The sequence below is a fragment of the Neisseria sp. P0004.S004 genome, assembly GCF_051963335.1.
Lineage (GTDB): Bacteria > Pseudomonadota > Gammaproteobacteria > Burkholderiales > Neisseriaceae > Neisseria.
The window spans coordinates 1-57,671 of record NZ_JBQCUK010000009.1 but is presented as its reverse complement, the minus strand read 5'-3'; the positions used below and the strand labels follow the sequence as shown (position 1 = coordinate 57,671).

The following is a 57,671-nucleotide window of genomic DNA, read 5'->3' as shown; positions in this document are numbered from 1 at the left end:
GTCTGAAAGCCCTATACAGCCTCTCCATGCGGCTGGGCAACATCAAAATCTTCGACCCTGCCTGCGGCAGCGGCAATTTCCTGATTATCGCCTACAAAGAGCTGCGCCGCCTCGAAATCGAAATCTTCAAAGCCGTCAAAGACATCGACAGCAACGCCATTTTCAGCAGCCAAATCCGCCTCGACCAATTTTACGGCATCGAGCTGGACGACTTCGCCCACGAAATCGCCATGCTCTCGCTTTGGCTGGCCGAACACCAAATGAACCTTGCCCACGAAAACGAGCTGGGCAACAGCCTGCCCACCCTGCCCCTTAAAAGCGGCGGCAACATTAAGGCCGCCAACAGCCTGCGCGAAGACTGGGAGGCCTTCTGCCCCCGCGGCAACCGTACAGAAGACGAAGTCTATATCGTCGGCAATCCCCCGTTTGGCGGCTCAAATTCACGCGACGAGGAACAAAACGAAGATATGGATATGGTTTTTGACGGCTGGAAAAAATACGGCGTCTTGGATTACGTTGCTTGTTGGTTTTGGAAAGGCGCACAATATATCCGCGCCAGCCGCGCCAGGCTCGCCCTTGTCGCCACCAATTCCATCAGTCAAGGCGACCAAGTTGCCACCCTCTGGCCCCCTATCTTCTCATTAGGCAACCGCATCGCCTTCGCCTACCAAACCTTCCCGTGGGCAAACAATGCCAAAGACAAAGCCGCCGTCCACGTCGTCATCATCGGTCTGGAAGCCACGCATCTTTCAGACGGCCTCAGCCCCAATAGCGCGCAGCCCAAGCTCTACAAACTCCTCGACAAGGAATGGCACAGCCAAAGCGTTGCCAACATCAGCCCCTATCTGATTGCAGGCAACAATCTTGCGGTTGCTTCCCGTGAACAGCCTTTATGCAACGTTTCCAAAATGGTTTACGGCAACAAACCCGTCGAAGGCGGCAACCTCATCCTGACCACAGAAGAAAAAGACAGCCTTATCGCCCGTGAGCCGCAATCTGCCAAATGGATTAAAAAACTGCTCGGTTCCGACGAATTCCTCAACGGCAAACAGCGTTGGTGCCTCTGGCTGACTGACCTGACCCAAGAAGACCTTGACAATCTGCCCGAAAAACATCCCCTCGTTGCCGAAAGGGTAGAACGCAACCGAGCCTACCGCGCCGCCGGTAGCAAAAACTCCGACCGCCTCAAGCTGGTTGGTACGCCGCATTTATTCCGCGATACCAACAATCCGGAAAACTACATCCTTGTTCCCTGCCATTCATCTGAAAATCGGGACTATATCCCTCTAGGTTTTTTGATAGATGGAACCATCAGTAACAATGCCAACCTAATCATCCCCAACGCCACCCTCTACGAATTCGGCATCCTCACTTCAGCCATGCACAACGACTGGATGCGCACTGTCGCAGGCCGTCTGGAAAGCCGTTATCGCTATTCCGGCACGATTGTGTACAACAATTTTCCTTGGCCCGAAGCCGGCGAAGCTGAAAAAGCCCGCATAGCCGCGCTTGCCGAAGACATCCTGCTTATCCGTGCCGACTACCCCGACCAAACCCTCGCGCAGCTCTACGATCCAGACAAAATGCCGCCGCCACTCAAAGAAGCCCACCTCCGCCTCGATGCCGCCGTTGACCGCCTCTACCGCGCCAAACCCTTTTCAGACGGCATGGAGCGTGTAGAATTTTTGTTTGATTTATACGAAAAAGCCGTCAACGGCCAAACCACGCCGTAAAACGGCATCTTTGCCCCGACATTACCGTCTTTAAAAGGAAAATATCTTGACTATCCCCCTGCTCCACGTCGAATACGGACAAACCGGCAACAGCACCAAACCAAACAATATGGGCATGCGCGAAATGCAGGCCAAAGCGTTTGCCAAACGCGACGCGCAATATCTGCTACTCAAAGCGCCGCCCGCCTCAGGCAAATCCCGCGCGCTGATGTTTTTGGCTTTGGACAAGCTGGCCCATCAAGGCATCAAAAAAGCGATTATCGCCGTCCCCGAAATGTCCATCGGCGGCTCGTTTGCCGATACCGAATTGGCGAAACACGGCTTTTTTGCCGATTGGCGCGTCAAGCCGGAAAACAACCTCTGCACCGGTAGCGGTGATGATAAAGACCAAGGCAAAGTGGATGCCTTTATCCGCTTTATGCGCGGCAACGACCAAGTTTTGGTCTGCACCCATGCGACGTTCCGCTTTGCTTTCGACAAACTCGCAGATGTCGGGGCATTTAATGACACGCTGGTGGCGATTGACGAGTTCCATCATGTGTCGGCGGAAGAAAACAACCGTTTGGGCGCAGTCTTGGACGAAATCATGCGCAACTCCTCGGCTCATATTATCGCCATGACCGGCTCGTACTTCCGAGGCGACGCCGTGCCGATTTTGAGCGAAGAAGACGAAGCCAAGTTTGAAAAAGTAACCTACACCTACTATGAACAACTCAACGGCTACCGATATTTGAAATCTCTGGGATTGGGCTACCATTTCTACCAAGGCCGCTATCTTGATGCTTTGGGTGAAGTGCTCGATCCGTCGAAAAAAACGATTATCCATATTCCCAACGTCAATTCGGGCGAAGCGGCGGTCGATAAGTATTCGGCTGTCGACCACATCATCGACACCTTGGGCGAATTTGTGGAAAAAGACCGTGAAACAGGCATCATCACGGTCAAAGCCCATGACGGCAGGCTGCTGAAACTGGCGGATTTGGTGGACGACCGTAAAACATCCGACCGTTCTTTAATTCAGGCATATTTACGCAATATCAAATCGCGCGATGATATGGATATTATTGTTGCGCTGGGTATGGCGAAGGAGGGTTTCGACTGGCCTTATTGCGAACATGTACTGACCATAGGCTACCGCAGCTCGATGACGGAAGTCGTCCAAATCATCGGACGCGCCACTCGGGATTGCGAGGGGAAAACCCATGCTCAATTTACCAATCTGATTGCGCAGCCTGATGCGGCAGATGAAGATGTCAAAGTGTCGGTCAATAATCTTTTGAAGGCAATTACGCTGTCGTTGCTGATGGAGCAGGTGTTGGCGCCCAATATCACGTTCCGCCGCCGCTCGGATATGAGGCCGGATGAACAGCCCAATCCGGGCGATGTGATTATCGAAGATACGACGCTGCCTGCTTCTAAAAAAGTCGTCGATATTCTGAATAAGGATTCAGACGACCTTATTGCTGCGTTGGTACAGGATACGCAGAATGCCAAACGCTATATTCAGGAAGACACGCCAGCCTCTGCCGTCAATGAAACCGCGCTGCCGAAAATTGTTGCCTGCCGTTATCCCGAGCTGTCGGTAGAAGAGCAAGACCAAATCGTGCAAGGGACGTTGACCAAAATGGCGGTAACCCAGGGCGGCGGTATCAAAGACGGCAAGGATTTGCCCGATAATGCACTTATCGAAGGCGAAAAAACCTATGTCAGACAAGGAGATTTTTTTGTCGATACGGTTAAGTTGCAAGAAGCCGGGCAGAGTTATTCTGTTGAAGAAACCATCAGGGAACGAGATTTGCCTGCCAATGCGAAAATCAAAAATCTGCAAACAGGCGAAGTCAAAACCGCTGACAACCGTTTTGTCAAAGTCGGCGAAAAATTTATCAATGTGGACAGGTTGAATGTGGATTTAATCCGCGAAGTCAATCCTTTCAGAGACGCATATGAAGTCTTGTCCAAAAATGTGGACGCGTCGCTGTTGAAAGCAATTCAGGATTATGTGCAGGCTGACCGCATCCAAATGACGGAAGATGAAGCCGCTATGCTGTGGCCGCGTATTAATGAATTTGTCCGCACCAACAATCGGATGCCTGACAAAGATTCAGACGACCCCTTGGAAAAACGCATGGGCGAGGCCTTAATCTATATCCGCAACAAAAAAGCGGAACGCATGGCAAGGGGCTGAATATGTTGCTAAAAGGTATGCGCGTTGATTATAAAATCAACAGCTTGGACGATATTTTCAATCATGACGATTTAGGCCTGCTGGCCGATGTCAAACCGATTGCCGCCAAAGCTGATGCCAATGCAATGGTTTTACAAACATTCGGCGAAATCGAAGCGTTTTTCAGACGGCATGGACGTTTACCGAATAAAGACGGTAATTTGGATGAAAAAATTTTAGATAGGAATTGGCAAGCCTTGCTGAACAACAAACAGCATTGTGAAACCCTCCGACAATACGATACGCTCAATTTGCTGAGGCCGTCTGAAAAAACGGAACGCTCTAAAGCAGAAAATGTGGTTACGCTGAAAGACATCTTCAATAATGACGATTTAAACCTGCTCGACGTGGGCAATACGGATATTTTCAGGATAGAACACATCCAACAGCGGACGATAAATGGTGCTCCCTATACGGACGAAGACAATGCGGTACGGCAACCCTGTGCGGACTTTTGGCGGTTTGAAGCTTGGTTCAAACAAATCCACCATATGCTCAAACACGGTAAAGCCCATTTTGAACGCCTCAAAACTGAAACCTTCCTTCAGCCGGGCGATGTGTTCCTATTGCACGGGGCTTTGTGTTACGTCGCTGATTTTGCAGAGACGGAAGACAGGAAAAGTACAAGGGGAAACAGACGGTTGCGCGTTATTTATGAAAACGGGACGGAATCTAACATCTTGACCCGTTCGCTCGCCCGCGCTGTCTATAAAGATGAAAACGGTAAAAAAGTCATGCTGTCCGATACTGAAGCCCTGCCGGATATGTTAACCGCCGATAATCAACCGGATTTGGTAACTGGACAGCTTTATATCGTCAAACTGCTTCAACCCAAACCGCAGCTTACCGCCTATAAAAATCTATACAAAATAGGCTTCACGACGGATACGGTGGAAAACAGAATCGCTAATTCGGAAAACGATACTGCTTTCTTAGAAAGCAAAGTTGTCCCTGTATTGTCTTTTGAATGCCGCAATATCAATCCGCATACGTTCGAGCGTTTATTGCACGCCTTCTTTGCTGCGCAAAAACTGAATATCCGTTTGATGGGGAAAGACGGGAAAACTTACATTCCCAACGAATGGTTTGATGTCGGATTGGATGTCATTGAAAAAGCCGCCGAATATATTGTCAACGGTACAATTAACCAATACAGAATGGACAACACAACTGGGAAAATTGTTCAAAAACTGACGAAGTAAAACAGTTTAACAATTAGGAGACTCTATCCTTATGCCCTTTCGGCATTGTCCTTACCAATATTGGTTTGATGTGCAGAATGTATTCTTATCTGCCATTTATCCCTCAAATTAAAGGCCGTCTGAAAGCTTCAGACGGCCTCTTCAATTCAGCTTAAAGACTTAAGTCTTATGCCAAACCTTTTGCTTTCAACACTTCCAGCATGGTGCTGCCCAATTCGGCAGGGCTGCGGGTGTAGGCGATGCCGGCTTTTTCGAAAGCGGCAAATTTCTCTTCGGCAGTACCTTTACCGCCGGAGATAATCGCACCGGCGTGGCCCATGCGTTTGCCTTTAGGAGCGGTCACACCTGCGATGTAGCCGACAACAGGTTTGGTTACGTTGGATTGGATGTATTCGGCTGCTTCTTCTTCCGCAGTACCACCGATTTCACCGATCATGATGATGGCGTCGGTATCTGGGTCTTCTTGGAAGAGTTTCAGTGCGTCGATTTGGTTCATACCAGGAATCGGGTCGCCGCCGATACCGATACAGGTTGATTGACCCAAGCCCAGTTTGGTGGTTTGTGCCACAGCTTCGTAAGTCAATGTACCGGAACGGGAAATAATACCGATGCGGCCAGGTTGGTGGATGTGGCCCGGCATAATACCGATTTTGCACTCGCCCGGAGTAATCACGCCAGGGCAGTTAGGGCCGACCAAACGTGTGCCGTTGCCGTTGGTTTCTAAGTAACGTTTGGCTTTGAGCATGTCCAGAGTAGGCACGCCTTCGGTAATTACAACAACCAAGCCTACGCCTGAATCAACGGCTTCAACGATAGAATCCAATACAAACGGAGCAGGAACGTAAATCACGGATGCGTCCGCGCCGGTTTCTTTAACGGCTTCTTTCATGGTGTTGAACACGGGCAGGTTCAGGTGGGTTTGACCGCCTTTACCCGGGGTAACGCCGCCGACAACTTTAGTGCCGTAAGCCAGAGCTTGTTCGGAGTGGAAAGTACCGTTTTTACCGGTGAAACCTTGAACCAATACTTTGGTGTCTTTATTAATCAATACGCTCATTCTTTTCTCCTTAGGCGTTTACGGCTGCAACAATTTTTTCGGCTGCGTCATTCAGGCCGTCTGCAGAAGTCAGTTTCAGACCTGATTCGTTCAGGATTTTCGCGCCGAGTTCGGCGTTGTTACCTTCCAAACGAACAACGACAGGAACGTTGACGTTGATTTCTTTAACGGCTGCCACGATGGCTTCCGCAATCATGTCGCAACGTACGATACCGCCGAAGATATTGATCAATACGCCTTGAACGGATTTGTCTTCCAAAATCAGTTTGAACGCTTCAACCACGCGGTCTTTGGTTGCGCCGCCGCCGACGTCCAAGAAGTTGGCAGGTTGGCCGCCTTTGAGTTTGATGATGTCCATAGTGGCCATTGCCAAACCGGCACCGTTAACCATACAGCCGATGTTGCCTTCCAGGGCAACATAGTTCAGGTCGAATTCAGAAGCTTTCAGCTCACGTTCGTTTTCTTGAGATTTGTCGCGCAAAGCGGCAATTTTCGGCAGACGGTAGAGCGCGTTGCTGTCGATACCGATTTTGCCGTCCACACAGGCCAAGTCGCCATTTTCACGGACTGCCAATGGGTTTACTTCAAACAGGGCGAAGTCGTTTTCGATAAACGCTTTGTACGCGCCGGTCATCAGTTTGACGAACTCGTTGATTTGTTTGTCTTTCAAGCCCAGTTGGAAGGCAACTTCGCGAGCTTGGCAAGGTTGCAGGCCGACCAGCGGATCAACGGTTACTTTGAAGATTTTTTCTGGAGTTTCGGCAGCAACTTTTTCGATTTCCACGCCGCCTTCGGTAGAAGCCATGAATGTAACGCGGCGGGTAGAACGGTCAACCACTGCGCCCAAGTACAGCTCGGTTTGAACCGGATACATGTCTTCGCAAACCAAAACGCTGTTGACAGGTTGGCCGTTGGCATCGGTTTGGTAAGTTACCAAGTTGGTACCAATCAGGCTTTCAGCCACTTCTTTAGCTTCTTCGCGGCTTTTAACGACTTTTACGCCGCCCGCTTTACCGCGGCCGCCGGCGTGTACTTGTGCTTTGACAACAGCGAATTTGCCGCCCAATTTGTCGTAAGCTGCAGCGGCTTCTTCGCCGTTGTGTGCCAAAATACCGCCTTGTACGGGCAAACCGTAGCTAGCCAGCAGTTCTTTAGCCTGATACTCGTGTAAATTCATGGATTTCTCCTTAAGGTGAGTGGGTTTTAGGAATCGCCCTGCGGCCAATCCCATATTTTCAGACGGCCCTACTATTTACTGAAGGGCAACCACATCCGCGCCAGCAGATACATGGTTGCGCCGCCTCCTCCGAGAATAAAAAAGACAATGCCTTTTTTACGCGAATTCGGGCAGAGCAGATAAACGGCAAGGCTGAAACTGATAAACAACAATGCCACGCGCCAAACCAATTCTTTATCTTTGAAACGGTTGAGCGTATAAGTTTCGGTCATCATCACATACATTTGCCACAATGCGGCCATACACATGCTGATGATGCCCGCCGGTATAAAGAAAATACCGACTATTTCTTTGTTCATAATGAATGTAAATGCTGTGTGTTTGTCTGACGGAATTATAAATCAGAAAACGAAGCTATCGAAACATTCAATTTGTCGAAGGCCTTAATGTCTATCAACCGTGCAAAGCGCGTTTGTCGGCCGCCAGGGCAGCTTCGTGAACCACTTCGGACAAGGTTGGGTGGGCATGGATAATGCGGGCGATGTCTTCGCTGCTGGCGAAGAATTCGAGCGCAGTCACGCCTTCGGTAACCAATTCGCTGACAACCGGGCCAATCATGTGTACGCCCAAGATACGGTCGGTTTTGGCATCTGCCAACACTTTAACCGTGCCTTTGGCTTTGCCCATGGCCAATGCGCGACCGTTTGCGCCGAAACCTGAAGTACCTTTTTTGTACTCCACGCCTTCGGCTTTGAGCTGCTCTTCGGTTTTACCCACCCAAGCGATTTCAGGGTCGGTGTAAATCACGAACGGTACGTTGTTGAAGTCGATATGCGGTTTTTGACCGGCAATGCGCTCGGCAACGGCAACACCTTCGTCACTGGCTTTGTGTGCCAACATCGGGCCGCGAACCACGTCGCCGATTGCCCATACGTTAGGCAGGTTGGTACGACATTCGCCGTCCACTTTGATAAAGCCGCGTTCGTCTTTTTCCAAGCCGACGGCTTCGGCGTTCAGACCTTTGGTGTTTGGAATACGGCCGATGGCAACGATCAGTTTGTCGAATACTTCGGTTTTGGCTTCGCCGGCAGCCGTTTCGTAAGCAACGGAAACGCCCTTGCCTTCAGATTTGATGTCGCCGATTTTCACGCCCAATTCGATGCTCAAGCCTTGCTCTTTGGTGAAGTATTTGAAGGCTTCTTTGGCGATTTGTTGGTCGGCGGCGGCCAAGAAGGTCGGCGCGGCTTCAAGAATGGTAACTTCCGCACCCACGCGGTTCCATACGGAACCCATTTCCAAACCAATCACGCCGGAACCGATCACGCCGAGTTTGGCAGGCACTTCGGTCAGGTTTAATGCACCTTCGTTGTCCAATACGTTCACATTGTCGATAGCGACTTGTGGCAGCGGACGCGGTACGGAACCGGTCGCTACGATGACGTGTTTGGCTTCGATAACGGTTTTCTCGCCTTTGTTATCGACTTCGATTTGGTAAGCATCGCCGTTTTTACCGGCAAAGGAAGCAGTACCAAACAGGCTGGTTACTTTGTTTTTTTGGAACAGGAATTTCACGCCGCCGGTCAGTTTGGTCACGATGGCATCTTTGCGCTCAATCATTTTGGCCGCGTCGAATTTTACGTCGCCGACAGTGATACCGTGTTCGGCAAACTCGTGTTGCGCTGCGTGGAAATGTTCGCTGGATTGCAACAGGGCTTTGGAAGGGATACAGCCTACGTTCAAGCAAGTACCGCCCAAGGCAGGGGCATCGCCAGCTTTGTTGACGCCTGCATCGACGCAAGCGGTTTTGAAACCCAGTTGTGCAGCACGGATGGCGGCAACGTATCCGCCCGGGCCTGCACCAATCACTACTACATCATATTGAGACATCGTGTCATCCTTTGCTTTTGGCAGTATCTCAAAATAAAAACGATACTTTGTGTTTCTTTTTTATTTTGAATGACTGCGTTTTGATGGTTTTAAGAAAAGGCCGTCTGAAAGTCCATATCTGTCGATTCATTCGAATCAAATGTTTCAGACGGCCTCAATCGTTCGTTGAGCCTATTGTAGCACGATACTACATTACGCTACATCTAAATAAAAATTCAGACGGCCTTTTCATTAATAAATAAAAGGCCGTCTGAAACGATTACAGATCCAACAACAGGCGGGCTGGGTCTTCCAACGCGTCTTTAATGGCTACCAAGGTCAATACAGCTTCGCGGCCGTCAATGATACGGTGGTCGTAAGACAGAGCCAGATACATCATTGGACGGACAACAACTTGGCCGTTTTCAACCACAGCGCGCTCTTTAGTGGCGTGCATACCCAAAATCGCAGATTGAGGCGGGTTGATGATCGGGGTAGACATCATAGAACCGAAAGTACCGCCGTTGGTAATACTGAATGTACCGCCGGTCAGATCTTCGATAGCGATTTTGCCGTCTTTGGCTTTTTTCGCATAATCAACAATTGCTTGTTCGATGTCGGCAATGCTCATTTGGTCGGCATCGCGCAAGATAGGCACAACCAAACCGCGTGGGCTGCCAATCGCGATACCGATGTCGAAGTAGCCATGGTACACGATGTCTTTGCCGTCAACAGAAGCATTCACAACCGGGTATTTTTTCAGGGCGGCAACCGCGGCTTTAACGAAGAAGGACATAAAGCCCAGTTTTACGCCGTGTTCTTTCTCGAATTTTTCTTTGTACTTCGCACGCAAGTCCATGATTGGTTTCATGTTGACTTCGTTGAATGTAGTCAGAATAGCGTTTTCTTGTTGAGAAGCCAAGAGGCGTTCTGCAACACGGGCACGCAGGCGGCTCATTGGTACGCGTTCTTCAGGACGTGCGCCGGAAGGAAGTGCAACGGCAGGAGCAGCTGCTGCGGCAGGTTTGGCAGCGGCATTTTGTACGTCTTCTTTCAAGACGCGACCGTCACGGCCGGAGCCTTGCAATGCGTTTACGTCAACACCGGTCTCGGCAGCCAGTTTGGCAGCGGCAGGCATAGCGGCGTTGTTTTGTGCGGCAGCAGGAGCGGCGGCTGGGGCAGCTTCGGCAGGCGCGGCGGCTGGGGCTTCAGCAGCGGCAGTGGCAGCTGTATCGATGCGTGCCAAAACTTGGTCGGCAACAACGGTTTCACCGTCTTGCGCGACGATTTCAACCAATACGCCGGCTTGTGGAGAAGGTACTTCCAAAACCACTTTGTCAGTTTCGATATCGATCAGGATTTCGTCACGGGCAACTGCTTCGCCAACTTTTTTCTTCCATTCCAAGAGCGTGCCTTCAGATACGCTTTCAGACAGCATAGGTACTTTTACATCAATAATCATTTTGTGTCTCCAATGGCCCTTTCAGACGGCCTGTTGTGTATTTTTAATTCTGTATGCCGGCATTCCGCCTGAACAATTTCAAACGGAATGCCGCTAGGCTTACAACGCCAAAGCGTCTTCAACCAATTGTTTCAATTGAGCAATGTGTTTGCTTGAGTAGCCCACTGCAGGCGATGCGCTGCTTGGACGACCGGCATAAGACAGTTTTTGCTCTTCGCTGATAACGCCTTCGATGCGGTGGCGGATTTGGTAGAACGCGCCTTGGTTTTTCGGCTCTTCTTGTGCCCAAACCACAGATTTTGCGTTCGGATATTTCGCCAGTTCAGCTTTAACTTCGTCGTATGGGAACGGATACAGCTGCTCAACGCGAACAATCGCAACATCATCTTCCAGTTTACGCTCGGCACGGCCTGCTTCCAAGTCATAGTAAACCTGACCGGCGCACAATACCACGCGTTTCACGCTGTCGTTGCTTGCGCGTTCGGCGGTATCGCCGATAACCGGACGGAAAGTCGAACCTTCGGTAAAGTTTTCCAGCGGGCTCATTGCACCTTTGAAGCGCAACAGGCGTTTGGACATGAAAATCACCAGCGGTTTGCGGTATGAACCCAAAACTTGGCGTTGCAAGAGGTGGAACATTTGCGACGCTTCAGACGGCATGATGACTTGCATATTGTTTTCAGAACACAGTTGCAACCAACGTTCTACGCGTGCAGAAGAGTGCTCAGGACCTTGACCGTCGTAGCCGTGCGGCAGGATGGTGGTCAGGCCGCACAAACGACCCCATTTGGTTTCGCCTGAAGACAGGAATTGGTCGATAGTTACTTGCGCACCGTTGGCGAAGTCACCGAATTGAGCTTCCCAAATGGTCAGCTTGTCAGGAGCGGAGCAGGCAAAGCCGTACTCGAACGCCATCACGGCTTCTTCGTTCAAGATAGAGTCGATAACCAAGAACTCGCCCAGGCCTTCGCCCATGTTGCGCAGAGGAACATAAGTACCGTCGTCCCATTTTTCGCGTTTTTGATCGTGCAATACTGCATGACGGTGTGAGAATGTACCGCGGCCGGAGTCCTCACCGGAGATACGCACGCCATGACCTTTGGTCAGCAGGCTTGCGTATGCGAGGGTTTCGGCCATACCCCAGTCAATAGGCTGTTTGCCGGATGCCATGGCTTTACGCGCTTCGATCACACGTTTTGCTGTCGGATGCAGGGCAAAGCCTTCCGGTACGGCGGTGAATTTCTCGGTAAGACGCTCAATATCCGCGGCAGGCAAACCAGTTTCGATTTTTTCGCGCCAATCTTTGCCTTGGTATTTGCTCCAGTCGATTTGCGTGCGTTGGAAGTTGCTCAGCGTTGTTTGTTCAACATGTTCGCCTTTATCCAAAGCATCACGGTAGGCTTGGATGTAACCGTCAGCCTCAGCTTGGGTGACCACGCCTTCGGCAATCAGTTGTTCGGTGTACAAAGCACGCGCACCAGGGTGTTGCGATACTTTTTTGTACATCATCGGTTGGGTCAGGGTCGGATCATCACCCTCGTTGTGGCCCCATTTACGGTAGCAGACAACGTCGATCACGATGTCTTTATGGAATTTTTTGCGGTAATCCAAAGCGGCTTGGATGGCAAAGCAAACGCGTTCAGGATCATCGCCGTTCACATGGATAACCGGAGCGGAAACCATTTTCGCAATATCGGTACAGTGTACGGTAGAACGGGTATCGCGGGTATCGGAAGTGGTAAAGCCGATTTGGTTGTTGATCACGATGTGAACAGTACCGCCGGTGGTATAACCGCGTGTTTTAGACAGGTTGAATGTTGCTTGGTTAACACCCAAACCGATAAATGCGGAGTCACCGTGAATCAATACCGGCAAAACTTTATCGCGGCCGTTTTCGCCCAAACGTTTTTGTTTGGCGCGCGCAGAACCTTCCACTACCGGGTTAACAATTTCCAAGTGTGACGGGTTGAATGCCAAAGAAACGTGCATTGGACCGTGTGGCGTAGCGATATCAGAGCTAAAGCCCATGTGGTATTTCACGTCGCCGCTAGGCAATTTGATTTCGGCACGGCCTTCAAATTCGGCAAACAGATCAGCCGGTTTTTTGCCCAAAATGTTAACCAAAACATTCAGACGGCCACGGTGTGCCATACCGATGATGACTTCTTCCACGCCGTCTTTACCGGCGTTTTGAATCAGGTAGTTCAAACCGGCAATGGCACTTTCGCCACCTTCGACACCGAAACGTTTTTGACCGACATATTTGGTATGCAGATAACGTTCCAAAGTTTCGGCGGCAGTCATTTCTTTCAAAATGCGGCGTTTTTGATCGGCATTGTAATGCGGTGTGGACAATACGCTTTCAAAATAATTGCGCACCCAACGACGCTCTTCAGTATTGGGAATATAGATATATTCCAATGCGATGTGGCCGCAGTAGGTTTGTTTTAAATTGCTGATGATTTGGGAAAGGGGCAATTTACCTTGACCGGAAAAGTCGCCCTCGCCCATATTGAATTGAAGCGCCATGTCGGCATCAGACAGACCGTGGAATTTAGGGTCGAGTGCTTCGATGTTTTGAGGAGGAATACGTTTGAGCGGATCAAGTTGAGCCGCACCCACGCCTTGAATACGATAGGCAGAAATCAGTCGCAAAACGCTGACTTGCTTTTTCATCATTGCCTCATCCACACCGCCTGCAACAGCAGATGCAATTTTCTTTTTAGCCAAAGTGGCAAATGATTCACGAATCGGTGTGTGGGCAACATCGACAGCGACTGCGCCCGGCTGTTTACTCAAATCTGTAAAATACTGTTTCCATTTTTCATCGACAGATTCCGGGTTTTCCAGAAACTTTTCATACAACTCCTCGATGTATGGCGCATTAGAACCAAACAGATAAGAGAAATTGAGTTTTTCGTCCATCATGGCGTGAGCTCTTTTCTTTAAAATATAAACAAAGGGTAGAATCCCGTGTTCTCCGAACGGAATTCAGGCCGTCTGAAATGACACTTTATTCTACCCTATTTTAAATCAAATTACCTGTTATCAACTTAATTAATTACGGGTCAACCTCATTGAAAACAACAATTCGATTTTTTCAAACGACTTTTCAACAATATATTAATATATTGTCTGTTAGCGCTTATCTACCGGAACATAATCACGACGTTCCGCACCGGTATACAGTTGACGTGGGCGGCCGATTTTCAGTGTCGGATCGCTAATCATTTCATGCCAATGTGAAATCCAGCCTACACTGCGGGACAACGCAAAGATAACGGTAAACATTTCGGTCGGAATACCTAACGCGGACAAGACGATGCCGGAGTAGAAATCGACGTTTGGATACAGTTTGCGTTCGACAAAGAATGGGTCTTTCAGTGCAATTTGTTCCAATTCCATCGCCAGCTTGAATTTCGGACTGTCTTCCAAGCCCAACTCTTTCAAGACTTCATAGCAGGTTTCGCGCATGATGCTGGCGCGCGGGTCCATATTGCGGTATACGCGGTGACCGAAGCCCATCAGACGGTATTTGCGTTGTTTCACACCTTCCATGTATGCGGCAACATTAGACACATCACCGATTTCGTCCAGCATCTTCAACACAGCTTCGTTTGCACCGCCGTGTGAAGCACCCCACAGGCAAGCGATACCGGCTGCGATGCAGGCAAACGGGTTCGCGCCGGAAGAACCGGCCAAACGTACGGTTGAAGTTGACGCATTTTGCTCGTGATCGGCATGCAAAATAAAGATGCGGTCGAGCGCGCGGGCCAATACTGGATTAGGTTTGTATTCTTCACACGGTGTGGCAAACATCATGTGCAAGAAGTTTTCAGCATAGGAAAGGTTATTTTTAGGATAATTGAACGGCAGACCGTTGGAATAACGGTAACACATTGCCGCAATGGTCGGAATTTTGGAGATTAAGCGATAAATCGCGATTTTGCGGTGTTCAGGATTGGTAATATCCAAGCTGTCTTGATAGAACGCAGACAGCGCGCCAACCACACCCACCATCATCGCCATCGGATGCGCATCACGGCGGAAACCGCGGAAGAACCAAGTCAACTGTTCATGCACCATAGTATGGTGGCTGACTGTGGCATCAAATTCTTTTTTCTGTTCGGGCGTAGGCAGCTCGCCGTAGATCAACAGGTAGCAAACTTCCAAGTAATCGGATTTTTCGGCCAGCTGCTCGATAGGATAACCACGGTAATACAACAGACCTTTATCGCCGTCAATATAAGTAATTTTGGATTCGCAACTTGCAGTGGACACGAATCCCGGGTCAAATGAAAACAGACCTGTATTTTTTGTCAACGCACGGATGTCAACCACATCATGGCCGATACTTGCTTCCAATACTGGCAGCTCCAAAGCCTCTTGATTTGGGGTGGTGAGCTTGACTGATTTAGACATTCTTAAACTCCTTTGTAGGTTGGGGCTTTCGTTGCCGTCTAAACGGCACGGTCTTTTTTTCAGACGGCCTCCGTATGGAAAGAGCTTGTTCGGATCGGTATCGCAAACAAGCTCTATAACACATCATGCCTGTCTGATTTTTTCAAGCATGGGAATCAGGTGCTTCTTGTCCGTCGCCGAATGTCCGTTAATCAAGGCAAGCAATTCTTGGTCTTGAAATTCGAGGATTTCGGAAAATTCGGACAATTCCTGATCACTCAGGTGCTCGAATTCTTTTTCCATGAACCTGCCGAAGATTAAATCTAATTCCAATAATCCCCGGCGGGTTTGAAAACGGATTTTCCGTTTGGCAATATCGTCAAAAACCATCATTTCTTAAACGGCTCGTTTCAACATAATCTCTTTAATCTTACCGATGGCTCGGGTCGGATTCAAGTGTTTAGGACATACGTCTACGCAGTTCATAATGGTGTGGCAGCGGAACAAACGGTATGGGTCGTTCAAATTATCCAAACGCTCATTAGTAATGGTATCGCGGCTGTCCGCAATGAAGCGGTAAGCATTCAGCAAACCGGACGGACCGACGAATTTATCAGGATTCCACCAGAATGACGGGCAGGCAGTCGAGCAGCAGGCACACAAAATACATTCGTACAAACCGTCCAACTCTTTACGCTCTTCCTGAGTTTGCAAACGCTCTTTGTCTGCATCAATCGGATTGTCGTTGACAACATAAGGTTTGATGGAATGGTATTGTTTGAAGAATTGGGTCATGTCCACAATCAGGTCGCGGATAACAGGCAGGCCCGGCAGAGGACGGATTTTGACCGGCTGTTTCAGGCTGCGCAAATCGGTCAAACATGCCAAGCCGTTTTTGCCGTTGATGTTCATACCGTCAGAACCGCAAATACCTTCGCGGCAAGAACGGCGGAAAGACAATGTATCGTCTTGTGCTTTCAGGCGCACCAAAGCGTCCAAAAGTTTAACGTCGGTTGGTTCCAATTCCAACTCGTAACGTTGCATATAAGGCTTGGCATCAACGTCCGGGTTGTAACGGTAAATTTCAAAACTCATTTTTTCCATGAGAAGTGTTCCTTTTCTCATAAACTGCCCAATGATTTTGTATTATGGATTCAGGCAGTTCAATGTGGGTATGGTTAGGTTTCAGACGGCCTCCAAGATAAAGGCCGTCTGAAAACTCATCAATAAACGCGTTTGGCCGGTTTGATGTATTCCACGCTCAAAGGCTTGGTATGTACCGGTTTGTAAGACAAAGTATTGGTATCTGAATAATACAGGGTATGTTTCATCCAGTTTTCGTCATCGCGCTCAGGATGGTCGTCTGAAGCGTGTGCACCACGCGATTCTTTACGCGCTTCGGCAGACACCAAAGTCGCTTTCGCTACTTCAATCAGATTATCCAATTCCAAAGCTTCGATACGCGCAGTATTCCACACTTTGCTCTTGTCTTTAATTTCAGTACGTTTCACGCGCTCGGCAATCGCCATGATTTCTCGAACGCCTTTGCTCAGAATCTCATCAGTACGGAACACACCGGCGTGCAGTTGTACGGAGCGTTGCAGTTCGCGACGCAATGCATCAACGTTTTCACCACCGGTTTGATTATCCAAACGCTCGATACGTTGGCGGGTCAATTCACCGGCATTAGCAGGCAGAGGTTTCCAGTCGCTTTGCTCTTTGATGAATTTAATCATACTGTCGCCGGCAGCTTTACCGAATACCACCAAGTCCAACAGGGAGTTAGTACCCAAGCGGTTCGCACCATGTACGGAAGCACAAGCGCACTCACCTGCCGCATACAGACCTTTTACAGGTACTTCGTAATCTTCACCTTGCGGAACAACAACTTCGCCATGGTAGTTGGTCGGAATACCGCCCATCATGTAGTGGGTAGTCGGCACGACAGGAATCGGGTCTTTAATTGGGTCGATACCGGCAAACTGAATGGAAATCTCGCGGATGCCCGGCAGTTTTTCCATAATTTTTTCTGCACCGATATGGTCGATTTTCAGCAATACGTGGTCTTTGTTTTTACCGCAACCGCGGCCTTCGTAGATTTCCATCGCCATCGCACGGGAAACCACGTCACGGGAAGCCAAGTCTTTTACGGTTGGTGCGTAACGTTCCATAAAGCGTTCGCCATCAGCATTCAACAGAATACCGCCCTCACCGCGCACACCCTCGGTAATCAATACACCGGCACCGGCTACACCAGTCGGGTGGAATTGCCAGAATTCCATGTCTTCCAACGGAATACCTGCACGTGCACAAATACCCAAACCATCACCGGTATTCATATAAGCATTGGTTGAAGACGCATAAATACGGCCGCCACCACCGGTAGCAAACATCACAGCTTTAGCGTGGAAAATATAAACTTCGCCGGTTTCCATTTCCATGGCAGTTACACCGACTACGTCGCCATTTTCATCACGAATCAAATCTTGCGCTGTCCATTCCACAAAGAATTGTGTATTGGCACGGACGTTTTGTTGGTACAAAGTATGCAACATCGCATGACCGGTACGGTCGGCAACCGCACATGCACGTTCTACCGCACGTTTACCGTGTTCGGCAGTATGACCACCGAAAGGACGTTGGTAAATTTTACCGCTTTCTACGCGGTCAAAAGGCATACCCATGTGTTCCAATTCAATCACTGCCTCAGGCGCGGCGCGACACATAAACTCAATCGCATCTTGGTCGCCCAGCCAGTCGGAACCTTTCACGGTATCGTACATGTGCCAATCCCAACGGTCTTCCTGCACATTACCCAATGAAGCAGAAATACCGCCCTGAGCCGCCACGGTATGAGAACGGGTTGGGAACACTTTAGACAAAACAGCACAATTCAGGCCGGATTTAGACAATTGTAGGGCTGCGCGTAAACCTGCACCACCACCGCCAACAATCACGGCATCAAACTTGCGAACAGGAAAACTCATATTTACCCCCAAATTACTTTAACTGAATACACCAAGCAGCCTACCAACCAAACGATGGTGGCAACTTGTAAAAACAAACGCACGCCGAAAGGCTTAATGTAGTCCATCCACAAATCACGGATACCTACCCATGCATGCAGGAATACGGCCAAGAAGCTCACTTGAGTAAATACTTTCACCCAAGTCTGACCAAAAAATGCCTGCCATGCCGAATATTCTTTAGGCAAAGTAAACAAAACAACCAAAAGAACCACGGTATACACCAGCATGATGACCGCAGTTGCACGTTGCATTGCCCAATCGCGCAAACCGTAATGCGCACCTGTCAATTTACGTTCTACCATAACAAAGCTCCCAAAACGACGGTCAGAATCAAAGCAGAAGCAAATACAACTTTAGCAGTAGCACGGGCAGTATTTAATTCCAAGCCTTTATGCACATCCAAAAACAGAAAGCGGATACCGGCTAAAAAGTGGTGCAGATATGCCCACAACAGACCGATAAGGATCAGCTTCACAAACGGATTGGAAATAGCAGAACGATATGCTTCAAACGACGCTTCGCGATCCAGCGTTCCAGAGAAGAAATACAAGAGAACAGGCAGCATCACAAACAAGCCGACGCCGCTGATACGGTGAAGAATAGATACAATCCCCGGTATGGGCAATCGGATATTCGGAATTTCCAAAAATACCGGGCGTGATTTGGCGGACATGGTCAGTTCCTCTAGATTTATTATCAGCTCAAAACCTATAGCTCAGCACTACAATAAGCTACATAAACCATAATTTACCTGTTTTATCTCATTTTGAACAGTGCAATTTATGAATGCTCTAATGATTTTTACCAAAAGACTAATAAAATCAAACAATCATTCTTAGATTTTTTTTTGCGTGGCTAGCCTTTTTTGTTACTTTCCTGCAATTAAGCCATCTCCCCATCAAAGCACTTACGATAACATCATTATTGTTTGAGAATTGTATCTATTGTGAGATAAATTCTCACTCTTGATACCTAATCTTTACAAAGGCATAAGCTATTCTTAACTTATTACCATTGCATTATCATCACTACTCTTACATAGTTATACATTCAAAGACATTTCATCCATCTCTAGATGGACTAAAATACAGCACAACACCAACCATGTTTCCATACCTTAAAAGGAAGCTCAATCATGGCCCACTCCCCTCATCAAAACACACCCGATCCGGAAGACTACATCCCCTCCTTCCGCCGTCGAAATTTAGACACATCCGGCTTCATGAAAAAACTCGGACGCTTTGCCGGCCGCTTGGGCAAACCTGTCGTCCGCCAGCTTTATGCGCTTTATTATCTCTGGGAATCCGAACATACACCCAAACGGGCAAAAATGATTATTGTCGGCGCACTGGCTTACTTCCTCAGCCCTATCGACAGCATTCCCGACCTTCTGATTCCATTTGGCTTTAGTGATGACATTGCTGTCATTGCGTTGGTTTATTCTCAGATGAAAAACTATCTGACCGAAGATATTCAAGAAAAAGCCCGTCAAGCGGCTGACAAGCTGTTTGGTTCTTAATTGGATGAAGTTCGACTACACATATATAAATATAAGAACAAGGCCGTCTGAATATTCAGACGGCCTTCTCAATTGAGAATTTTTTATTTCAAAGGCTGCATACCCATAACTTCCATCAAGAAGTTGGTAAACGCAGGATTGCTTGGCTTGGTATCCATGTTTTTCCAGCGTTGTTGCCAACCGCGCAAAGCACCTTGGATGTACTGTTTGGATTGCTCGGTAGTAATCTCACCACGTTGGCTGTCAACGGCGGAACGCAGATAGACTTCATACATACTGTCATCAACGGAGTTGCGTCCCACTTGTTGGATACGGAAGCGATTCAAATATTGGGCGGCCTGAACTTTGGTCAGGTTGCCTTGGCTCACTTGGGTACTCAAGCGACGTGCTTCATCATGAATCTTGGAAACATCTGCCCAATGCGAAGGAGCCAAATGATAACCGCTGGCTGAAACTTGTGAATCAGCCTTAGGCTTTTTGACGTTGGTTGGTCGAACTGGCACTTCTTTCAAAGTCGGAACATAAATCGATTCACAACCGGCAAGTGCCGCCACAGCAAGGATAGGAAGAATGTATTTTTTCATAATGCGCATTATAAGCATGATTCGTTGAAGAAACCAACTTTTGAATAACGGTATTCAAAGCTCATTAACTGAATTACAACAGATTTCATACGATATCTCAAGCCCATACGCAAAAAAGGCCGTCTGAAAACGGCCTTTTAACCACAATCCTATATTTATGCCAAATCGGCAAAAAGCGGCGTAGAAAGATAGCGTTCGCCATATGATGGCAACAAGACAACGATCAGCTTGCCTTCGTTTTCAGTTTTTTTGGCCAGTTGCAATGCGCTCCATACTGCGGCACCTGAAGAAATACCCACCAAAATGCCTTCTTTTTCGGCCATAGCGCGCGCAGTTTCAAATGCTGCATCGTTAGGCACTTTGACAATGCTGTCGTAAACAGTCGTATTCAAAACGCTGGGGATAAAGCCTGCGCCCAAACCTTGAATCGGATGCGGGCCTTTCTCACCACCGCTCAATACTGGAGAAGCTTCAGGCTCGACAGCCACGATTTGAACTTCGGGTTTGTATTTTTTCAACACTTCGCCCACGCCGGTAATCGTACCGCCCGTACCCACACCGGCCACAAAAATATCCACTTTACCGTCTGTATCGCGCCAAATTTCTTCGGCAGTGGTTTTACGGTGAACTTCAGGATTGGCCTCGTTATCAAATTGGCGCGGCATGAAATAAGTGCCCGGATGTTCGTCCACTAAAGATTGGGCTTTGGCGATAGCGCCTGCCATGCCTTCGGCAGCTGGGGTCAAAATCAATTCTGCACCAAACGCACGCAGCAGCATTTTGCGTTCTTTACTCATGCTTTCAGGCATGGTGATGGCCAATTTATACCCCCGGGCCGCGCACACCATGGCCAAACCGATGCCGGTATTGCCACTAGTTGCCTCGACGATAACGGTATCTTTATTGATTTTACCGGCTTGCTCGGCCGCTTCAATCATAGATTCGGCAATACGGTCTTTCACGCTGCTGCCCGGATTAAAGAATTCAAGTTTAACGGCGATTTGCGCTTTTAAACCTTCGGTCAGGCGGTTCAGTTTCACCAGAGGTGTGTTGCCGATCAGCTCGGTAATATTATTTGCAATTTTCATTTCCTGCTCCTGATTTAGATGTAATACAGCCTGCATATTAAACTCAGGCCGTCTGAAAAACCAATATCGAAAATTTCTTTCTTTATAACTTTTGATTCAAGCGCGGTCAATATCCACTGCGCTCAAAAATCAATGCAACGGCAACCACAGCCTGCATCACGACGGCAACCGTCCAGCCTGCCCACATCTGCCGCATACTGAAAAGAGAGGCAGACTGCTTGCAAACAACCACTCTGTGCAGATAAAACACCAGCATCAGGACGCCCTGCAATGCAAACCAATAAATGGGTTTCAAAGCATAAATTTTCAGCAAGGCCGCCCATGCAAAAACCGAGCCTGCCAGCGGCAAGATGAAATAAACCGCGACAGCCAAGAAAACAAAAGCCAAAGTCATGACGACATTGGAAACGGCAAATAAGGTCAAACCGGCATATTCGCCTGCCGACCAAAACTTTCTGTCTTCCGTTTTACTGCAGTCATCAATAAAGAAGAAAATACTGGCGATTGTCAGATAAAAATGAGGGATGAACAAAGGGCCTGTATGCGTAAAGCCCCACATTCCAGGCAACAAGCGCGCGCCCAGTGCCGAAATCCCCAGCCACAACAACACCGCAGCCCAAAGCCATTGAAACCGCTGCGCGCGAAAAATAAATGCCAACGATACCGCAGCATACGCAATGGCAAACCAAAAATCCAAAGAAACCATCATGAATACTGCAACTCGCCTTCAAAAACGGTTTCAGCAGGGCCGGTCATTTGCACATCACCCCCTTCTTCCCAACTGATAAACAGTTCGCCTCCAGGCAGAGTAACACGCACAGGCGCACCCGCTTTCAGCAGGCCATTGCGCACGCCGGCCACCACGGCCGCACACGCTCCAGTGCCGCAAGCCTGAGTTTCCCCCACCCCGCGCTCAAACACACGCAACCGGACGGACAACTCATCTTCAATCTGCATAAAACCGACATTGACCCGTTCAGGAAACTGCTCGTGCGATTCAATGGCACCGCCCCAATGCTCCACCGGCGCAGCCTCAACATCATCAACCAAAATCACCGCATGAGGATTACCCATATTCACGCAGCTTACCGGCACAGATTCCAAACCGACCAAGACAATATGTGTCAGCGCATCTTCCGTTTCACCATGCGCAGGCACAAACGGAATTTCAGACGGCATGAAACGCGGCTTACCCATATTGACGGTAACCAAACCATTATCCAACAGCTTCGGCACAATAATCCCTTTGGCCGTTTCAACCAAAATTTCCGTTTTATCCGTCAAACCCTTATCCGCGACAAAACGCGCAAAACAACGCGCACCATTGCCACATTGCTCTACTTCCCGACCATCCGCATTGAAAATACGATACCGAAAATCGACCGCATCAGAAGAAGGCTTCTCCACTACCAAAAACTGATCGAACCCCACGCCGCGATAGCGGTCTGCCCATTGGGCCAGCGGCGCAGCCAACGGATCAAAGTCCTGTTCGATGGCATTGACCACCATAAAATCATTGCCCAAGCCGTGCATCTTCGTAAATTTTAAAGTTTTCATTATTCATTCACATTCTTATTAAATCATTATTCCGGCACATTCTACACCAGAATGATATATCCGTTTCTATCTTGTTTTTCAGACGGCCTTGCGCCCTTTTACCAATACTAACACCAGCCACCCCGCAAAAATACTATACTTCCAACATTACAAACATTTCTTATTACAAGGATACACATTATGAAAAAAGTTCTCTTACCTGCCCTTTTGGCCGCTTCACTCAGTGCATGTACAGTCGGCACGCCCGGCGTTTCCATCGGCTTAGGCGTCGGCACCGGCATCGGCCGCCATGTCGGCTTGGGCACATCCATCAACATCCCTGTAGGCTTGGACAAAACCAAAACCACCAAAGGCACGGATTCAGACGGCATCCGTATCTCAGAAGAACAAATCGTGACCTATTTTGATGCACACGGCACACCCAGCAACAGCGCAGTCAAAGGCGGCTTCCATCGCCAACTGATCAGCAAACGCAACAACGAATACGTCGTCCAAGACTTTTACAGCGACAACAGCCAAAAACGCACGGACCCCTACGTCCTCAGTCGCAACCAGCTGATGCAGTTCCGCGCTACGCCAAGCAACGGCTCGCTGACCACTTACGCCTACAACGGCACCGTGATGCAGCAGCAAGTGTTCCAAAACGGCAAATTGGTTAACGCCAAATACTAAAGGCCGTCTGAAACGGCTGGAAGCCTGTGAAACTTGATTACAAAATATTTTTAACATTCAAACATTTGAAATATTTTGTACCATTTTCTTGAAAATATGGATTGACACATTTTTTCCAGCCATTATAATACGCCCCATTCCCCGATAGCTCAGTCGGTAGAGCGACGGACTGTTAATCCGCAGGTCCCTGGTTCGAGCCCAGGTCGGGGAGCCAAATTTAAAAAGCCTGAACTTCTGTTCAGGCTTTTTTATATCAATAAAGAACGATTGTTCTTTCCCAAAGAAAGCCCTGAATCCTCATAATAAAAAAGGCCGTCTGAAACCCAAATCTGGCTTCAGACGGCCTTTTATTGATTTTAAATCAACGGAAGAAATCTCCCATGCCTGCAGGCAGGCCTTGGGTGAATGCGCCCATGGTTTTATTGGTGGTTTCTTCGGCTTTTTCAGAAGCGGCATTGATGGCGGCCAATACCAAATCTTCCAGCATTTCTTTATCGTCAGCAGCCTCTTGAATCAAATCAGGGCTGATTTCAAGTTTGCGGACAACGTGGGAACAGGTCATCACGACTTTCACCAAACCATTGCCTGCTTCACCTTCAACTTCGGTTTCAGCCAGCTTGGCTTGTGCCTTTTTCATGTTTTCCTGCATTTGTTGGGCCTGTTTCATCAGGCCGCCTAATCCGGCTTTTCCAAACATATTTTACTCCTATGGGTTTGAATAAATGGGTTTTACTCATGCTGTCTGAAAACGCTATTGCCTTTCAGACGGCCTTGTATATCAGTATGTTAAGAATGTCCTGCCAACTCTAAAGAATCCGGCAGCCATTGTGCTTCAAAGGTTTGCAAGATTTTCTGCGCCGTTGTATCCGCTTCCAGCAAATCTTGCGCCTGCTGCCGCCCTTCTTCTTGAATACGTTTACGGCGCATCACCGGCGTTTCCCAGCCTTTATCATCCTGCCAAGGCTCGGTTTGCAGCCTTAAATTGCCAAGATGATAGGCCTCGCTCAACGTCTGGCAGATTTTATCCAAGCGCTCTTTATTGGCCGTGGCTTTGGCCTCATCCGTCAACGACAGCATGATTAAACCTGCTTCCGCATCATAACTCGTCCATGCCGCATTTTGCGCCAACATCTGCGCCGCGCCTAATTTACGGGCGAAGCGTTCGATAATGCTGTGCCAATTCTCTGTTTTAAACTCAGGCAAAGGAGCGAACTGAAGCTCTTCTTCATCTCCCTCCTCTTCTTCAGATTCAGCAGACACAACCGGCTGCGGTACTTCCATCACATCAGCACGATGCGAATCTTCATATACATATGCTTCATCAAAATACGGAGGCGGAATTTCCTCATCCATGTGCGGATATTCTTCCGGCTCAGGGGCCGTCTGAACTTGTGCAACAGGCAATGGCTCCGCTGCTTCTTGTATCTGCGCCGCTTGAATTTGAGGCGGTTCAGCCGATACTTGGCTCGGTATGTCTTCCCAAGGCGGTACATCCGCCTGTTGTTGCCGAACAGGCTGAACGGTTTCTTCAGACGGCCTTTCAACGGTATCCTGTTTGCTCGGAACAGCCTCTTTCTCAACCGCCGGTGCTGCTATCGGCTCAGATTTCGGCAGCTGAAAAGGCTTTTTTTCGGCCTCAGCTTTCTGATGATCGGAATGCAAATCCGTGTGTTCAATCTGACTTTGCGTATCGCAACCCGAAGCGGCCAATGGCGCAAATGCAAGCATGCGCAAAAGCGTCATGACAAAACCGGCATACTCGTCCGGAGCCAGCGGCAAATCCTGTTTGCCATGAATAGCACATTGATAATAAAGCTGAATCTGCTCGCCACTCAAGACCTGACTTAAACGAAGCAAGGTTTCACGTTCAGGGTCGTCATTTGCCAAGGCGGAAGGAATGGTTTGAATCAAAGCCAAACGTTGCAACAGCATGGCCAACTCTGCCAATGCGCTGTCAAAACCAATCGCTCTGGCGGACATTTCCTGAGCCTTTTCCAGCAAGGCCTCACCGTTTTGATTAATGATTCCTTCAAGCAATTCAAACAAGTATTGTTTATCGACCGCTCCGATCATTTGGCGGACATCTTGTTCGGCCACTTTACCCGAACCCATGGCAATCGCCTGATCCAAAAGGCTCAACGCATCGCGCATCGAGCCGGAGGCAGCACGCCCTAAAAGCTGCAAGGCCTGCGGCTGATAAGGAACGTTTTCACGATCCAAAACATGTGCCAAATGCTCGGCAACCTGTTGAGTCGTCATGTTGCGCAAAACAAACTGCAAACAGCGACTCAATACAGTAATGGGGACTTTGTGCGGATCGGTGGTCGCCAAAATGAATTTAACGTGTTCGGGCGGCTCTTCCAAAGTCTTCAGCATGGCATTGAACGCGCTTTTGGAAAGCATATGCACTTCGTCGATGATATAGACTTTGTATTTACCCGCAGTCGGCGCGTATTGCGCGTTTTCCAACACTTCGCGGATATTGTCGATACCGGTATTCGATGCCGCATCGATTTCCAATAAATCCACATAACGGCCGCTGTCAATTTGCGTACAGCTCTCACACTGACCGCACGGCTCGCCATGCACGGCATTTTCGCAGTTCAAGCTCTTGGCTAAAATTCTGGCAATCGTAGTCTTACCCACACCTCGCGTCCCTGTCAGCAGATAGGCATGGTGCAGACGGCCTTCGTCCAGCGCGTTGCGCAGGGCTTTGACGACGTGTTCCTGACCGACCAAATCGGCAAAGGTTTTCGGACGCCATTTTCGTGCAAGAACTTGATAAGCCATGTTGTTTCTCTACGGGAAATAAATCGGAAGGCCGTCTGAAAAGAATGATCCGCTCTTCAGACGACCTCAGAAAATGGCATATATTCTAGCATTTTTTTGATTTTTATTAAGGATTTTCTATACAGCCGGCGGCGACAGCATGTTATTGCGATGTTAGAATGCTACATAAATGATAAGTAATTTGAAGTTTAAAACATCATGTCCGAAATCATACTACGCAACCAATCAGCCACTATGCAAGTCAATACAATGGGCGGATATATTGATTCCCTGATTCTAAAAGGACGGGAAGTCTTATTTCCGAAAACCAGCGTTCAAGTCGGCGATGACACAAAATTACGCGGCGGCATGCACGTCTGCCTACCCCAATTCGGACCTGATAGCAAAAATCATCTGGCCCAACATGGTTTCGGCAGGACATCAGACTGGGAAATCCGCCATCAAAATGAATCGGATATCGGCTTAAAATTAATCAGCACAGAAAAAGGCTATGAACACGTCGAATGGTTGCTCGATTACAGCCTGCCTAATGAAAATGAAGCCATCGCCATCCTGACCGTCTGCAATTACGGTGAATCACCCGTCCGCACTTCTCCGGGATTCCACCCCTACTTTACCGCCGCCGGCACACAATTTGATTTTAACGGCGCGCCATACGATGCTGACTATATCTCCCATACCGAATTTGTTTCCTCCGACCAGGATGCACACGTTGCATTTGACGGCTTAAAACTGGATATCCGTACCCACAATCTGCCTGTGTACGCACTCTGGAGCGATCGAAACGGCCAATATACTTGTGCAGAGCCAACCGCAGAAGGCAATGCATTTTTATCCCCTGCCCGAGGCGGACAATTTGTTTCAGGACACAGTAAAAAACGTTACGCCATGAAAATCAGACTAATGGCTTAACCTCCTTTACAAATTCTCGATATTTAAAAACCACCCCGAAGGGTGGTTTTCTTATGGCTTACAGACCATTGTTGTTGATTGCATTCGCAATATCGCGTACCGCTGTTACATACATACGGCTGTGGTTGTATTGCCATACGGTGTAGAAGTTATTCAGGCCCAAATAGTATTCAAATACGCCAGGGCTGGTTTCCAAAGCATATAACACAGCTTTTTCATTATCGGCAACAGCAGCTTGAGGCACGACACCCAAGGCTTTGAAATCTGCGACAGTGCGTGTCAAAGCAGTTTTCTCATCGATAATCGCCTGCAAGTGCGGCGTAATCGTCAGACTGACCGGCACAACCATCTTACCGCCAGTCTGCCAGCCATGTTGTTTCATATAATTGGCGACAGAAGCCGCCACATCGCCGACATTATTCCAAATATCGCGATGACCGTCACCATCATAGTCCACCGCCCATTTACGGTAGCTGGAAGGCATAAATTGCGGCATGCCCATCGCGCCGGCATAGCTGCCTTTGAAATCAAAAATATTTTCTTTTTCTTCTTTTGCCATCAGCAAAAGTTCGCTCAATTCGTTTTGGAAAAATTCGGCACGGCGGGGATAATCAAAGGCCAATGTGCTCAAAGCATCGGCAACGCGGAAGCTACCCGTATTTTTGCCATAATTGGTTTCAATACCGAGAATCGCCACGATCAATTCGGCAGGAACACCGTATTTGCGTGCCACATCATCAATTACGGCACGGTTTGTCGCATAGAATTGTCTGCCGCCGTTAAATTTGGCTGCACCGGAGTTACCGGTGCGGAATTCATACCAAGGACGCGAAGTACTTGGGCGGTACATAATGGTAATAATATTGCCTTTATACACCACGCCATTGAAGAAATTGCGCAATTCTTCCTCACTGAAACGGCGGTTTTTCACTTCATATTGGATAAACTGCTGAACATTGACGTTTTCATTAAAACCGCTGCTGGCAACAGATTCTGCGGCAGCATCAAATACAGGTCGTTTTGCAGAGGAAACAGGCTCGACAGGTTTTGCCGTATCAACAGCAGGCTTTTGCGGAGTGCCGCATGAAGCTAAAGCCAAAGCAGTCAGACCTATTCCAAAGATTTTGATTTTATTCATAAATAATCTCTTTACTAAATAATACGACAAACCCGAACACGAATGAATATTCGGCCAATACATTATCTCTTCCGCTATATTTCTAGACAGACTTAAAAAATATAGACAAATCGATATTTACTTACTTCAGCTCAAGCAGATAAACAAGGCCGTCTGAAATTCAAGGAAACCCTTGATTTTCAGACGGCCTTGAATGAATTAATTACTCAGCGGCTGCAACAACAGCAACGGTAATTTTAGCAACAGCGTCGGTGTGCAGAGCCACTTCAACTTCGTATTCGCCAACAGCTTTCAAAGGGCCGTTAGGCAGACGTACGTTTGCTTTAGCAGCTTGGATACCGGCAGCAACAATCGCTTCAGCGATGTCAGCATTGGTAACAGAACCGAACAGACGACCATCAACACCGGCTTTTTGAGCAACAGTAATGGTTTGGCCTTCCAGTTTTTCTTGACGGGCTTTAGCATCAGCCAAGATCTCAGCTTGTTTGGCTTCCAATTCAGCGCGGCGTGCTTCGAATTCTTTCATGTTGGCTTCGGTTGCACGTTTTGCTTTACCGGCAGGGATCAGGAAGTTGCGTGCGTAACCGTTTTTAACGGTAACGATATCACCCAAGTTACCCAGACCGCCGATTTTTTCTAACAGAATAATTTGCATGATTTAAACTCCAAAATTATTTGTGTTGATCGGTGTAAGGCAACAGAGCCAGGAAACGGGCACGTTTCACAGCAGTAGCCAACTGACGTTGGTAGTGTGCTTTAGTACCAGTAATGCGGGCAGGGATGATTTTGCCGTTTTCAGAGATGAAGTCTTTCAACAAATCAACTTGTTTGTAATCAACTTCTTGGATTTTTTCAGCCGTAAAGCGGCAGAATTTTCTACGTTTGAATGATTGACGAGCCATTGTCGTTTAACCTTTATATTCTTTAATGTTCTGTATGCGTAGTACCGGCTTGGGGAAGCGTTGGCTGCGTTGTGCCAAAAAACCTTCCGACTCGATGACGGCATCTTGCCGATACTGCCATTCCTCAGCCTGCTTACCTAAAATCCGCGCGGGAATTTCAAATTTGACCAGACATTTCTGTCCGTTTTCTTCCTGCCAAGATTCATGTTGCAACACAACATCTAAAACAGGAATTCCTGCCGGCGTATATCTCAAAGGCTGAACCTGTAAGATACGGGCGGTAAGCTTAATCAGATTATTCAATCTTATTCGGCTGCTGCAACTTCTTCAGCCGCACCGTTCAGCAAGTTTTTTGCTTTTTCGCCGCCCAGCATTGGGGAAGCTTCAGTTACAGCGTGTTTTGTTTTGATGGTCAGGTGACGCAGTACGGCATCATTGAAGCGGAAAGCAGTTTCCAACTCTTCAACCACTTCAGGAGTAGTTTCGATATTCATCAAAACATAGTGTGCTTTGTGGATTTTGTTGATTGGGTAAGCCAATTGACGGCGGCCCCAGTCTTCCAAACGGTGGATTTTACCGTTGGCTTCAGTAATCATGGTTTTGTAACGCTCAACCATAGCAGGCACTTGCTCGCTTTGATCAGGATGAACGATAAACACGATCTCGTAATGACGCATGTTATCTCCTTATGGATGATTAAAAACAGCCTTTCACCATGCGAAGTAAAAGGCAAGGCAAAGAGGCTGAATTTTATCCGCATTTCTTAAAAAATACAAGTCCGGATTCAAAATCCACTTTCTTTTCAATTAAAAAACAACATTAAGCCTTAGGGTTATTTCCTAGCAAACCACTCAACTATCTGCCAAAAATCTGCTAAAATCTGCCCCATCCTAATAAATACAGCATCAGAAGGCACACAATCATGGCTCTTTTGCAGATTTCCGAACCCGGCATGTCCGCCGCCCCCCATCAACACCGCCTCGCCGTAGGCATTGATTTAGGCACAACCAACAGCTTGGTGGCCACCGTACGCAGCGGCAGTGCAGTCTGCCTACCCGATTCAGACGGCCGTACCACCCTGCCTTCCGTTGTCCGCTATTTGGATGGCGGAGTCGAAGTCGGCAAAAACGCCCTTTCTGCACAAAAAACCGATCCGCTAAATACCGTCAGCTCCGCCAAACGCCTGATCGGCCGCACCCTTACCGACCTCACACAAGACGCGCAATACCTGCCCTATCAATTTACACCCAATGAGCGCGTGGTCGAATTAAACACCCGTCAAGGTGCGAAAACGCCTATCGAAGTATCGGCAGAAATCCTCAAAGCCCTCAAATCGCGTGCAGAAGAAACATTGGGCGGCGATTTGGTCGGCGCCGTCATTACCGTACCCGCTTATTTCGACGATGCCCAACGTCAAGCTACCAAAGATGCCGCGCGTTTGGCAGGTTTGAATGTCTTGCGCCTCCTTAACGAACCGACCGCCGCCGCAATCGCCTACGGACTGGACAACGCCTCGGAAGGCACGTTTGTCGTTTATGACTTGGGCGGCGGCACATTCGACGTATCCGTATTGCAACTGACTAAAGGCCTGTTTGAAGTCAAAGCCACCGGCGGCAACAGCGCATTGGGCGGCGACGACTTCGACCATCGCTTGTTCTGCCACCTGCTGGAACAAAACGACCTTTCCAAACTCAACGAACAAGACAGCCAGCTTCTGCTTTCCCTTGTCCGTACCGCCAAAGAAAAACTGACCACTCAAACCGAAGCCGTCATCGAAACTACACTTTCAGACGGCCATAAAGTTCATACCGTCATTACCCGCCAAGAGTTTCACAATCTGACCCAAAATCTGGTGCAAAAAACCATAGAGCCGGTCAAACAAGCACTGAAAGACGCAGGCGTGACCAAAGCCGACATTAAAGGCGTGATTATGGTCGGCGGTTCGACCCGTATGCTGCACGTTCAACAAGCGGTCGCCACCTTCTTTGGACAAACTCCGTTGAACAACCTCAACCCAGACGAAGTGGTTGCACTCGGTGCCGCCATACAGGCAAACGTCCTTGCCGGCAACAAAACCGACGGCGAATGGCTGCTGCTGGACGTTACCCCCTTGTCGCTCGGTTTGGAAACCTACGGCGGTCTTGCCGAGAAAATCATCCCGCGCAATTCCACCATTCCTACCGCGCGCGCGCAGGACTTCACTACTTTCAAAGACGGTCAGACTGCCATGACGATACACGTCGTACAAGGCGAGCGCGAACTCGTTTCCGACTGCCGCAGCCTGGCCAAATTTACCCTGCGCGGTATTCCGCCCATGACAGCAGGCGCAGCGCGTATACGCGTGACCTTCCAAGTTGACGCCGACGGCTTGCTGTCCGTTTCCGCACAAGAACAAAGCACCGGCGTACAGGCGCAAATCGAAGTCAAACCTTCCTACGGCTTGGACGACGACACCATCACCCAAATGCTCAAAGACAGCATGAGCAACGCCGCCGAAGACATGGCCGCACGCGCACGCGCCGAAGCCGTCGTCGAAGCCGAAAGCCTGACCGACGCCGTCAATGCCGCCCTTGAGTTGGACAGCGATTTATTGGAAGCCGAAGAATTGCAACAGATTCAACAAGACATCGTCGCTTTGCAAAGCTATCTGAAAGACGGTAAAGCCGAAGACATCCGCGCCGCCGTCGCCAAACTCAGCCACAGCACCGACAACTTCGCCGCCAAACGCATGAACCGCAACATCCAACGCGCGTTGACAGGGCAAAGCGTTGATAATATTTGACGGCAAATGGTTTCAGACGGCCTTGGATAAAGAGGCCGTCTGAAAATCTAATATCCCAAACAACCTGATTACTTCTATGCGACTCTGGCACCAAACCCTTATCCCCCTACTCCCCCGTGCCCAGCTTTTGGGGCAACACCGCGAATGCGCTGCTTTACGCGGGGCGGGCTGGGGCAGGCCGCATGCGACGGTTAATTACGTTTTTACCCATTCACCCTACAAACTCTACCTGTATCACGCGTTGATTATGGAAGAGATGGAAAAGCGCGGTTACAAACCCGATGCCTTATGGAAAGACCCGCTATATCGCGGCAAAGCCGTTTCCCCATACCATTCGCACGCGGCTGAAACAGCTACTTCGCCGATTTATGCCGAACATAATGATGCTTACTTGGACGAATGTCTGGAAAATTTAAAAAGTAAAGGCATCATGTTATAAACCCATTTTTCAGACGGCCTGAATATTGAATACCCAAGGCCGTCTGAAACCACTTTAACCACAACCACTCTTAAACAACCGAGACAATAAAAATGCCAAAAATTACCGTACTCCCACACGCGACATTATGCCCCGAAGGCGCGGTTATCGAAGACGCACCGGAAGGCCAAACCGTCCTTGACGTGCTGCTCGACCATGACATCGAAGTTGATCACGCATGCGAAAAATCCTGCGCCTGCACAACCTGTCACGTCATCATCCGCAAAGGTTTTGACAGCTTGGAAGAACCGAGCGAACTGGAAGAAGACCTGCTTGACCAGGCATGGGGCTTGGAAGCCGATTCACGCTTAAGCTGTCAGGCAGTTGTTGCCGACGAAGACTTGGTGGTTGAAATCCCCAAATACACCATCAACCACGCGCGCGAAGATCATTGATGCAAAAAGATCGTCTGAAACGGATCAAGCAATTTTCAGACGACCTTTCAAAAGCAAATAGTTTGGAATTCATTGTTGAAATGTTTAACCTTGCTTTCACTCCTATTCTTCCTACACACAGCCTATGCCGATCATGCTGAATGGCAGGAGATAACTTGCTATCAATACAACCAAGCAGAAGTAGATAAGGCAATGGAAAACATTATTGGCGACACCAAATACCGCAATAAGCAACTGAATGCCATGATTGATAGAATCAAGCGCCCTGTCCGCTACCGTATTAGGACAACCCCAATAAAACGTTTTGTGCTTATAGTTGAAAATGGAGATTACTCCACCTCTTGTAAATCGATCCAAGGCAAGAGTCATTTGAGTTTGTTTTTATACTATCAGGGTAGCAATTTGAAATCCTTGGGCATTACCGAAACCAAGATTCAAAATGGTAAAGAGGTCTTTGTAAGCAATAATTTTTATGCCTATTCGGAATCTGAAAACATTTTTGAACGCTCGGGAGATATCAATAATTCAGAGGAAGCTTGTATTACAAAATCCTGTGAAAAGAAAATTATGGTGTATAAGTACCCCGCCACCCTTGAAGACATAACCACATATCAATACCCATCTTCCTTTATTCTGAAAAAGTTTGGACTTAAGGGTACAAAGTTATCTGACCATGCCATTCCCTTGGATCGAGAATAACACTGTCTTTAAAAGCAAACAAAAGGTCGTCTGAAAACTGCCTTACCGACCGTTTTCAGACGACCTTCCGTCAAATCGTTATCAAACCATTATTTGGAACGGGGGACGATAAACCTTAAGCAGGAAACTTTCATCGAAGCAGTGGTTTGTGCGACGGGATAGCTTTCCACTCTGCCCTTAGCGTTCAACATACTGAGGCTGCTGTCGTGACGGGTTATGATGCTCTTAGGCTCGGATTTCGGTGCAGGCTCGTTTTGCGCTGTTACCATAGATTTCGGCGGTTCAGGTACATAGCCCGCCAAGCCGAAGCGTTTGATGATTTCGTTTGCGGCATCTGTATAACGCTGTTTCGCTTCTTCGTGTTCCACCACTATATCGTCAAGTGCCGCAGACAAGTCGTTGCCGACAAAGACTTGGTCATAGAAATCCCTAAATATACGATCAACCACGCTCGTGAAGACCATTAAAACAAGGTTTAATGAAAAAGGCCTCTGAAACCACAAATTTATGGTTTTCAGACGGCCTGTTGCTTATGCGGCAAACTATTTGATATGAGGAAAAATAAAACGCATACGCGAAATTTGCATGGAGGCCACTTTCTGCGTAGCGGAGTAATTTTCAATTTTCTCTTGCATTCTGATTTGATGCATATTGCCGTTATAACGGGGAGCCGCGTTTTTAGATTTGTTGACTGTCGGCAGTTCAGCCTCAGCCTTCAAAGCTTCCTCTGCCTCAATCGCCGAAAGTGTAGCCTCATCCCTTACCAAACCGAAACGCTCGATAATGGCATTGGCTTCATCTATATAATGCGATTTGTCCGCGCCATTTTCCAACACCGCATCTTCAAGCACGACCGACAAATGCTTGCCGCAATTTTCGATACGCTCGGCGATGCGCGAATAAACCATCCAACGTTTCAACCTCAATGCGCCTGCATCGTCATTGGGTGAAGCAGCATCCAGTTTAATCAAGCCATAGTGTTTGCCGTAATACAGACGGAACACCAGCTGTTTCAAACCTTCTGTTTCGTCCAGCATCAGATAAAATTCGCGAACTAACAACAGCAAACGGTCGAATGCACCTGCTTTGGACAGATACTCCGGATCATCGGAAGCGAGCGCGTAAATCAGTTTGGACAGCTTGGCGTTGAGTGCGTTATTCATCTTTTTTCCTTTTATTTTTAAGCGATGGATTGTCTTAAGAGCCGTTCCAAAAAATTTGGTTGCATAGCGAAATGTAAATTTTACATGGAAACCAAATCATTCAAAACGGAATAAAAAGTATAAAACGGCAGATTCAAAGGGAATATGCCGTGAATTTTTAAGTGTCTTGCCGTATTTTAACGCAACTATGCTATTTTGTTAAAAAATAGCGCCATCATTTATCTGCCCATCTTCCGTAAAACAATCTGGCAGTCCGACTTCTTCTTGATTAAAATAATTGGCAATAGTCGAAACCTAATAAAGGAACACATCATGAAATGGACAGATACCCAACGCATCGCCGAAGAACTCTACGATTTACACGGCGACAGCATCGACCCGAAAACCGTGCGTTTTACCCAACTGCGTGATTTGATTATGGCTCTGCCTGAATTTGACGATGATCCGGCGCGTTGTGGCGAGCGCATTCTCGAAGCCGTGCAACAAGCCTGGATAGATGAAGCGGAATAACCTTTTCCCTTTTCATCAAACAAGACCTCAGGCTGTTTTTCAGACGGCCTGAGGTCTTTATTAAATCTATTCATACAATTTCGGAAAATTTCGAAATTGACTCATACCAACCTCAAATTTATTATGCAGTCTGACAACAAATAAAAGATATGCAGAAGGTGCATAACCATGAATCACGCTCGAGAAATCGCCGCTTTAAACAACAGCCTTTCTGATTTGAAAGGCGACATCAATGTTTCGTTCGAATTTTTCCCGCCGAAAAACGAACAAATGGAAACCATGCTGTGGGATTCCATCCATCGCCTGCAAACCTTGCATCCGAAATTCGTTTCCGTAACCTACGGTGCAAACTCCGGCGAACGCGACCGCACACACAGTATCGTCAAACGCATCAAACAAGAAACCGGCCTTGACGCAGCCCCCCACCTGACCGGTATCGACGCCAGCCCTGACGAGTTGCGCCAAATCGCCAAAGATTATTGGGACAGCGGTATCCGCCGCATTGTCGCCCTGCGTGGCGACGAGCCACCCGGCTATGAGAAAAAACCTTTCTATGCCGAAGATTTGGTCAAACTGTTGCGCTCTGTTGCAGACTTTGACATTTCCGTAGCGGCCTATCCAGAGGTTCACCCGGAAGCCAAATCCGCACAAGCCGACTTAATCAATCTGAAACGCAAAATTGATGCGGGTGCAAACCACGTTATTACCCAATTCTTCTTCGACGTGGAAAGCTATCTGCGCTTCCGCGACCGTTGCGTGATGATGGGCATTGACGTTGAAATCGTTCCCGGCATCCTGCCTGTAACCAATTTCAAACAATTGACCAAAATGGCCCAAGTGACCAACGTCAAAATCCCAAGCTGGCTGTCTAAAATGTACGAAGGTTTGGATGACGACCAAGGCACGCGCAACCTTGTTGCCGCCAGCATCGCCATCGACATGGTCAAAGTCCTCTCTCGCGAAGGTGTCAAAGATTTCCACTTCTACACCCTCAACCGCAGCGAACTGACTTACGCCATCTGCCATATTTTGGGTGTGCGTCCGCGTTAATAAAACAGACGGCCTCCCCATTCTGATTTACAATATCGAACATTCAGGCCATACCGGCCTGATTAAAAATTCCAACTAGGAGAGTTAACATGACAACATTGCATTTTTCAGGCTTCCCGCGCGTCGGCGCCTTCCGCGAATTGAAATTCGCACAAGAAAAATACTGGCGCAAAGAAATCAGCGAGCAAGAATTGCTGGCTGTTGCTAAAGACTTGCGCGAGAAAAACTGGAAACACCAAGCTGCTGCCAACGCTGATTACGTTGCCGTAGGCGATTTCACTTTCTACGATCACATCCTCGACCTGCAAGTTGCTACCGGTGCCATCCCTGCCCGTTTCGGCTTCGACAGCCAAAACCTGTCTTTGGAACAATTCTTCCAACTGGCCCGTGGTAACAAAGACCAATTCGCTATCGAAATGACCAAATGGTTCGACACCAACTACCACTACTTGGTGCCTGAATTCCACGCCGATACCGAATTTAAAGCCAACGCCAAACACTACGTTCAACAACTGCAAGAAGCCCAAGCTTTGGGCCTGAAAGCCAAACCGACCATCGTCGGCCCATTGACTTTCCTGTGGGTAGGTAAAGAAAAAGGCGCTGTCGAATTCGACCGTCTGAGCCTGTTGCCTAAACTGTTGCCTGTTTACGTTGAAATCCTGAACGCTTTGGTTGAAGCCGGTGCCGAATGGATTCAAATCGACGAGCCAGCTTTGGCTGTTGACCTGCCTAAAGAATGGGTAGAAGCCTACAAAGACGTTTACGCCACTTTGAGCAAAGTAAACGCCAAAATCCTGTTGAGCACTTACTTCGGTTCTGTTGCCGAACACGCTGCTTTGCTGAAATCCCTGCCTGTTGACGGCCTGCACATCGACTTAGTACGCGCTCCTGAACAACTGGACGCATTTGCCGACTACGACAAAGTTCTGTCTGCTGGCGTTATCGACGGCCGCAACATTTGGCGCGCCAACCTGAACAAAGTTTTGGAAACTGTCGAGCCTCTGCAAGCCAAACTGGGCGACCGTTTGTGGATTTCCAGCTCTTGCTCTCTGCTGCACACTCCATTTGACTTGTCAGTTGAAGAAAAACTGAAAGCCAACAAACCTGATCTGTACTCTTGGTTGGCATTCACCCTGCAAAAAACCCAAGAATTGCGCGTTCTGAAAGCCGCATTGAACGAAGGCCGTGATTCCGTTGCCGAAGAACTGGCTGCCAGCCAAGCTGCTGCCGACTCCCGTGCCAACAGCAGCGAAATCCACCGTGCAGACGTTGCCAAACGCTTGGCCGATTTGCCTGCCAACGCAGACCAACGCAAATCTCCATTTGCCGACCGTATCAAAGCGCAACAAGCATGGTTGAACCTGCCTCTGCTGCCGACTACCAACATCGGTTCTTTCCCACAAACTACCGAAATCCGCCAAGCACGCGCAGCCTTCAAAAAAGGTGAACTGTCTGCCGCTGATTACGAAGCCGCGATGAAAAAAGAAATCGCCTTGGTGGTTGAAGAGCAAGAAAAACTGGACTTGGACGTACTGGTACACGGCGAAGCCGAGCGTAACGACATGGTTGAATACTTCGGCGAATTGTTGAGCGGTTTTGCATTCACCCAATACGGCTGGGTACAAAGCTACGGCTCACGCTGCGTTAAACCACCTATCATCTTCGGTGACGTAAGCCGTCCTGAAGCCATGACCGTGGCTTGGTCTACTTACGCACAAAGCCTGACCAAACGCCCGATGAAAGGTATGTTGACCGGCCCTGTAACCATTCTGCAATGGTCTTTCGTCCGCAACGATATTCCTCGCTCTACCGTGTGCAAACAAATCGCACTGGCTCTGAACGACGAAGTATTGGATCTGGAAAAAGCCGGCATCAAAGTCATCCAAATTGACGAACCTGCCATCCGCGAAGGTCTGCCTTTGAAACGTGCCGATTGGGATGCCTACCTGAACTGGGCCGGCGAATCTTTCCGCCTGTCCTCTACCGGTTGTGAAGACAGCACCCAAATCCACACTCATATGTGCTACTCTGAGTTCAACGACATCCTGCCTGCCATCGCCGCTATGGACGCTGACGTCATCACCATCGAGACTTCACGTTCCGACATGGAGCTCTTGACTGCATTCGGTGAGTTCAAATACCCGAACGACATCGGTCCAGGTGTTTACGACATCCACAGCCCACGCGTACCGACTGAAGCTGAAGTTGAGCACCTGTTGCGCAAAGCCATCGAAGTTGTACCGGTTGAGCGTCTGTGGGTTAACCCGGACTGCGGCCTGAAAACACGTGGCTGGAAAGAAACTCTGGAACAACTCCAAGTGATGATGAACGTAACCCACAAACTGCGTGCCGAACTGGCTAAATAATGTGAGTTAGATGAAAAGGCCGTCTGAAAATTTTCAGACGGCCTTTTTTTATTTATCGATATTTACGGCTTCAACAACTTACAAAATCCCTGTCGTTGTATGATGTTCTTCCACTCCTGATGTATACACGTTCTGAGTATGGTGATACACAGTCTCTTTAGTCGTTTCGACAATATGGTTGGCTTCCGACAGAACATCGCTCAATGTCACTTTACTACCGGTCGTATTCACTTTTTTCAGTGCTGCGCCGTTATGGCTATTGCCTTCAGAATACGTGTTGATGTCATTTTCAAAGCGCAGCCATGAATCATACAACTCGCCTTTAATGTCCGTCAGAATTTTGTTGTTGGCCACATTTAAAGATGCCTTACCCTTAGGGTTGGTACTGTGTACGTCTATCAAAGCATCATTCAAATCACCACCAAGTTTCAATGTATTATTGGTGATGTTGTACTCTTTGGCATTGCTCTTTAAATAAGCAAATTCGACGTAGCCGGCAGACTCTTCACGCACGGAAATTTTGTTGTTGTGGATCGTTACCGCCCCATGCATAGCGACATTGCCATGGTGTTCTTCCACATAAACCGGTACCGCGCCTTTCATAATCTTGCCGATATCGGCATCATTGCCGCTGATGGTAATGGTACCGCTGCCCATGCCGTTTTTAGATAAAACACGGTCGTAGGTATCGTTGATGACGGCAATCAGATATTTGGTGGATTCGCCGCTGATCTTGTTGTTTGCCATATTGAGCGTGTAATCCATTTTGCTTTCATGGTTACGGAACTCAATCGCGTAGGTCTGAATATTATTTTGATAAACCGTCAGATTTTTAATGACATTATCGCTGATATCGAAATAACCTTTGTCAGCCGAGTGCAAATCTCTGTATTGGGTATTGGTTTGCACCTGAATACCTGAATACATGTAGTAGTACTTGCCCAAGTCATCATCAACATTCAAACGGAAGCTCGGATCTTGAATAATGGTATTGCCGGTAATTTTGACTTTATCCATAGAAAACTGGCGGTTGTAGGCAACAATACCATATAGCCGGTCACCCGTTAACACATTGTTTTCAATGACAATGCCTGTGCCATCGTGCACATCCAAACCTTTGCGGTAGTTGTGGTCGGTCGTGTTTTTACGGTATGTGATGCCGTAATTGTAGCTGCCGGCAGCCACGGCCATACCGTACCCTGTCCCGCCATCCGCTTCGTGGCCGTTCCAATCCAAACGGTTACCCTCGCCGATAAAGTTTTGTTGGAAACCGATCAGCGCACCGGCAACGCGGTTGTGGTGCAGATACGAATCGACAATACGGTTGTTCTCACCCAAAGGCAGCGCTTCGTATTTTTCATCAATTTCGCCGCTTTGCACGCGCTCTTTAAAGGTCAGCTTATGGCCTTTTTCCGTTTCCAAAGAAGCGGTCGAGGTAAACATCACACCAGCACGGTTGGCACCGGAAACCTCTACTTTGCTGATTAAAGTATTGTCCGCATCGTTCACCAAAATACCGTTTACCTTGCCAAAATAGCTTAAGCCTTTGCGGTAAAAATCAGGGTTGGTATATTGAACCGACAAATCGGCAATGGTTTTATTGTTTTGCCCATCGATCAAGATACCGGCAAATTCTCGGATATCGTCATGGTTGGTGTCCGGATTGAATTCGCCTGTTTGCGCCTTATCAAACGTTACTTTGGTTTTGCCCATGCCCGAACCAAACAAACCACGCGCGCCGGAGACGGTTTTATCCATCACAATCTGATTGGAAATATAGTAAGTACCATCCAAGAAGACCATGGCTTTTTCTTTGTGCGCCGCTTCTAAAGCTGCCTTAAATGCCTGAAGGCTGTCTTTTTTACCCTGCGCATCGGCACCAAAATCATTCACACGAACGTAATTGCCATACTCTTTGGATTCATACACGCGGTATTTTCCGGATAGACCTGCCCTACCTTCGGTATGGTCGTCAATTTTGTTTGCTTTGCCTGAACTGAGGTGGCCGTCGTGGCTATTGATCGCTTTTTTACCGGAAGAAACGCCCGCTATTTTGTCATGGCCGTCTGAATCCTTCAGATTCTTTTTATGGACAATCTCAACGGTTTCTTTTTCTTCGGCAACTCTGTCTTCCGCCTCTTTTTCTTTGCGTGCGGCTTCGAGTTTGGCTTTACGCTCTGCAACCGCTTTTTCGACTGCCGCTTTATGCGCTTCTTTTGCGCGCTCGACCGCCTTTGCTTTGGCAGCGGCAGCCTCGGCTATTTTTTTTGCTTTGGCTTCTTCGTAAACTTTTTGCCTTTCAGCCAGGACTTTTTCCATCGATTGATTAACCGGTTCTTTTGAAACAACGTGTTTGCTCGCCACTTTAGGCGCAATGGTATGTTTACTGGAAACGCTGCTTACAGAAGCAACGCCGGCCCGTGCAACATGCATTTTGGTCACAAGGCCGTCTGAAGATGATGAAGAACTGTCAAATCTTGCTGCCTCCGCCACATGCACCACTTCTCTCGTTACCGTATTTTTACCGCTTAATTGCTTAAGCTCAGGAGAAACCGACGGTATATCCTCCCAATTGTGGGTGTGTATCCATTCTTTTAGAGGAGAAGATGATTTGGAATTTGCTTCAGGTGTGGATGAGCCGTGACGAATGTGGGTACGGCCAAGAGGAGCAAGTTTATGTGACATAATCAGCGTATTTCCTTGTATCGAATATCGCCTTTCCCACCGCACAAGCGTGCAACAAAAAAGCCGATTGATTAAAGAGGTAAGACGGATTCTGTCGTAACAGCAATTGCCTGTATAAAGGCCAAACTGAAGTTGGCCGCTTTGAGAAACTCGGCAGCGTTTCCCCTTCTGCCGGTTTTCTGATTGGAAACGGTCATGGTGTCAGACAGAACCCTTGGATGACTTTATATAGGCAATCTGTCCGCGTACCATGTGTCCGGTTATTTTTGACGGAAATGTATCAGAGTCCCTTTTTAATTGATTAGTTCATCCAAAGTTAAGTTATTTTTGATTTTTATAGCAAAATAAAAATGGTTTTATCTTGCATCGTTTTCCTTTTTGGCTTGACAGAGTGAATCCCGCGAAGCCCAAAAGGAGGGAAATTTTAACACGATATGTTTTTAGCATTCCCTATTTAACTAAATTTACAAAATATACAGAATAAATATCTACAACTGTTTTTAACTTCTTCTAAAAATCAATAAAATTCGATATTTTCAATATGTATTTTTACAACATGCCTGCGCATTATATACCGATTATCTAAAAATACTACCGTTTGTTTAAAAAATTTAGCATTTTATTATCGTTTTCCCCATCAAAAAACCAATAAAAAAGCCGTCTGAAAAAATATTTCAGACGGCCTTTTATATTAACTGCGTTCTACTTAACAAACTTCGACCAACCAGCCGTGTTTGTCTTCTGTCAAACCGTATTGAATGTCCGTAATTGCCTTACGGATTGCATAACCGCGCTCTTGGCTCTTCACTTCGATTTCTTTGCCGTCAATCACGAAAGAAGTTACCGGAGAAATGACCGCAGCCGTACCGGTCAGAATCGCCTCTGCGCCATTTTCCACAGCTGCTTTCAGCTCATCAACGGTAAAGTTGCGTTCGGTAACGGTGTAGCCCAAATCTTTGGCAACAGTCAGCACGGAATCACGGGTAACGCCGTGCAGGAATTCGTCGGTCAACGGTTTGGTAATGATTTCATCGCCATTAATCAGGATAAAGTTAGACGCGCCGGTTTCCTGAACGTCGCCATTCGGGCAGAACAACACTTGGTTTGCGCCATATTCAGCTTTGGCTTTCAACACCCAAGGCATGGCGGAAGCGTAGTTGCCGCCGCATTTCACACGACCCATATGTGGCGCGCAACGGATATGTTCGGTTTCCACCAAGATTTTAACGGGCGAACCGGCTTTGAAATAGTCGCCAACAGGAGAAGCCAAAATGTACAGCAAGGCTGTTTCGGAAGGAGAACCGGCTTTACCGATCACAGGGTCGGTACCGATCAAAGTCGGACGCAGGTACAAAGCGGCAGGCGCGTCAGGGATTTCCTCGGCGGAGCGTTTGACCAATTCGATCAAAGCATTCAAATAAGCTTCCGTTTCAGGACGCGGCAGGTGCAGAATATCTGCGCTTTGCTGCATACGCGCGATGTTGGCGGTCGGGCGGAACATCACGATTTTGCCGTTTGCCTGACGGAATGCCTTCAAACCTTCAAAACATTCGCTGCCGTAATGCAAAGCATGTGCGCCGGGGGCGAGTGTCAGGTCTTTGGAAGATTGCCATTCTACCGGTTGCCATTTACCTTCACGATAAGCGATAACGGGCATTTCAGCGTGGAAAACGCTGCCGAATACAGCTGGGACTGGTCTGCTCATGATGATTGCCTTTCTTATTCTGATTTGTAAGATAATAACTAAAGACTGAACAATACGCCTTTCAATATGGGTTTGACAAGTACCCGTCAGCATTAAAGGCACTCTTCCCATGCCGTCTGAAACATGCCGTCCTATCCGAAATCCGGCAAATCGTTTAAACTGATACCATTTTTCAGACGGCCTGCCCCAACCGCGGCCCACCCGGAGCAACCCATGAAACTCATCTATACCATCATCAAAATCCTGATTCTTCTTGTTTTCCTCCTGCTGGCCATCACCAATACCCACACCGTATCCTTCTTCTACCTGCCCGGCCAAAACGTCAATCTGCCGCTGATTGTCGTGCTTTTCGGCGCCTTTATTATCGGCATCGTGTTCGGTATATTTGCCCTCTTCGGCCGTCTGCTGACCCTGCGCAGCGAAAACAACCGCCTGCGTGCCGAAGTGAAAAAATACGCCCACCTTTCCGAAAAAGACCTGACTCCGGTCAAAACCGAAACACCGGCAACGGCTTCCGACACCGCTCCCAAAGCGTAACGCCACCAATCAATAAAGGAATACCATGGACAACGAATTGTGGGTCATCTTACTGCCCATCGTCCTCCTCCCCGTTTTCTTCGCTATGGGCTGGTTTGCCGCGCGCGTCGATATGAAGACCGTCCTGAAACAGGCCAAAAGCATACCTGCCGGCTTTTACAAAAGCCTTGACGCCCTCGTTGACCGCAACAGCGGCCGCGCCGCGCGCGAATTGGCGGAAGTCATCGACCAGCAGCCGCAGTCATACGACTTGAATCTGACCTTAGGCAAGCTCTACCGCCAACGCGGCGAAAACGACAAAGCCATCAATATGCACCGCGCCCTGCTCGATTCGCCCGACACCGTCAACGAAAAACGCGCACGCGTGCTTTTTGAATTGGCGCAAAACTACCAAAGCGCAGGCTTGGTGGACCGTGCCGAACAAATCTTCCTCGGTTTGCAGGAAGGCGATATGGCACGCGAAGCCCGCCAACACCTTTTGAGCATTTACCAACAAGACCGCGACTGGGAAAAAGCCATCGAGATGGCACAGCTCTTAAGCCATGACGAACAAACCTACCAGTTTGAAATCGCCCAGTTCTATTGCGAAATCGCCCAAGCCGCGCTGTTTAAATCCAACCTCGACGCCGCCCGCTACAACATCGGCAAAGCGCTCGAAGCCAACAAAAAATGTACGCGCGCCAACATCATTCTCGGCGACATCGAATACCGTCAGGGCAACTTCCCTGCCGCCGTGGAAGCGTATTCCGCCATCGAGCAGCAAAACCACGCCTATTTGAGCATGGTCGGCGAGAAACTCTATGAAGCCTATGCCGCACAAGGCAAACAGGAAGAAGGCCTCAACCGCCTTATCGGCTATATGCAGACCTTTCCCGATCTTGACCTGATCAACGTCATCTACGAGAAAGCCCTGCTGCTCAAAGGCGAAACCGAAGCGGCGCAAATCGCTGTCGAACTTGTCCGCCAAAAACCCGACCTCAACGGCGTGTACCGCCTGCTTGGTTTGAAACTCAGCAATATGAATCCGGAGTGGAAAGCCGATACCGATATGATTCGTTCCATTATCGGCCGCCAGCTGCAAAAAAGTGTCATGTACCGCTGCCGCAACTGCCACTTCAAATCCCAAGTCTTCTTCTGGCACTGCCCAGCCTGCAACAAATGGCAAACCTTTACGCCGAATAAAATCGAAATTTAATCAAGCGTTAAGCATTAAAAAAAGGCCGTCTGAAATCTTTTCAGACGGCCTTTTTATTACAAAATATCAAAGCGGTTCAAAACATGGCTTCACACACCGGCAATATTTGCTCAACAACGCTGCTCTGCCCATGCCAACGCCGCTACAATCTGAGCCTCAACATCGGCATTAAACTCGCCGGCACGGTATGCATCGCGCAATTCCGTGCGACGGGTTTCATCTGCCGCAATTTGGTTCAACACCACTTGCGGAAACTCGCTAAACACAGGCCCTGCTTCTTCATGTCCGATTAAAAACAGCGCAGGGATTTTTTGGTTGGTACGGACGATTTCCTGTTGGCGCGGATTATCGAAACGGCTGCTGTCGTCAAAATCACTGCGGGCAATATAGTTGACACGGATATTGGGGTTCAACTCCGCCATTTTCTGAATAAACGGCACAAACACGCGGCAATCGGGACAATATGGTGCAGCGGCAAGCAGCCAGTTTTGCGGACGGCTGATCTTTTTGACCGCCGCTGCCGTTTGCACCGACAGCTCGGTCGCCTGATAAAGCTGCTGCTGTTTCAATTTGTCTTCTTCGGTATCAAAATCCAAATATTCTGTATAAGTGGCCATGCTTTACTCCTGTTCTGTTGCATTGTTTTTCCCTGCCGCGCTGTTCAAAAGCGGAACAAGCAGATTGACGACAAGGTTTTCAAATAACGGCTCTTCAAGCGGCGCTTCGTCCGAATGACCAAACACCAGCTTCACTTCGGTATATTCTTTCTGCGCTTTGTTCATTTTATTACCGTTAAAAACCTCATAGGCTTTTCTCAAGGCGGCATCCCAATCTTCTTTCTTGCCGTACTCCTCCGCCGCGGCAAGGCTAGTTTTGGCGAAAAACGGCAAGGGGGTATTTTGTCCGATTCGGAAATATACCAACCATTCTTTCAAAAGCTCTCTCGCGGCCTCTTGCCCGATGGCGGCATAGGTTTCGGTCTGTCCCAGGCTGATGATATGGGTTTGTCGGTTGGCAACGGATTGAGGGGCGACGGCGCAAAAAATCAAATGCTCCAATAAACGGGCAATGCGGTTGGGCGCATTGTCTTTTTGGTTTTGGAACACAATGTGGCCGCATTCGTAAAGATTGCCGATGGTGCCTTGTACAACCAAGTCGTCAAAGTGTAATTCATAAGGTTCAGACGGCCTTTTGTCACTGCGTATCAGCTCGGCATCTACGTTTTTCGCAGATATTTGATACTGCTTCTGCCATAAACCGCCCAACTCGCCTACCGGCATCAGGCTTTCTGCATTCAGCCGAATGGCCGTATCTTCAAAATCTTCACCTTTGCGCCGCGCATCCAAATAGGCATCGGCAATCCGGCCTTCATGTTGCGGCTCAAACGGTTCGGCAGATTCCCATGCGCCGTCCAAATACGGCTGATCCCAGCTTAAATTTCTCTTCAGCCAAACTTTGACAGGGTTGCGCCAAAAACTGATAAGCTCGCCCTGCTGAATGGTTTTGTCCGGTTCTTCCTGACTTAAAGCCTCAAGGAAAAACGGCTGCGCTTCTACTGGCGGTTGGTTCAGCGCATCGGCGTAATCTTGGCGCGTACTGAAGAGGCCGTCTGAAAGCGCGTCCTTTTGGAAATAACGGCGCGAAAACGCCTGCAAAGGATGATGTTTCACCCATTTCTCCGCCAACTCGCGCCCGCTTCTCCCCGTCATGGCGGCAATAGTATCCAGCAGCTCGCTGATTAACGAAGACGGTGCAAACTCGGCATCATTGCGTATATCGCGGCCGATATAAGACAAATACAGCATTTCGCGCGCGCTAATTAAGGCTTCGAGGAAAAGATAACGGTCGTCGTCGCGGCGGGCGCGGTCGCCTTTTTTCGGATGTTTGGCAATCAGGTCGAACACCGCCGCTTTGGTATTGCGCGGAAAATCGCCGTCATTCAAACCCAACAGGCAAACCATTTTAAACGGCAGGCTGCGCATCGGCACCATACTGCAAAAAGTAATGCCACCGCTCAAAAATCCGGCTTGGCTTTCACTGTCCAAAAAGCGGCGGATATGGCGGATAACGGTTTTACACGGCAACAATCCGTCAAATTCGGCCAACTGCGCCTCTTCCTGCCATTTCGCCAAAGACTGCTCAAACTGCTGCTTGGCGTATTGGTCGTCCGTATCCGGAGCAAACAGTTTCTCCAGCAAATCGCGGCAACGCTGCACCCAGCCTTCCACATCGGCAGGCTCTTGCCATTGCGCCGCCATATCGGCCAAAGTACGGATAAATTCGGCAAAACCGCTGAACACGTCCAACTGGTTGACGTTGCTATGCCACGCGCTCACGCCCTGCCACATGCCGTTGCCGCCTTCGGGCAGCATCCAGCCCAAGGCCAAACGCTCTACTGCCTGCTGCCAAGTAAAGAGGTTGTCTTTACCCTCTCGCATGGTTTGGTCCAAACCCCAATGCACATTCAATCCGGCAACAGCCTCATGCAGCAGCGGCACATCTTCCTCGCTCAAACCGAAGCGTTGCAGCACCAACCGACTTTCCAGCAAAGGTAAAACCTTGTCCACTTCAAACCGGCTTTCCAGCAAGTCCAACGTTTGCGCCAAAGCATACAGCAAGGGCTGACGGCGGCTGAGTTTCACATCTGAAATCGAATACGGCAACGCCTGACTGCCCGCCTGCTCCTGTCCAAAAACGGCTTCGATAAACGGGCTGTAGGGCTCGATGTTCGGCGTCAAAACGGCAATATCGTGCGGCTGCCAGTCGGGATTATTTTGCAACACCAGCGACAGCTCTTCTTTCAAAATCTGCAATTCGCGCAAAGGGCTGTGCGCCGCAACGATTTTGACCGAGCCGTCGTTCAACAGCTTGTCCGGCTCGACACACACCGGATTGCCGTCCGCATCGTGGACTTGAACCCAAGCCTGCTGCGCGTCTGCTTCGCCTTCTTCCTGTTGATATAAGCGTTCAGACGGCATGATTAAGTTTTGGATATCGTTTTGCAGGCAATGCAACAAGGTATCGTCTTTTCCCTCTTCATAAACCTGAATATCCTGCTCGGTTTCCACTTCCGACAGAAAATCAAAGAAATCGCGCCCCTGCTTGCCCAAAGAAGCCAACAGCGGATGCCCTGCCTGCGACAAATCCGCCTCATCGCCCCTTTTCAAAATCTGTGCCTCGTCAATGACCTCGCCCCAATATTGGCTGCTCGGATTGAGCGCAAACACAAAAACATCGCAATGCTTGGAAATTTGGTGCAGCAGTTGCAGATACATCGGCGCCATTGTCGAAATGCCGAATACAAACAACCTTTGCGGCAAGACCGATTTATCCAACTGCGCCAACAATTTTTCCCACAAGGCCACGCGGTGCGGCGCCGATTGGCTGCCATCGTCCAAATAACGCCACAACCGCGCCTGCCAATCCTCATCATCGCCCAAGCCCAGCAGCTTCCCTGCCTGCCACGCATCAATCCAATCCGGCCGGTACACCAAATATTGGTCGAAAATATCCGCCATTTGTCCGGCAAGCTGATAATCCGCCGATGCCGAGCTTTGTAAATAACTTGCCAGCTTCAGGCGCACGTTTTCGTATTCCGGGGCCGTCTGAAACGCTTCGCTGCGGAACAAATCCAGCAAACGCCAACGCATGACCTCAGGCGAAAACGGGCTGAGCGGCGGCACATCGGGAACCAATTTACGCATCAGCTGCCACGCCAAACCGGCCGGCAGGCTGAACTTCAAATTCGCCGCCACGCCGAGTTTGCGCGCAAAAAACACATTCAGATACCGCCGCATCCCCTGGCTCTGCACCACCACTTCTTCCTGCGCCAATACCGCATCCAAAGGCAAGGCCTGATGAATATGCGCGCACATTTCGGCAAGCGCTTCCAAACGGTCGGACTGATAAAGATAAAACATAGCAGACAATCTAAAAAACAATTGCCCACATTATAATGCCATTAGGACAAATGCTTCAGCAGAAGCAGCAAACAAAAACACAGGCCGTCTGAAACACATCGCTTCAGACGGCCTAAAACAAAACAAATCCATCGGCGGCCAATTATTAATTATTTATCGACCCCCTGTACAAACCGGCTTCTCCTATCCTATAATTCCCCACATTCGGAATGTAGCGCAGCCCGGTAGCGCACTTCGTTCGGGACGAAGGGGTCGGAGGTTCGAATCCTCTCATTCCGACCAAATACAAAACCTGCTTGAATCCAAGCAGGTTTTTTACATTCGGCAAGCCTATACTTCCGGCGGAGGGAAAGGCGCGCCTTCGGGATGTTTGTAGCGGTTGTACATAAACAAATATTGTTCCGGAAAACGGCGTATCCAATATTCGGTATTTTCATTGATCACGCGCGCATCGTTCTCCTTATCGCCGTTCAATTCGCCGCGCAATGGCTCGATGTGCAAGACAAAGCCTTTGCCGTCGGGCAGACGCTCGCCGCAGAAAAACAAAGCTTTCACACCTTTGACTTGCGCCAGCTTGCCCGCCAACGTCATGGTGTAGGCAGGTTTGCCGAAAAAGTCCACCCACACGCCGTCGCCGCCTTCTTCCGGAGACGGCACATGGTCCGGCAACACAATGGTCGCTTCGCCGCCGCGCAGGGCTTTGATGATTTGTTTGACGCCCTGAATACTGGTCGGCGCAGTCTTGCCCTTGCCGCGCACGCGCCCTGCCTGCATCACCGCATCAAAAGCCTTGATTTTCGGCGGCTTGTACATCGCCGTCAGCGGAAACGGCAGCTGCTGGCTGATGTAGCGGCCCGCCAAATCATAGCTGCCGATGTGCGGCGTGATAAACAGCAAACCTTTGCCCGCGCTCAAGGCCGTCTGAACATGTTCCCAACCGTTGACGCTGACAAACAGGTTTTCAATTTCTTCAGGCCGTCTGAAAAACGCCACCGGCAATTCCAAGCCGCCTTTTGCCGTTTCACGGAAAACTTTTTTCACCGCCTCGTCCGTCGGGTTCAAACCGGCAAGTTTCATGTTTTCAAAAACACGCCGGCGATCTTTCGACAGCACGCGAAAACCCAAACCGCCCAGCAGGTTGCCTAATTTGTGCAACCAAGCCAAAGGCAGCGCGGCCAAAAATTTAAAAACAAAGGTAACAAGCGTTTGCATAAGGTTTTACCAAAATGAAGTGGACAGATTGTAAACGAAACAGGCCGTCTGAACAAAACCGACTTCGGGCAAATATATTGCGGCACACCTGCTTTTCTGCTACTATCCGCGCTGCATTAAGAGTTGGGAATTCCATGCCAACCTGCTTTTCAAACGGAAAGGTAAGGTGGACGGTTGAAAAACCGATGTGGCTCGCCAGAGCAATCCAAACCCGCTTAATGCGGGAATTTTTTTGCCTGTAAGAAACGCGCAACAGGATTCCGAAACAGCAGGCAAGTGCGAATGTTTCTCACTTGTATAGAGAAAAAGCGGAGTTTTTGTTATGATTTCCGCTGTCCGAAATAAAAGGCCGTCTGAAAACACAGCAGCCTGTTTTTAATGAAAGAATAGCAATGAGCGAATATCTGTTTACTTCCGAATCGGTATCCGAAGGCCATCCGGATAAAGTTGCCGACCAAGTATCCGATGCGATTTTGGATGCCATCTTGGCGCAAGACCCCAAAGCGCGTGTCGCCGCAGAAACCTTGGTCAACACAGGCTTGTGCGTATTGGCAGGCGAAATTACTACCACCGCCCAAGTGGACTACATCAAAGTCGCACGCGAAACCATCAAACGCATCGGCTACAACTCCTCCGAGCTGGGCTTTGACGCCAACGGCTGCGCAGTCGGCGTGTACTACGACCAACAATCCCCCGACATCGCCCAAGGCGTGAACGAAGGCGAAGGCATCGACTTGAATCAAGGCGCAGGCGACCAAGGTTTGATGTTCGGCTATGCCTGTGACGAAACCCCTACCCTGATGCCGTTTGCCATCTATTACAGCCACCGCCTGATGCAACGTCAAAGCGAATTGCGCAAAGACGGCCGCCTGCCTTGGCTGCGTCCTGATGCCAAAGCGCAACTGACCGTGGTTTACGACAGCGAAACCGGCAAAGTAAAACGCATTGACACCGTCGTCCTGTCCACCCAGCACGATCCGTCTATCGGTTACGAAGAGCTGAAAAACGCCGTGATCGAACACATCATCAAACCGGTTCTGCCGTCTGAAATGCTGACCGACGAAACCAAATACCTGATCAACCCGACCGGCCGCTTCGTCATCGGCGGCCCTCAAGGCGACTGCGGTCTGACCGGCCGTAAAATCATCGTCGATACCTACGGCGGCGCAGCTCCGCACGGCGGCGGCGCATTCTCCGGCAAAGACCCGTCCAAAGTGGACCGTTCCGCCGCTTACGCCTGCCGCTATGTTGCGAAAAACATCGTTGCCGCTGGTTTGGCAACCCAATGCCAAATCCAAGTTTCCTATGCCATCGGCGTTGCCGAACCGACTTCGATTTCCATCGATACTTTCGGCACCGGCAAAATCAGCGAAGAAAAACTAATTGCCTTGGTTCGCAAACATTTTGACCTGCGCCCCAAAGGCATCGTCCAAATGCTCGACCTCTTGCGCCCGATTTACAGCAAATCTGCCGCCTACGGCCACTTCGGCCGCGAGGAGCCTGAATTTACTTGGGAGCGTACCGATAAAGCAGCCGCATTGAAAGCAGCCGCAGGCGTATAAAACGACGATAAAGGTCGTCTGAACAGGCATTTCAGACGGCCTTTTTTACATCTAAATATTCAAAACCTCTTTACGAACGACACATCGTATTTTCACAAAACAGCGTAACAAATTTTAGATTGCCATGCCGCCTGTGTGAATCTACATAAATAAATTTGAAAGAATGCATCATGAAAAAATGGCTGCTGGCTGTTTTACCTGCCACCGCACTGGCTGCTCCGCCTCAAGGCTTTTATCAAAATTACCAAGACTGGGACATTGCCTGCGACAATACCGGCACCTGCCGTCTTGCCGGATATCAGGCGGACGAAACAGAAACGCCGGTTTCCATCTTGTTTACCCGAAAAGCGGGGGCGAACGCCGCCGTTGCCGGCGAAGTTTCCCTGCTGCCGTTTAACGACGATGATAGGCAACTCGCCCGTGTGGCGGCCCGCAACGAATTGATGTTGAACGGCAAATCACTGGGCAAATTGGCGTTGAACAAAAAAGGCCAAGGCAAATTGAACAGCGCGCAAACCAACGCCTTGCTCGAAGTGTTGAAAAAAGAAAGCAAAATCAGCATCCGCGCCGGCAAATATGAATGGCACTTGTCCGACAAAGGCGCGGTGGCGGCGATGTTGAAAGCGGACGAATTCCAAGGCCGTCTGAACACGCCTTCCGCGCTGATACGCAAAGGCAACAGCAGTCAGGCAGTCCTCAGCCCGCAGCCCAAACCCGTCATCCGCGCCGTTGCCGTACCGAAAACAGCAGGCGATATACTGGAACAAGACACACCGCGCCACAGCGCCGTCATGAAGCTGCTGCGCAACAGCAACCGTGTTTCTGAAGGCGACGATAATTACTGTTACGCCCTGCACAATAAAGAGCAAATGGATTGGAACCGCAGCCTAAATATTTATCCGCTCAACAAACAACAAGTTTTAGTGGAGGCCGTCTGTATCGGCGGAGCCTATCAAACCAGCGGCTACTATGTCATTGCCGACAAAAAATTAACCAAAATCGAACAAGTACTGCCACCAATGACATACGGCGGGCACGGCGGATTCGATGAGAAAACAGCCACCCTTAGCGGCAGCTTCAAAGGCCGCGGCATAGGTGATTGCTGGTCGGGCAATGCCGCAGTGTGGGACGGTAAAACGTTTGTCCGCAGTGAGGAACACACCACCGGTTCATGCAAAGGCTTCACAGGCGGCGCATGGCTGATGCCTATTTTTGAAGCCCGTGTTGAGCGTTAAAAGACACGGAATATTTACGATAGAAAGCAAAGGCCGTCTCAAAATTCCCGTTTTCAGACGGCCTTTTTCCTTATACAATAGCCACTTGAATTTCTATATACATTCTGAATAAAGGATACGGATTATGTTCGGCAAACAACTTTTTGAAGAAGTCAGCTCCAAAATCAGCGAAACCATCGCCAACAGCCCTGCCAAAGACATGGAAAAAAACGTTAAAGCCATGCTCGGCAGCGCGTTCAACCGCATGGATTTGGTAACCCGAGAAGAATTCGACATCCAACAACAGGTTTTGATTAAAACCCGTACCAAGCTGGCCGAATTGGAAGCCCGTTTGGCCAAACTCGAAGCCGCCCAAGAGCCTGAAGAAGCTGCTTTGAAAGCTGCCGAAGAAGCTGCCGAAGAAGCAGTTGCCGAAATCGCACAACAAACCGAAGCCGCCGAATAAGGCCGTCTGAAACATGTCGCTTGCTTTGGTTTACAGCCGCGCCTTAAGCGGTATGAACGCGCCGTTGGTCGAAGTGGAAGCCCACCTTGCCAACGGCTTGCCACATTTCAATATCGTCGGTTTGCCCGATACTGAAGTCAAAGAAAGCCGCGACCGCGTGCGTGCCGCCATCATCCAAAGCGGCTTCGACTTCCCCGCCAAGAAAATTACCGTCAACCTCGCACCGGCCGACCTCCCCAAAGAATCCGGCCGTTTCGATTTACCGATTGCCTTAGGCATTCTTGCCGCATCGGGACAAATCAACCCTGAAAAGCTCGCGCAATATGAGTTTGCCGGAGAATTGGCGCTGTCCGGACTGCTGCGTCCCGTACGCGGCGCGCTGGCCATGGCATGGCAGGGAATGCAGGCCGGCCGTTCGTTCGTCTTGCCGCAAGAAAATGCCGAACAGGCTGCCGTCATGCGTGGCATTGCGGTTTATGGCGCACGTTCTTTGGGCGAAGTGGCCGCCCATTTAAACGGCATCGAACCGTTGACACAAACCGAATGCAAACTGCCACAAAGGCCGTCTGAACAAAGTAAAATACCCGACTTAGCCGATGTCAAAGGCCAACATACCGCCCGCCTCGCCTTGGAAATCGCCGCAGCAGGCGGACACAGCCTGCTGATGATGGGCCCTCCGGGTACAGGCAAATCCATGCTTTCGCAACGTTTGCCCGGTATCCTTCCGCCTTTGACCGAAGACGAATTGGTCGAAGTCTGGGCATTGCGTTCGCTCCTACCCAACCATCAACAGCAACTCGACAACAACCGTCCTTTCCGCAGTCCCCACCACAGCGCCAGCTCGGCCGCCATGGTCGGCGGCGGTTCAGACCCGCGTCCGGGTGAAATTTCATTGGCGCACCACGGTGTGTTGTTTTTAGACGAATTACCCGAGTTTGACCGTAAAGTATTGGAAGTATTGCGCGAACCTTTGGAAAACGGCGAAATCCATATTTCCCGCGCCGCACGCCAAGCCGTTTATCCGGCCAAATTCCAGCTCGTCGCCGCCATGAACCCCTGCCCTTGCGGCTATCTCGGTCATCCGTCCAAACCTTGCCGCTGCACGCCTGAAAGCATCGCCCGTTACCGCAGCAAAATTTCAGGGCCATTACTCGACCGCATTGATTTAACCATCGAAGTACCCAGCCTTTCCGCTGCCGAGCTGATGCAACAAGAAGCCGGCGAATCCAGTGCCGCCGTATTAGAACGCGTTACCGCCGCGCGCAAAATCCAATACGGCCGACAAGGCAAAGTTAATGCCGAATTGAGTGTCAGCGAGCTCGATGGCAAAGCCCGTATCCAAAAAGAAGCGCAAGAAGCCTTGGGAACCATGCTCGAAAAACTGTCCCTTTCCGCTCGAAGCTTCCACCGCATCATGCGCGTTGCCCGTACGCTGGCCGATTTGGCAGGCGACGAAGAAGTCAGTAAAACCCATGTGATGAAAGCCATCGGTTTCCGTCGCGCCCTCTAACTTTTCAGACGGCCTGAATCTTTATGTTTAAGTAAAACTAGAGTAAACAAAGCATCAGGATTTTGCCGTCCATAACGGTTATTGATAAAATATCAAATTCAAACTCAGACAGTCTCCCTTCAGGCCGTCTGAACCCATTATTACAAGGTAAGTCATGAAAAAATCTACACAATATGGTAAAGGCTTGGCCGGTTTCTTTTTCGGCCTGATACTGGCAACAGGTATTATTGCCGGTATTTTGTTCTTCCTGAACCAAGGCAACCAAAACGTTTTCAAAGAGCTGACCCAGCCTAAACAAAGTGAAGAACCTGAAATCCTGAAGCCTCAAGACAAAGCAGAGAAACGCCCTGCCACCGACAATTCGTCTAGCCAAGCAGATGAAGAAAAAGCCAAAGCTGAAAAAGAAGCGGCGGAGAAAGAAGCCAAAGCAAAAGAAGCGGCTGAAAAGGCTGCCAAAGAAGCTGAAGAGAAAGCGGCACAAGCAGAAAAAGAGGCTCAGGAAAAAGCCGAGCGTGAGGCCAAAGAAAAAGCGGATAAAGCTGAAGCAGAAAAAGCCGAACGCGAAGCTAAAGAAAAAGCTGAAAAAGCCGCCGCCGACAAAGCCGAACGTGAAGCCAAAGAAAAAGCTGCAAAAGCGGAAGCAGAAAAAGAAGCCGCCAAGAAAAAACTGGCCGAGAAAAAAGCCGAATTAGAAAAAAAACGCGCAGAAAAAGCCAAAGCTGAAAAAGAAGCTGCCGATAAAACTGCAAAAGACAAAAAAACGGCCGACCAACTGACCGACAAACAAAAAGAGCGTGCCGAGCGCAAATTGGCTGAGAAAAAAGCAGCCGAAGCCAAAAAACAAAACAAGCCGACACCTGAGCAAATCCTCAACAGCGGCAGCATCGAAAAAGCACGCAAAGCTGCAAATGCCTCTGCAACAAAAGAAAGCAGCAACGCCGCTGGCAAACAATCGGCAGAAAAAACCGAAGCAGCTGCCAACAGTGGTAAAAAGGCATTCCTGCAACTTGGTTCATATGCAGACCGCTCCAGCGCAGACTCACAACGTGCAAAATTGGCTATTTTAGGTGTGTCTTCCAAAGTGGTTGAATCGCAAAACGGCGACAAAACCATTTATCGAGTTCAAAGTAACACCATGCCGCAGGAAGCCGCTGTGAAACTGCAAAAAAACCTGCAAGGCCATAATATCAACAGCTTGATTCGTTCTACCAAATAATGGAATCACTGATGAAGCAGCGTATGAAACAAACCATTGCCGCACTCAGCCTGAGCCTGCTCAGTCTGAGTGCGCAGGCTGCTATCGAAGGCGTGGACTATACCGTTCTTAGTCGCCCTATCCCGCAGCAGCAAGCCGGAAAAATTGAAGTGCTAGAATTTTTCGGCTACTTCTGCGTCCATTGTTACCATCTCGATCCGGTTTTGTTGCAACACAGCAAAACCTTCGCCAAAGATGTTTCCTTACGGACAGAACACGTCGTTTGGATGCCTGAAATGTTGGGCTTGGCCAAGGTAGCCGCTGCCGTCAATATTTCAGGTTTGAAATATCAGGCCAATCCAGTCATCTTCAAAGCCGTTTACGAACAGAAGATTAACTTGGCTGATGCAAATGTATTCCGCACATGGGTCGGCAAACAGACAAGTTTTGACAGTCAAAAACTGCTTCAAGCCTACAACAGCCCTGCTGCCGCATTGGCTGCTGCAAAAATGCAGCAATTGACGGAAACTTATCGAATTGAAAACACACCAACTGTCATTGTCGGTGGTAAATACAAAGTCAATTTCAACGGTAGCGACTGGAAAGCCGGTATGAAAACCATAGACGAACTCATCATTAAAGTCCGCCGCGAACAATCCTCAAAACCACTTTAACTATTCAACAAAAGAAAGACGGCCTCAAGGCCGTCTGAAAACTTATGGACATTCTGATTTTATTTAAAGCACTTATTCTCGGTATCATCGAAGGTTTAACCGAGTTCCTCCCCATTTCAAGTACCGGTCACTTGATTGTATTCGGCAACTTAATGAATTTCCGAAGTAACGGAAAAGTATTCGAAATCGCCATCCAGCTCGGTGCCGTATTAGCCGTCGTATTCGAATATCGCCAACGATTTACCCATATCATAAAAGGACTAGGCAAAGAGCGAACAGCCAATCGATTTGTGCTGAATTTATTTATCGCGTTCATCCCTGCTGCGATTGTTGGCCTCTTATTCAGTAAACAAATTAAATTGCATCTTTTCAACCCGATTACCGTTGCTACCATGCTGGTATTGGGCGGCTTCTTCATTTTATGGGTTGAAAAACGCCAAACAACAGCCAAACCTAAAGTCAACCATGTCGATGATATGCGCCCAATTGACGCATTTGTTGTAGGATGCGCCCAAATTTGTGCCCTTATCCCTGGGACATCACGTTCAGGCAGTACCATCATGGGTGGTATGCTGTGGGGGCTGGAACGTAAAACGGCTACCGAATTTTCATTCTTCCTTGCCGTACCAATGATGATTGCGGCAACAGGTTACGACATCTTAAAAAACTACAAACTCTTTACCTTGCAAGATGTCGGACAAATTGCCATCGGTTTTATCGCAGCATTTATCGCCGGTTTATTAGCAGTAAAAGCTTTGCTGAAATTTGTTTCCAGTAAAAACTATGTTCCTTTTGCCTACTACCGCATCGTATTCGGTGGTCTGATTCTCCTTACTTGGATGCTAGGCATAGTCAGCTGGAGCGAATAATCGCTCCCTTCATTCTCCTCAAAGGACGTGCCCGCGCACGTCCTTTTTCTTCTCCTTTATCCGCGTCCCCCCTTTAGATCAGATTTCTACCCCGTAAAAGGCCGACACTCCGCATCATTACCCCTAAATATCTCCTCGCCGTCCGCACAGCTACCCTTCCCCTTCATCTTC

The 57,671-nt window shown here is 48.9% G+C and carries 52 protein-coding genes, 2 tRNA genes and 1 riboswitch (1 of these 55 running past the window's edge); of the genes, 24 read left to right on the top strand and 30 right to left on the bottom strand.

Annotated elements, in window-relative coordinates; translation table 11 throughout:
- The 3 genes in view from ACTHRY_RS08965 to ACTHRY_RS08955 are tightly spaced (at most 46 nt apart) and all read left to right on the top strand, a layout consistent with a single transcriptional unit that may run on beyond the window.
- Positions 1–1,733, top strand: the 3' portion of a protein-coding gene (locus ACTHRY_RS08965) for a DNA methyltransferase (protein ID WP_440374200.1). It extends 1,024 nt beyond the left edge of the window; only the last 1,733 of its 2,757 coding nucleotides appear in the window; its start codon lies beyond the left edge, outside the window; it ends in the stop codon at positions 1,731–1,733.
- A 46-nt stretch (positions 1,734–1,779) separates the two neighbouring features.
- Positions 1,780–3,918, top strand: coding sequence for a helicase-related protein (locus ACTHRY_RS08960; protein ID WP_440374199.1), 2,139 nt, complete (start codon positions 1,780–1,782; stop codon positions 3,916–3,918).
- Positions 3,919–3,920: 2 nt separating this feature from the next.
- Positions 3,921–5,159, top strand: coding sequence for a GIY-YIG nuclease family protein (locus tag ACTHRY_RS08955; RefSeq protein ID WP_440374198.1), 1,239 nt, complete (start codon positions 3,921–3,923; stop codon positions 5,157–5,159).
- Between the two features lie 166 nt (positions 5,160–5,325).
- Here the strand turns inward: ACTHRY_RS08955 and sucD are convergent, their stop codons facing one another.
- From sucD to sdhC, 12 genes are all read right to left on the bottom strand, one after another.
- Complete coding sequence (gene sucD, locus ACTHRY_RS08950) at positions 5,326–6,216, bottom strand: succinate--CoA ligase subunit alpha (protein ID WP_003755541.1); 891 nt, start codon at positions 6,214–6,216, stop codon at positions 5,326–5,328.
- Positions 6,217–6,226: 10 nt separating this feature from the next.
- Positions 6,227–7,393, bottom strand: a complete 1,167-nt coding sequence (gene sucC / locus ACTHRY_RS08945; RefSeq protein WP_049360139.1) for an ADP-forming succinate--CoA ligase subunit beta — start codon at positions 7,391–7,393, stop codon at positions 6,227–6,229.
- A gap of 71 nt (positions 7,394–7,464) precedes the next feature.
- The gene (locus tag ACTHRY_RS08940; RefSeq protein ID WP_002242554.1) at positions 7,465–7,752 is read right to left on the bottom strand and encodes a hypothetical protein; all 288 of its coding nucleotides are present in this window, start codon (positions 7,750–7,752) and stop codon (positions 7,465–7,467) included.
- Between the two features lie 94 nt (positions 7,753–7,846).
- Positions 7,847–9,280, bottom strand: a complete 1,434-nt coding sequence (gene lpdA / locus ACTHRY_RS08935; protein WP_049360136.1) for a dihydrolipoyl dehydrogenase — start codon at positions 9,278–9,280, stop codon at positions 7,847–7,849.
- A gap of 259 nt (positions 9,281–9,539) precedes the next feature.
- Positions 9,540–10,721, bottom strand: coding sequence for a 2-oxoglutarate dehydrogenase complex dihydrolipoyllysine-residue succinyltransferase (gene odhB, locus ACTHRY_RS08930; RefSeq protein WP_049323838.1), 1,182 nt, complete (start codon positions 10,719–10,721; stop codon positions 9,540–9,542).
- Positions 10,722–10,820: 99 nt separating this feature from the next.
- A complete protein-coding gene (locus tag ACTHRY_RS08925) occupies positions 10,821–13,649 on the bottom strand; it encodes a 2-oxoglutarate dehydrogenase E1 component (RefSeq protein ID WP_049323837.1) in 2,829 nt (942 codons plus the stop codon).
- Positions 13,650–13,859: 210 nt separating this feature from the next.
- Complete coding sequence (gene gltA, locus ACTHRY_RS08920; RefSeq protein WP_049360134.1) at positions 13,860–15,143, bottom strand: citrate synthase; 1,284 nt, start codon at positions 15,141–15,143, stop codon at positions 13,860–13,862.
- Between the two features lie 123 nt (positions 15,144–15,266).
- On the bottom strand, positions 15,267–15,515 hold the full coding sequence (locus ACTHRY_RS08915) for an FAD assembly factor SdhE (protein ID WP_003678830.1): 249 nt from the start codon (positions 15,513–15,515) through the stop codon (positions 15,267–15,269).
- 3 nt (positions 15,516–15,518) lie between these two features.
- Entirely contained in the window at positions 15,519–16,226 is a 708-nt protein-coding gene (locus ACTHRY_RS08910) for a succinate dehydrogenase iron-sulfur subunit (RefSeq protein WP_003678833.1), read from the bottom strand.
- A 119-nt stretch (positions 16,227–16,345) separates the two neighbouring features.
- On the bottom strand, positions 16,346–18,109 hold the full coding sequence (sdhA, locus tag ACTHRY_RS08905) for a succinate dehydrogenase flavoprotein subunit (RefSeq protein ID WP_049323835.1): 1,764 nt from the start codon (positions 18,107–18,109) through the stop codon (positions 16,346–16,348).
- 2 nt (positions 18,110–18,111) lie between these two features.
- On the bottom strand, positions 18,112–18,453 hold the full coding sequence (gene sdhD, locus ACTHRY_RS08900; protein ID WP_049323834.1) for a succinate dehydrogenase, hydrophobic membrane anchor protein: 342 nt from the start codon (positions 18,451–18,453) through the stop codon (positions 18,112–18,114).
- A complete protein-coding gene (sdhC, locus tag ACTHRY_RS08895) occupies positions 18,447–18,824 on the bottom strand; it encodes a succinate dehydrogenase, cytochrome b556 subunit (protein WP_003678839.1) in 378 nt (125 codons plus the stop codon). The genes sdhD and sdhC overlap by 7 nt, the downstream gene beginning before the upstream one ends.
- A 462-nt stretch (positions 18,825–19,286) precedes the next feature.
- On the opposite strand from sdhC, the gene ACTHRY_RS08890 reads away from it, so the two are divergent.
- The gene (locus ACTHRY_RS08890) at positions 19,287–19,670 is read left to right on the top strand and encodes a YkvA family protein (protein ID WP_049323833.1); all 384 of its coding nucleotides are present in this window, start codon (positions 19,287–19,289) and stop codon (positions 19,668–19,670) included.
- A gap of 83 nt (positions 19,671–19,753) precedes the next feature.
- Here the strand turns inward: ACTHRY_RS08890 and ACTHRY_RS08885 are convergent, their stop codons facing one another.
- The 4 genes from ACTHRY_RS08885 to dapF form a co-directional block, all read right to left on the bottom strand.
- Entirely contained in the window at positions 19,754–20,254 is a 501-nt protein-coding gene (locus tag ACTHRY_RS08885) for a membrane lipoprotein lipid attachment site-containing protein (protein ID WP_430224400.1), read from the bottom strand.
- A 155-nt stretch (positions 20,255–20,409) separates the two neighbouring features.
- Entirely contained in the window at positions 20,410–21,342 is a 933-nt protein-coding gene (gene cysK / locus ACTHRY_RS08880; RefSeq protein ID WP_107832096.1) for a cysteine synthase A, read from the bottom strand.
- A 106-nt stretch (positions 21,343–21,448) separates the two neighbouring features.
- A complete protein-coding gene (locus tag ACTHRY_RS08875) occupies positions 21,449–22,051 on the bottom strand; it encodes a hypothetical protein (RefSeq protein ID WP_049323831.1) in 603 nt (200 codons plus the stop codon).
- Positions 22,048–22,899 (bottom strand): diaminopimelate epimerase, encoded by an 852-nt coding sequence (dapF, locus tag ACTHRY_RS08870; protein WP_049323830.1) that lies wholly within the window; start codon positions 22,897–22,899, stop codon positions 22,048–22,050. The genes ACTHRY_RS08875 and dapF overlap by 4 nt, the downstream gene beginning before the upstream one ends.
- Positions 22,900–23,079: 180 nt before the next feature.
- On the opposite strand from dapF, the gene ACTHRY_RS08865 reads away from it, so the two are divergent.
- Positions 23,080–23,571, top strand: a complete 492-nt coding sequence (locus ACTHRY_RS08865) for a hypothetical protein (protein ID WP_049323829.1) — start codon at positions 23,080–23,082, stop codon at positions 23,569–23,571.
- Between the two features lie 138 nt (positions 23,572–23,709).
- Positions 23,710–23,785, top strand: a tRNA-Asn gene (locus ACTHRY_RS08860).
- Positions 23,786–23,932: 147 nt separating this feature from the next.
- Here the strand turns inward: ACTHRY_RS08860 and ACTHRY_RS08855 are convergent.
- Entirely contained in the window at positions 23,933–24,268 is a 336-nt protein-coding gene (locus ACTHRY_RS08855) for a YbaB/EbfC family nucleoid-associated protein (protein ID WP_003678854.1), read from the bottom strand.
- Between the two features lie 89 nt (positions 24,269–24,357).
- A complete protein-coding gene (gene dnaX / locus ACTHRY_RS08850; protein WP_440374197.1) occupies positions 24,358–26,361 on the bottom strand; it encodes a DNA polymerase III subunit gamma/tau in 2,004 nt (667 codons plus the stop codon).
- 198 nt (positions 26,362–26,559) lie between these two features.
- Here dnaX and ACTHRY_RS08845 point away from each other — a divergent pair, with 198 nt between their 5' ends.
- Complete coding sequence (locus ACTHRY_RS08845) at positions 26,560–27,273, top strand: aldose epimerase family protein (RefSeq protein WP_049323827.1); 714 nt, start codon at positions 26,560–26,562, stop codon at positions 27,271–27,273.
- 58 nt (positions 27,274–27,331) lie between these two features.
- Here the strand turns inward: ACTHRY_RS08845 and mltB are convergent, their stop codons facing one another.
- The 5 genes from mltB to rpsF all read right to left on the bottom strand — a co-directional run bounded on the left by mltB (position 27,332) and on the right by rpsF (position 29,990).
- Positions 27,332–28,411, bottom strand: a complete 1,080-nt coding sequence (gene mltB / locus ACTHRY_RS08840; RefSeq protein WP_440374196.1) for a lytic murein transglycosylase B — start codon at positions 28,409–28,411, stop codon at positions 27,332–27,334.
- A 202-nt stretch (positions 28,412–28,613) separates the two neighbouring features.
- Positions 28,614–29,066 carry a 50S ribosomal protein L9 gene (gene rplI / locus ACTHRY_RS08835; protein WP_003678862.1) on the bottom strand — a complete coding sequence of 151 codons (453 nt, stop codon included), beginning with the start codon at positions 29,064–29,066 and terminating at the stop codon, positions 28,614–28,616.
- Between the two features lie 16 nt (positions 29,067–29,082).
- Complete coding sequence (gene rpsR / locus ACTHRY_RS08830) at positions 29,083–29,313, bottom strand: 30S ribosomal protein S18 (protein WP_003678863.1); 231 nt, start codon at positions 29,311–29,313, stop codon at positions 29,083–29,085.
- Between the two features lie 6 nt (positions 29,314–29,319).
- Positions 29,320–29,622: a primosomal replication protein N gene (gene priB, locus ACTHRY_RS08825; protein WP_191620531.1), complete on the bottom strand. Its 303-nt coding sequence runs from the start codon at positions 29,620–29,622 to the stop codon at positions 29,320–29,322.
- Complete coding sequence (rpsF, locus tag ACTHRY_RS08820) at positions 29,619–29,990, bottom strand: 30S ribosomal protein S6 (protein WP_004519252.1); 372 nt, start codon at positions 29,988–29,990, stop codon at positions 29,619–29,621. Before rpsF ends, priB begins: the two co-directional genes overlap by 4 nt.
- A gap of 245 nt (positions 29,991–30,235) precedes the next feature.
- Here rpsF and hscA point away from each other — a divergent pair, with 245 nt between their 5' ends.
- From hscA to ACTHRY_RS08800, 4 genes are all read left to right on the top strand, one after another.
- Positions 30,236–32,095, top strand: a complete 1,860-nt coding sequence (gene hscA, locus ACTHRY_RS08815) for a Fe-S protein assembly chaperone HscA (RefSeq protein ID WP_049323824.1) — start codon at positions 30,236–30,238, stop codon at positions 32,093–32,095.
- A gap of 76 nt (positions 32,096–32,171) precedes the next feature.
- Positions 32,172–32,534: a TIGR02328 family protein gene (locus tag ACTHRY_RS08810; protein ID WP_049323823.1), complete on the top strand. Its 363-nt coding sequence runs from the start codon at positions 32,172–32,174 to the stop codon at positions 32,532–32,534.
- A gap of 92 nt (positions 32,535–32,626) precedes the next feature.
- On the top strand, positions 32,627–32,968 hold the full coding sequence (fdx, locus tag ACTHRY_RS08805) for an ISC system 2Fe-2S type ferredoxin (RefSeq protein WP_003745561.1): 342 nt from the start codon (positions 32,627–32,629) through the stop codon (positions 32,966–32,968).
- A 75-nt stretch (positions 32,969–33,043) separates the two neighbouring features.
- On the top strand, positions 33,044–33,667 hold the full coding sequence (locus ACTHRY_RS08800) for a hypothetical protein (protein ID WP_141759989.1): 624 nt from the start codon (positions 33,044–33,046) through the stop codon (positions 33,665–33,667).
- An 89-nt stretch (positions 33,668–33,756) separates the two neighbouring features.
- Here the strand turns inward: ACTHRY_RS08800 and ACTHRY_RS08795 are convergent, their stop codons facing one another.
- Both ACTHRY_RS08795 and ACTHRY_RS08790 read right to left on the bottom strand, forming a co-directional pair.
- Positions 33,757–34,131, bottom strand: coding sequence for a hypothetical protein (locus ACTHRY_RS08795; RefSeq protein ID WP_049323820.1), 375 nt, complete (start codon positions 34,129–34,131; stop codon positions 33,757–33,759).
- 78 nt (positions 34,132–34,209) lie between these two features.
- The gene (locus ACTHRY_RS08790; protein ID WP_049323819.1) at positions 34,210–34,830 is read right to left on the bottom strand and encodes a hypothetical protein; all 621 of its coding nucleotides are present in this window, start codon (positions 34,828–34,830) and stop codon (positions 34,210–34,212) included.
- 312 nt (positions 34,831–35,142) lie between these two features.
- Between ACTHRY_RS08790 and iscX the strand changes: the two genes are divergently transcribed.
- The 3 genes from iscX to metE all read left to right on the top strand — a co-directional run bounded on the left by iscX (position 35,143) and on the right by metE (position 38,756).
- Positions 35,143–35,340, top strand: coding sequence for a Fe-S cluster assembly protein IscX (iscX, locus tag ACTHRY_RS08785; RefSeq protein ID WP_003682097.1), 198 nt, complete (start codon positions 35,143–35,145; stop codon positions 35,338–35,340).
- Positions 35,341–35,508: 168 nt separating this feature from the next.
- Positions 35,509–36,390 (top strand): methylenetetrahydrofolate reductase, encoded by an 882-nt coding sequence (metF, locus tag ACTHRY_RS08780; RefSeq protein WP_049323818.1) that lies wholly within the window; start codon positions 35,509–35,511, stop codon positions 36,388–36,390.
- An 89-nt stretch (positions 36,391–36,479) separates the two neighbouring features.
- On the top strand, positions 36,480–38,756 hold the full coding sequence (gene metE, locus ACTHRY_RS08775) for a 5-methyltetrahydropteroyltriglutamate--homocysteine S-methyltransferase (RefSeq protein WP_003745555.1): 2,277 nt from the start codon (positions 36,480–36,482) through the stop codon (positions 38,754–38,756).
- 78 nt (positions 38,757–38,834) lie between these two features.
- On the opposite strand, the gene ACTHRY_RS08770 is transcribed toward metE, so the two are convergent.
- Together ACTHRY_RS08770 and ilvE are read right to left on the bottom strand one after the other, a co-directional pair.
- Positions 38,835–41,075: a right-handed parallel beta-helix repeat-containing protein gene (locus ACTHRY_RS08770; RefSeq protein ID WP_049323877.1), complete on the bottom strand. Its 2,241-nt coding sequence runs from the start codon at positions 41,073–41,075 to the stop codon at positions 38,835–38,837.
- A gap of 1,072 nt (positions 41,076–42,147) precedes the next feature.
- A complete protein-coding gene (gene ilvE, locus ACTHRY_RS08765; RefSeq protein ID WP_049323817.1) occupies positions 42,148–43,146 on the bottom strand; it encodes a branched-chain-amino-acid transaminase in 999 nt (332 codons plus the stop codon).
- Positions 43,147–43,359: 213 nt separating this feature from the next.
- Between ilvE and ACTHRY_RS08760 the strand changes: the two genes are divergently transcribed.
- Together ACTHRY_RS08760 and lapB are read left to right on the top strand one after the other, a co-directional pair.
- Positions 43,360–43,683, top strand: a complete 324-nt coding sequence (locus tag ACTHRY_RS08760; RefSeq protein ID WP_049323876.1) for a LapA family protein — start codon at positions 43,360–43,362, stop codon at positions 43,681–43,683.
- 25 nt (positions 43,684–43,708) lie between these two features.
- Entirely contained in the window at positions 43,709–44,878 is a 1,170-nt protein-coding gene (gene lapB, locus ACTHRY_RS08755) for a lipopolysaccharide assembly protein LapB (protein ID WP_049323816.1), read from the top strand.
- Between the two features lie 110 nt (positions 44,879–44,988).
- Here lapB and ACTHRY_RS08750 read toward each other — a convergent pair whose 3' ends face one another.
- Complete coding sequence (locus tag ACTHRY_RS08750; protein ID WP_049323815.1) at positions 44,989–45,495, bottom strand: thioredoxin family protein; 507 nt, start codon at positions 45,493–45,495, stop codon at positions 44,989–44,991.
- Positions 45,496–45,498: 3 nt separating this feature from the next.
- Positions 45,499–48,798 carry an exodeoxyribonuclease V subunit gamma gene (gene recC, locus ACTHRY_RS08745; RefSeq protein WP_049323814.1) on the bottom strand — a complete coding sequence of 1,100 codons (3,300 nt, stop codon included), beginning with the start codon at positions 48,796–48,798 and terminating at the stop codon, positions 45,499–45,501.
- Between the two features lie 205 nt (positions 48,799–49,003).
- Here recC and ACTHRY_RS08740 point away from each other — a divergent pair.
- Positions 49,004–49,080 (top strand) — tRNA-Pro (locus ACTHRY_RS08740).
- 48 nt (positions 49,081–49,128) lie between these two features.
- Here ACTHRY_RS08740 and ACTHRY_RS08735 read toward each other — a convergent pair.
- Complete coding sequence (locus ACTHRY_RS08735) at positions 49,129–50,010, bottom strand: lysophospholipid acyltransferase family protein (protein WP_049323813.1); 882 nt, start codon at positions 50,008–50,010, stop codon at positions 49,129–49,131.
- Positions 50,011–50,118: 108 nt separating this feature from the next.
- Positions 50,119–50,229, top strand: a riboswitch (SAM-I-IV-variant riboswitch).
- A 173-nt stretch (positions 50,230–50,402) separates the two neighbouring features.
- On the opposite strand from ACTHRY_RS08735, the gene metK reads away from it, so the two are divergent.
- The 7 genes from metK to ACTHRY_RS08700 all read left to right on the top strand — a co-directional run bounded on the left by metK (position 50,403) and on the right by ACTHRY_RS08700 (position 57,500).
- A complete protein-coding gene (gene metK / locus ACTHRY_RS08730) occupies positions 50,403–51,572 on the top strand; it encodes a methionine adenosyltransferase (RefSeq protein ID WP_049323811.1) in 1,170 nt (389 codons plus the stop codon).
- Between the two features lie 170 nt (positions 51,573–51,742).
- Positions 51,743–52,807, top strand: coding sequence for a DUF1176 domain-containing protein (locus tag ACTHRY_RS08725; RefSeq protein ID WP_440374195.1), 1,065 nt, complete (start codon positions 51,743–51,745; stop codon positions 52,805–52,807).
- Positions 52,808–52,931: 124 nt separating this feature from the next.
- Positions 52,932–53,252, top strand: coding sequence for an accessory factor UbiK family protein (locus tag ACTHRY_RS08720; RefSeq protein ID WP_049323809.1), 321 nt, complete (start codon positions 52,932–52,934; stop codon positions 53,250–53,252).
- Between the two features lie 13 nt (positions 53,253–53,265).
- Positions 53,266–54,762, top strand: a complete 1,497-nt coding sequence (locus ACTHRY_RS08715) for a YifB family Mg chelatase-like AAA ATPase (protein ID WP_049323808.1) — start codon at positions 53,266–53,268, stop codon at positions 54,760–54,762.
- A gap of 154 nt (positions 54,763–54,916) precedes the next feature.
- Positions 54,917–55,978: an SPOR domain-containing protein gene (locus tag ACTHRY_RS08710; RefSeq protein WP_049323807.1), complete on the top strand. Its 1,062-nt coding sequence runs from the start codon at positions 54,917–54,919 to the stop codon at positions 55,976–55,978.
- A gap of 11 nt (positions 55,979–55,989) precedes the next feature.
- Positions 55,990–56,631: a thiol:disulfide interchange protein DsbA/DsbL gene (locus ACTHRY_RS08705; RefSeq protein WP_049323875.1), complete on the top strand. Its 642-nt coding sequence runs from the start codon at positions 55,990–55,992 to the stop codon at positions 56,629–56,631.
- A 44-nt stretch (positions 56,632–56,675) separates the two neighbouring features.
- Positions 56,676–57,500 (top strand): undecaprenyl-diphosphate phosphatase, encoded by an 825-nt coding sequence (locus tag ACTHRY_RS08700; protein WP_049323806.1) that lies wholly within the window; start codon positions 56,676–56,678, stop codon positions 57,498–57,500.
- Positions 57,501–57,671 lie beyond the last annotated feature (171 nt).

What these genes read in the sequence shown, in the direction of transcription:
- ACTHRY_RS08955 (WP_440374198.1), top strand. Translation starts at nt 3,921, where the DNA reads ATGTTGCTAAAAGGTATGCGCGTTGATTATAAAATCAACAGCTTGGAC.
- sucD (WP_003755541.1), bottom strand. Translation starts at nt 6,216, where the DNA reads ATGAGCGTATTGATTAATAAAGACACCAAAGTATTGGTTCAAGGTTTC.
- sucC (WP_049360139.1), bottom strand. Translation starts at nt 7,393, where the DNA reads ATGAATTTACACGAGTATCAGGCTAAAGAACTGCTGGCTAGCTACGGT.
- ACTHRY_RS08940 (WP_002242554.1), bottom strand. Translation starts at nt 7,752, where the DNA reads ATGAACAAAGAAATAGTCGGTATTTTCTTTATACCGGCGGGCATCATC.
- lpdA (WP_049360136.1), bottom strand. Translation starts at nt 9,280, where the DNA reads ATGTCTCAATATGATGTAGTAGTGATTGGTGCAGGCCCGGGCGGATAC.
- odhB (WP_049323838.1), bottom strand. Translation starts at nt 10,721, where the DNA reads ATGATTATTGATGTAAAAGTACCTATGCTGTCTGAAAGCGTATCTGAA.
- ACTHRY_RS08925 (WP_049323837.1), bottom strand. Translation starts at nt 13,649, where the DNA reads ATGATGGACGAAAAACTCAATTTCTCTTATCTGTTTGGTTCTAATGCG.
- gltA (WP_049360134.1), bottom strand. Translation starts at nt 15,143, where the DNA reads ATGTCTAAATCAGTCAAGCTCACCACCCCAAATCAAGAGGCTTTGGAG.
- ACTHRY_RS08915 (WP_003678830.1), bottom strand. Translation starts at nt 15,515, where the DNA reads ATGATGGTTTTTGACGATATTGCCAAACGGAAAATCCGTTTTCAAACC.
- ACTHRY_RS08910 (WP_003678833.1), bottom strand. Translation starts at nt 16,226, where the DNA reads ATGGAAAAAATGAGTTTTGAAATTTACCGTTACAACCCGGACGTTGAT.
- sdhA (WP_049323835.1), bottom strand. Translation starts at nt 18,109, where the DNA reads ATGAGTTTTCCTGTTCGCAAGTTTGATGCCGTGATTGTTGGCGGTGGT.
- sdhD (WP_049323834.1), bottom strand. Translation starts at nt 18,453, where the DNA reads ATGGTAGAACGTAAATTGACAGGTGCGCATTACGGTTTGCGCGATTGG.
- sdhC (WP_003678839.1), bottom strand. Translation starts at nt 18,824, where the DNA reads ATGTCCGCCAAATCACGCCCGGTATTTTTGGAAATTCCGAATATCCGA.
- ACTHRY_RS08890 (WP_049323833.1), top strand. Translation starts at nt 19,287, where the DNA reads ATGGCCCACTCCCCTCATCAAAACACACCCGATCCGGAAGACTACATC.
- ACTHRY_RS08885 (WP_430224400.1), bottom strand. Translation starts at nt 20,254, where the DNA reads ATGAAAAAATACATTCTTCCTATCCTTGCTGTGGCGGCACTTGCCGGT.
- cysK (WP_107832096.1), bottom strand. Translation starts at nt 21,342, where the DNA reads ATGAAAATTGCAAATAATATTACCGAGCTGATCGGCAACACACCTCTG.
- ACTHRY_RS08875 (WP_049323831.1), bottom strand. Translation starts at nt 22,051, where the DNA reads ATGATGGTTTCTTTGGATTTTTGGTTTGCCATTGCGTATGCTGCGGTA.
- dapF (WP_049323830.1), bottom strand. Translation starts at nt 22,899, where the DNA reads ATGAAAACTTTAAAATTTACGAAGATGCACGGCTTGGGCAATGATTTT.
- ACTHRY_RS08865 (WP_049323829.1), top strand. Translation starts at nt 23,080, where the DNA reads ATGAAAAAAGTTCTCTTACCTGCCCTTTTGGCCGCTTCACTCAGTGCA.
- ACTHRY_RS08855 (WP_003678854.1), bottom strand. Translation starts at nt 24,268, where the DNA reads ATGTTTGGAAAAGCCGGATTAGGCGGCCTGATGAAACAGGCCCAACAA.
- dnaX (WP_440374197.1), bottom strand. Translation starts at nt 26,361, where the DNA reads ATGGCTTATCAAGTTCTTGCACGAAAATGGCGTCCGAAAACCTTTGCC.
- ACTHRY_RS08845 (WP_049323827.1), top strand. Translation starts at nt 26,560, where the DNA reads ATGTCCGAAATCATACTACGCAACCAATCAGCCACTATGCAAGTCAAT.
- mltB (WP_440374196.1), bottom strand. Translation starts at nt 28,411, where the DNA reads ATGAATAAAATCAAAATCTTTGGAATAGGTCTGACTGCTTTGGCTTTA.
- rplI (WP_003678862.1), bottom strand. Translation starts at nt 29,066, where the DNA reads ATGCAAATTATTCTGTTAGAAAAAATCGGCGGTCTGGGTAACTTGGGT.
- rpsR (WP_003678863.1), bottom strand. Translation starts at nt 29,313, where the DNA reads ATGGCTCGTCAATCATTCAAACGTAGAAAATTCTGCCGCTTTACGGCT.
- rpsF (WP_004519252.1), bottom strand. Translation starts at nt 29,990, where the DNA reads ATGCGTCATTACGAGATCGTGTTTATCGTTCATCCTGATCAAAGCGAG.
- hscA (WP_049323824.1), top strand. Translation starts at nt 30,236, where the DNA reads ATGGCTCTTTTGCAGATTTCCGAACCCGGCATGTCCGCCGCCCCCCAT.
- ACTHRY_RS08810 (WP_049323823.1), top strand. Translation starts at nt 32,172, where the DNA reads ATGCGACTCTGGCACCAAACCCTTATCCCCCTACTCCCCCGTGCCCAG.
- fdx (WP_003745561.1), top strand. Translation starts at nt 32,627, where the DNA reads ATGCCAAAAATTACCGTACTCCCACACGCGACATTATGCCCCGAAGGC.
- ACTHRY_RS08795 (WP_049323820.1), bottom strand. Translation starts at nt 34,131, where the DNA reads ATGGTCTTCACGAGCGTGGTTGATCGTATATTTAGGGATTTCTATGAC.
- ACTHRY_RS08790 (WP_049323819.1), bottom strand. Translation starts at nt 34,830, where the DNA reads ATGAATAACGCACTCAACGCCAAGCTGTCCAAACTGATTTACGCGCTC.
- iscX (WP_003682097.1), top strand. Translation starts at nt 35,143, where the DNA reads ATGAAATGGACAGATACCCAACGCATCGCCGAAGAACTCTACGATTTA.
- metF (WP_049323818.1), top strand. Translation starts at nt 35,509, where the DNA reads ATGAATCACGCTCGAGAAATCGCCGCTTTAAACAACAGCCTTTCTGAT.
- metE (WP_003745555.1), top strand. Translation starts at nt 36,480, where the DNA reads ATGACAACATTGCATTTTTCAGGCTTCCCGCGCGTCGGCGCCTTCCGC.
- ACTHRY_RS08770 (WP_049323877.1), bottom strand. Translation starts at nt 41,075, where the DNA reads ATGGAAAAAGTCCTGGCTGAAAGGCAAAAAGTTTACGAAGAAGCCAAA.
- ilvE (WP_049323817.1), bottom strand. Translation starts at nt 43,146, where the DNA reads ATGAGCAGACCAGTCCCAGCTGTATTCGGCAGCGTTTTCCACGCTGAA.
- ACTHRY_RS08760 (WP_049323876.1), top strand. Translation starts at nt 43,360, where the DNA reads ATGAAACTCATCTATACCATCATCAAAATCCTGATTCTTCTTGTTTTC.
- lapB (WP_049323816.1), top strand. Translation starts at nt 43,709, where the DNA reads ATGGACAACGAATTGTGGGTCATCTTACTGCCCATCGTCCTCCTCCCC.
- ACTHRY_RS08750 (WP_049323815.1), bottom strand. Translation starts at nt 45,495, where the DNA reads ATGGCCACTTATACAGAATATTTGGATTTTGATACCGAAGAAGACAAA.
- recC (WP_049323814.1), bottom strand. Translation starts at nt 48,798, where the DNA reads ATGTTTTATCTTTATCAGTCCGACCGTTTGGAAGCGCTTGCCGAAATG.
- ACTHRY_RS08735 (WP_049323813.1), bottom strand. Translation starts at nt 50,010, where the DNA reads ATGCAAACGCTTGTTACCTTTGTTTTTAAATTTTTGGCCGCGCTGCCT.
- metK (WP_049323811.1), top strand. Translation starts at nt 50,403, where the DNA reads ATGAGCGAATATCTGTTTACTTCCGAATCGGTATCCGAAGGCCATCCG.
- ACTHRY_RS08725 (WP_440374195.1), top strand. Translation starts at nt 51,743, where the DNA reads ATGAAAAAATGGCTGCTGGCTGTTTTACCTGCCACCGCACTGGCTGCT.
- ACTHRY_RS08720 (WP_049323809.1), top strand. Translation starts at nt 52,932, where the DNA reads ATGTTCGGCAAACAACTTTTTGAAGAAGTCAGCTCCAAAATCAGCGAA.
- ACTHRY_RS08715 (WP_049323808.1), top strand. Translation starts at nt 53,266, where the DNA reads ATGTCGCTTGCTTTGGTTTACAGCCGCGCCTTAAGCGGTATGAACGCG.
- ACTHRY_RS08710 (WP_049323807.1), top strand. Translation starts at nt 54,917, where the DNA reads ATGAAAAAATCTACACAATATGGTAAAGGCTTGGCCGGTTTCTTTTTC.
- ACTHRY_RS08705 (WP_049323875.1), top strand. Translation starts at nt 55,990, where the DNA reads ATGAAGCAGCGTATGAAACAAACCATTGCCGCACTCAGCCTGAGCCTG.
- ACTHRY_RS08700 (WP_049323806.1), top strand. Translation starts at nt 56,676, where the DNA reads ATGGACATTCTGATTTTATTTAAAGCACTTATTCTCGGTATCATCGAA.